The sequence below is a fragment of the Arthrobacter sp. 05T47 genome (genome assembly GCF_056395825.1).
The window spans coordinates 1-52,235 of the sequence record NZ_JBFTKG010000031.1 but is presented as its reverse complement, the minus strand read 5'-3'; the positions used below and the strand labels follow the sequence as shown (position 1 = coordinate 52,235).

43 protein-coding genes and 1 pseudogene are annotated in these 52,235 nt (G+C 62.9%); 10 read left to right on the top strand and 34 right to left on the bottom strand.

Translation table 11 applies throughout. The features are described from left to right. Window positions 1-181 precede the first annotated feature (181 nt). A complete protein-coding gene (locus tag AC1DEY_RS18015; RefSeq protein WP_476869157.1) occupies window positions 182-595 on the top strand; it encodes an ester cyclase in 414 nt (137 codons plus the stop codon). 99 nt (window positions 596-694) lie between these two features. Here AC1DEY_RS18015 and AC1DEY_RS18010 read toward each other — a convergent pair whose 3' ends face one another. The 10 genes from AC1DEY_RS18010 to AC1DEY_RS17965 form a co-directional block, all read right to left on the bottom strand. Further along, the gene (locus AC1DEY_RS18010; RefSeq protein WP_441410030.1) at window positions 695-1,480 is read right to left on the bottom strand and encodes a DeoR/GlpR family DNA-binding transcription regulator; all 786 of its coding nucleotides are present in this window, start codon (window positions 1,478-1,480) and stop codon (window positions 695-697) included. A gap of 124 nt (window positions 1,481-1,604) precedes the next feature. Continuing rightward, on the bottom strand, window positions 1,605-2,282 hold the full coding sequence (locus AC1DEY_RS18005) for an SDR family NAD(P)-dependent oxidoreductase (RefSeq protein WP_476869156.1): 678 nt from the start codon (window positions 2,280-2,282) through the stop codon (window positions 1,605-1,607). Beyond that, the gene (locus tag AC1DEY_RS18000) at window positions 2,279-3,577 is read right to left on the bottom strand and encodes a sialidase family protein (RefSeq protein WP_476869155.1); all 1,299 of its coding nucleotides are present in this window, start codon (window positions 3,575-3,577) and stop codon (window positions 2,279-2,281) included. The genes AC1DEY_RS18005 and AC1DEY_RS18000 overlap by 4 nt, the downstream gene beginning before the upstream one ends. A gap of 3 nt (window positions 3,578-3,580) precedes the next feature. Next, window positions 3,581-4,357, bottom strand: a complete 777-nt coding sequence (locus AC1DEY_RS17995) for an HpcH/HpaI aldolase family protein (protein WP_476869154.1) — start codon at window positions 4,355-4,357, stop codon at window positions 3,581-3,583. Between the two features lie 56 nt (window positions 4,358-4,413). Next, window positions 4,414-5,403 (bottom strand): aldo/keto reductase, encoded by a 990-nt coding sequence (locus AC1DEY_RS17990; RefSeq protein ID WP_476869153.1) that lies wholly within the window; start codon window positions 5,401-5,403, stop codon window positions 4,414-4,416. 59 nt (window positions 5,404-5,462) lie between these two features. Beyond that, window positions 5,463-6,293 carry an ATP-binding cassette domain-containing protein gene (locus AC1DEY_RS17985; RefSeq protein ID WP_476869152.1) on the bottom strand — a complete coding sequence of 277 codons (831 nt, stop codon included), beginning with the start codon at window positions 6,291-6,293 and terminating at the stop codon, window positions 5,463-5,465. Continuing rightward, window positions 6,286-7,143: an ABC transporter ATP-binding protein gene (locus AC1DEY_RS17980; protein ID WP_476869151.1), complete on the bottom strand. Its 858-nt coding sequence runs from the start codon at window positions 7,141-7,143 to the stop codon at window positions 6,286-6,288. The genes AC1DEY_RS17985 and AC1DEY_RS17980 overlap by 8 nt, the downstream gene beginning before the upstream one ends. Before the next feature lie 19 nt (window positions 7,144-7,162). Then, window positions 7,163-8,113 carry an ABC transporter permease gene (locus AC1DEY_RS17975; protein WP_476869150.1) on the bottom strand — a complete coding sequence of 317 codons (951 nt, stop codon included), beginning with the start codon at window positions 8,111-8,113 and terminating at the stop codon, window positions 7,163-7,165. Beyond that, complete coding sequence (locus tag AC1DEY_RS17970; protein ID WP_441410038.1) at window positions 8,110-9,045, bottom strand: ABC transporter permease; 936 nt, start codon at window positions 9,043-9,045, stop codon at window positions 8,110-8,112. The genes AC1DEY_RS17975 and AC1DEY_RS17970 overlap by 4 nt, the downstream gene beginning before the upstream one ends. A gap of 2 nt (window positions 9,046-9,047) precedes the next feature. Next, window positions 9,048-10,622 (bottom strand): ABC transporter substrate-binding protein, encoded by a 1,575-nt coding sequence (locus AC1DEY_RS17965; protein WP_476869149.1) that lies wholly within the window; start codon window positions 10,620-10,622, stop codon window positions 9,048-9,050. Between the two features lie 217 nt (window positions 10,623-10,839). Between AC1DEY_RS17965 and pdxA the strand changes: the two genes are divergently transcribed. Continuing rightward, window positions 10,840-13,251: a 4-hydroxythreonine-4-phosphate dehydrogenase PdxA gene (pdxA, locus tag AC1DEY_RS17960; protein ID WP_476869148.1), complete on the top strand. Its 2,412-nt coding sequence runs from the start codon at window positions 10,840-10,842 to the stop codon at window positions 13,249-13,251. A 275-nt stretch (window positions 13,252-13,526) separates the two neighbouring features. Here pdxA and AC1DEY_RS17955 read toward each other — a convergent pair whose 3' ends face one another. Next, entirely contained in the window at window positions 13,527-14,162 is a 636-nt protein-coding gene (locus tag AC1DEY_RS17955; protein WP_476869147.1) for a heavy metal-binding domain-containing protein, read from the bottom strand. A 623-nt stretch (window positions 14,163-14,785) separates the two neighbouring features. Beyond that, a complete protein-coding gene (locus tag AC1DEY_RS17950; RefSeq protein ID WP_476869146.1) occupies window positions 14,786-15,679 on the bottom strand; it encodes an Ltp family lipoprotein in 894 nt (297 codons plus the stop codon). Window positions 15,680-16,556: 877 nt separating this feature from the next. On the opposite strand from AC1DEY_RS17950, the gene AC1DEY_RS17945 reads away from it, so the two are divergent. Next, on the top strand, window positions 16,557-16,934 hold the full coding sequence (locus AC1DEY_RS17945) for a hypothetical protein (protein WP_476869145.1): 378 nt from the start codon (window positions 16,557-16,559) through the stop codon (window positions 16,932-16,934). A 173-nt stretch (window positions 16,935-17,107) separates the two neighbouring features. On the opposite strand, the gene AC1DEY_RS17940 is transcribed toward AC1DEY_RS17945, so the two are convergent. The 13 genes from AC1DEY_RS17940 to AC1DEY_RS17880 form a co-directional block, all read right to left on the bottom strand. Continuing rightward, window positions 17,108-17,827 (bottom strand): hypothetical protein, encoded by a 720-nt coding sequence (locus AC1DEY_RS17940; protein ID WP_476869144.1) that lies wholly within the window; start codon window positions 17,825-17,827, stop codon window positions 17,108-17,110. A 210-nt stretch (window positions 17,828-18,037) separates the two neighbouring features. Continuing rightward, window positions 18,038-18,925, bottom strand: coding sequence for an HAD family hydrolase (locus tag AC1DEY_RS17935; RefSeq protein WP_476869143.1), 888 nt, complete (start codon window positions 18,923-18,925; stop codon window positions 18,038-18,040). Next, on the bottom strand, window positions 18,922-21,546 hold the full coding sequence (locus tag AC1DEY_RS17930; RefSeq protein ID WP_476869142.1) for a phosphoribosyltransferase domain-containing protein: 2,625 nt from the start codon (window positions 21,544-21,546) through the stop codon (window positions 18,922-18,924). The genes AC1DEY_RS17935 and AC1DEY_RS17930 overlap by 4 nt, the downstream gene beginning before the upstream one ends. Next, on the bottom strand, window positions 21,543-22,724 hold the full coding sequence (locus AC1DEY_RS17925; protein ID WP_476869141.1) for an HpcH/HpaI aldolase/citrate lyase family protein: 1,182 nt from the start codon (window positions 22,722-22,724) through the stop codon (window positions 21,543-21,545). Before AC1DEY_RS17925 ends, AC1DEY_RS17930 begins: the two co-directional genes overlap by 4 nt. Window positions 22,725-22,758: 34 nt before the next feature. Further along, window positions 22,759-23,232, bottom strand: a complete 474-nt coding sequence (locus AC1DEY_RS17920) for a hypothetical protein (protein WP_476869140.1) — start codon at window positions 23,230-23,232, stop codon at window positions 22,759-22,761. 284 nt (window positions 23,233-23,516) lie between these two features. Then, complete coding sequence (locus AC1DEY_RS17915; RefSeq protein ID WP_476869160.1) at window positions 23,517-24,059, bottom strand: TerD family protein; 543 nt, start codon at window positions 24,057-24,059, stop codon at window positions 23,517-23,519. Window positions 24,060-24,067: 8 nt separating this feature from the next. Further along, window positions 24,068-24,589: a hypothetical protein gene (locus AC1DEY_RS17910; RefSeq protein WP_476869139.1), complete on the bottom strand. Its 522-nt coding sequence runs from the start codon at window positions 24,587-24,589 to the stop codon at window positions 24,068-24,070. A 34-nt stretch (window positions 24,590-24,623) separates the two neighbouring features. Then, window positions 24,624-25,820 (bottom strand): toxic anion resistance protein, encoded by a 1,197-nt coding sequence (locus tag AC1DEY_RS17905; protein WP_476869138.1) that lies wholly within the window; start codon window positions 25,818-25,820, stop codon window positions 24,624-24,626. 31 nt (window positions 25,821-25,851) lie between these two features. Further along, window positions 25,852-26,433, bottom strand: a complete 582-nt coding sequence (locus tag AC1DEY_RS17900; RefSeq protein WP_476869137.1) for a TerD family protein — start codon at window positions 26,431-26,433, stop codon at window positions 25,852-25,854. Between the two features lie 68 nt (window positions 26,434-26,501). Then, a complete protein-coding gene (locus tag AC1DEY_RS17895; protein ID WP_476869136.1) occupies window positions 26,502-27,083 on the bottom strand; it encodes a TerD family protein in 582 nt (193 codons plus the stop codon). Between the two features lie 62 nt (window positions 27,084-27,145). Then, window positions 27,146-27,736 (bottom strand): TerD family protein, encoded by a 591-nt coding sequence (locus tag AC1DEY_RS17890; RefSeq protein WP_476869135.1) that lies wholly within the window; start codon window positions 27,734-27,736, stop codon window positions 27,146-27,148. 57 nt (window positions 27,737-27,793) lie between these two features. After that, a complete protein-coding gene (locus tag AC1DEY_RS17885; RefSeq protein WP_476869134.1) occupies window positions 27,794-28,963 on the bottom strand; it encodes a DUF475 domain-containing protein in 1,170 nt (389 codons plus the stop codon). Window positions 28,964-29,191: 228 nt separating this feature from the next. After that, window positions 29,192-30,541 carry a GmrSD restriction endonuclease domain-containing protein gene (locus AC1DEY_RS17880; protein ID WP_476869133.1) on the bottom strand — a complete coding sequence of 450 codons (1,350 nt, stop codon included), beginning with the start codon at window positions 30,539-30,541 and terminating at the stop codon, window positions 29,192-29,194. A 564-nt stretch (window positions 30,542-31,105) separates the two neighbouring features. On the opposite strand from AC1DEY_RS17880, the gene AC1DEY_RS17875 reads away from it, so the two are divergent. Then, the gene (locus AC1DEY_RS17875; RefSeq protein WP_476869132.1) at window positions 31,106-31,903 is read left to right on the top strand and encodes a VWA domain-containing protein; all 798 of its coding nucleotides are present in this window, start codon (window positions 31,106-31,108) and stop codon (window positions 31,901-31,903) included. A gap of 264 nt (window positions 31,904-32,167) precedes the next feature. On the opposite strand, the gene AC1DEY_RS17870 is transcribed toward AC1DEY_RS17875, so the two are convergent. From AC1DEY_RS17870 to AC1DEY_RS17845, 6 genes are all read right to left on the bottom strand, one after another. Next, on the bottom strand, window positions 32,168-32,755 hold the full coding sequence (locus AC1DEY_RS17870; protein ID WP_476869131.1) for a PASTA domain-containing protein: 588 nt from the start codon (window positions 32,753-32,755) through the stop codon (window positions 32,168-32,170). A 222-nt stretch (window positions 32,756-32,977) separates the two neighbouring features. After that, window positions 32,978-34,672: an alpha-amylase family glycosyl hydrolase gene (locus AC1DEY_RS17865; protein ID WP_476869130.1), complete on the bottom strand. Its 1,695-nt coding sequence runs from the start codon at window positions 34,670-34,672 to the stop codon at window positions 32,978-32,980. Next, a complete protein-coding gene (locus AC1DEY_RS17860) occupies window positions 34,669-35,604 on the bottom strand; it encodes a carbohydrate ABC transporter permease (RefSeq protein WP_476869129.1) in 936 nt (311 codons plus the stop codon). Before AC1DEY_RS17860 ends, AC1DEY_RS17865 begins: the two co-directional genes overlap by 4 nt. Further along, entirely contained in the window at window positions 35,601-36,647 is a 1,047-nt protein-coding gene (locus AC1DEY_RS17855; RefSeq protein WP_476869128.1) for a carbohydrate ABC transporter permease, read from the bottom strand. The genes AC1DEY_RS17860 and AC1DEY_RS17855 overlap by 4 nt, the downstream gene beginning before the upstream one ends. A gap of 79 nt (window positions 36,648-36,726) precedes the next feature. Next, entirely contained in the window at window positions 36,727-38,049 is a 1,323-nt protein-coding gene (locus AC1DEY_RS17850) for an ABC transporter substrate-binding protein (protein WP_476869127.1), read from the bottom strand. A gap of 138 nt (window positions 38,050-38,187) precedes the next feature. Beyond that, window positions 38,188-39,222 (bottom strand): LacI family DNA-binding transcriptional regulator, encoded by a 1,035-nt coding sequence (locus AC1DEY_RS17845; protein ID WP_476869126.1) that lies wholly within the window; start codon window positions 39,220-39,222, stop codon window positions 38,188-38,190. 347 nt (window positions 39,223-39,569) lie between these two features. Between AC1DEY_RS17845 and AC1DEY_RS17840 the strand changes: the two genes are divergently transcribed. Continuing rightward, on the top strand, window positions 39,570-40,118 hold the full coding sequence (locus AC1DEY_RS17840) for a hypothetical protein (protein WP_476869125.1): 549 nt from the start codon (window positions 39,570-39,572) through the stop codon (window positions 40,116-40,118). 72 nt (window positions 40,119-40,190) lie between these two features. On the opposite strand, the gene AC1DEY_RS17835 is transcribed toward AC1DEY_RS17840, so the two are convergent. Next, the gene (locus AC1DEY_RS17835; protein ID WP_476869159.1) at window positions 40,191-40,364 is read right to left on the bottom strand and encodes a transposase; all 174 of its coding nucleotides are present in this window, start codon (window positions 40,362-40,364) and stop codon (window positions 40,191-40,193) included. Window positions 40,365-41,527: 1,163 nt separating this feature from the next. Between AC1DEY_RS17835 and AC1DEY_RS17830 the strand changes: the two genes are divergently transcribed. From AC1DEY_RS17830 to AC1DEY_RS17815, 4 genes are read left to right on the top strand one after another with little or no spacing between them, the layout of a single operon-like run. After that, window positions 41,528-42,994, top strand: coding sequence for an ATP-binding protein (locus AC1DEY_RS17830; protein ID WP_476869124.1), 1,467 nt, complete (start codon window positions 41,528-41,530; stop codon window positions 42,992-42,994). Next, a complete protein-coding gene (locus tag AC1DEY_RS17825) occupies window positions 42,984-45,875 on the top strand; it encodes a Z1 domain-containing protein (protein ID WP_476869123.1) in 2,892 nt (963 codons plus the stop codon). Before AC1DEY_RS17830 ends, AC1DEY_RS17825 begins: the two co-directional genes overlap by 11 nt. Further along, window positions 45,860-46,870 (top strand): PD-(D/E)XK motif protein, encoded by a 1,011-nt coding sequence (locus AC1DEY_RS17820; protein ID WP_476869122.1) that lies wholly within the window; start codon window positions 45,860-45,862, stop codon window positions 46,868-46,870. Before AC1DEY_RS17825 ends, AC1DEY_RS17820 begins: the two co-directional genes overlap by 16 nt. Before the next feature lie 3 nt (window positions 46,871-46,873). Beyond that, window positions 46,874-48,952 (top strand): AIPR family protein, encoded by a 2,079-nt coding sequence (locus tag AC1DEY_RS17815; protein WP_476869121.1) that lies wholly within the window; start codon window positions 46,874-46,876, stop codon window positions 48,950-48,952. A gap of 101 nt (window positions 48,953-49,053) precedes the next feature. On the opposite strand, the gene AC1DEY_RS17810 is transcribed toward AC1DEY_RS17815, so the two are convergent. Further along, window positions 49,054-50,409 carry a DNA cytosine methyltransferase gene (locus tag AC1DEY_RS17810; protein ID WP_476869158.1) on the bottom strand — a complete coding sequence of 452 codons (1,356 nt, stop codon included), beginning with the start codon at window positions 50,407-50,409 and terminating at the stop codon, window positions 49,054-49,056. A gap of 418 nt (window positions 50,410-50,827) precedes the next feature. Here AC1DEY_RS17810 and AC1DEY_RS17805 point away from each other — a divergent pair, with 418 nt between their 5' ends. Further along, the gene (locus AC1DEY_RS17805) at window positions 50,828-51,595 is read left to right on the top strand and encodes a hypothetical protein (protein ID WP_476869120.1); all 768 of its coding nucleotides are present in this window, start codon (window positions 50,828-50,830) and stop codon (window positions 51,593-51,595) included. Window positions 51,596-51,617: 22 nt separating this feature from the next. Here the strand turns inward: AC1DEY_RS17805 and AC1DEY_RS17800 are convergent. Continuing rightward, window positions 51,618-52,235 (bottom strand): annotated as a pseudogene (locus tag AC1DEY_RS17800) (FAD-dependent oxidoreductase); the annotation flags it as partial.

Below are 52,235 nucleotides of genomic sequence, written 5' to 3'. Positions count from 1 at the left end.
GGTGATGAGCCCTGGTGGTGAGCCGACGTCGCGGTTGACAGGACCAACGATACTCACGCCGCAGGGAAGGCCGGCATCCGTTGACAGCGGCACGTTCACAGCACGAAACACGTGCCGTTGATGTGCCATGGCCGGAGTGGGAAACTTGGGCTGCGGTCTCATCCACTTTAAGGAGTCGGAAATGGCTGACGGAACTGGATTGATCAAGCGGTTCTACACAGAGGTGATTGGGGACGGAAATCTCGCCCTCATCGAAGAACTGGTCAGTGATGACTTTGTCGATCACGATCCCATGCCCGGACAATCGCCCGCCAAAGACGGGGTCGCGTTCTTCGTCAACGCGATGCGGACGGCATTCCCGGATCTCAAAGCCAAGACCAGCGAACCGGCGTTGGTCGATGGAAATCTGGAGGCGCTATACGTGGTCCTAACGGGAACGCACCAGGGAGAACTGATGGGCGTCGCGCCCACCGGCCGGAGCGTCGAATTCAGCAGCATCGACATCATTCGGGTCGAGGAAGGAAAAGTCGTGGAGCACTGGGGAGCCACGGACACCATGACCCTCATGCAGCAGATCGGCGCCGGAACGGAGTAACGCGCGCAACAAAATGGCTGTCCACGTTCCCCATAGGGAAACGCGGACAGCCGTTCGACGACGACGTTCCGCAACGGCGGCGCCGTCGACGTCGTTAGGTCAGGCGGCCTGCGCCGGCGACACCTCAACGAGCTGAACCGTGACGCCGGATTGCCGGAAGAGCTCGACCTGTTCCGGGTCCGCCTGGTTGTCCGTGACCAGGATCCAGGGGGCGGGGAGCTTCACCCAGGCATGGAACGGGCGTTTGCCGAGCTTGGTGGAATCGGCCAGGACATAGACGGTGTTGCCGCGGCGTGCCATCAGTTCTTTGAGGCGCGTCTGGGCCTGGTCGGCCTCGCACAGGCCGGCATCCACGGTGACGGCGTCCGCGCCGAGGAATACCCGGTCGAAGCTCATCCGCTCCAGGGCGGCCTCGGCGATGGGGCCCACGAAGGTCTGGCTGAGTCCGCGGAGCCGTCCGCCCAGGCAGTCCACCTGGATGCCCGGTGAGTCGGCGAGTTCCTGGAGCGTGTTGATGCCCGGCGTGGTCACGGACAGGTTCTCGCGGTCCCGGAGGGCGTGCGCCATCGCCCCGACCGTTGAGCCGCCGTCGAGCAGGACGTTCTCACCCTCCTTGACTTCGGCGGCCGCCCAGGCGGCGATGGCCTGTTTCTGCTCGAAGGCCTCGCCGGTGCGCTGCCGCAGGGACGGCTCGGGGTGCGCGCCGAGTGCCACGGCGCCGCCGTAGGTCCGGGCGAGTTTGCCCTGTTCGTTCAGCTGTGCCAGGTCCCGCCGGATCGTGGAGGCGGTCACGGCAAAGTGCCGCGACAGGTCTTCCACGGACGCCAGGCCCGTGGTCACGGCGAGGTGGTAGATCTCTTCGCGCCTGGCTTGGGCGGTAGTCATCGTTGGCTCTCCTTCACCGGCTGCTGGCGCATCCGTAGCTGTACCGAGCGGTACATTGCTGTCCCCATGCTATTCGGACCCGGCGCGCATCCGTTCACTGCGCGTACGTTCACCGCGCATCTTTTCATAGCGACGCGCCGCCGCAGATCACATAGTTTTGTCCCGTGATGGACTTCCCGTGGCTCCCCAGCAGGAAACCGGCGAGCGCGGCCACGTCCTCGGGGTCCACGAGCTGACCCAGCGCGGGCAGCTTCGGCGGGGTTGCGGCCCGGCCTGGGTCGGCGAGCATAGGGGTGTCCGTGGGTCCGGGGGACAGCACGTTCACGGTGATGCCGCGCGGTGCCAGTTCCTGCGCCCAGGTCCGGCCCATGCCCAGCAGCGCAGCCTTGGTGGCCGCGTACTGGCTCTTGCCGGGGGACCCGGTGGAGGTCCGGCTGCCCACCAGGAGCACCCGGCCACCGTCCGGCATGCTCGGAACCAGGGCGTTGGCCAGGCTGCTGGCGGCCGCGACATGGACGGTGAACATTCCGGCCAGCGCCTCGGGATCCAGCTCGCCCAGCACGGCGGTGCGCTGGAAGCCGGCGGCGTGGACCAGGGCGTTCACCGGAGGCAGGTCCTCGACGCACGCGGCCAGGGACGCCGGATCTGAGAGGTCCGCCTGCCGCCACTGGAAGCCGGGTCCGAGATCGGGCTCGCTCCGGCTGAGCCCGGTCACCTGCCAGCCCTCCGCCAGCAGGCGGACCGCGATGGCTTTTCCAATGCCCGAGCTGCAACCGGTGAGGACGGCGTGCGGCTTGCTCACTGGAAGTCGCCGCCCGGGGTACTGGTCCCTTCGTACGCCCACTGCGGATCCACGCGGACGTACTTGATGGCCTGCCGGAAGTACGTGTAGGCGATGTTCAGGGCGCCGTCTGGGCCTTGGTGGATGGACGGGTAGGAGTATTCGCGGTTCAGGCCGTCGCGGGAGTTGTTGGACAGGCAGTAGCCGTCTCCCACGTCCAGGTTGCGGCGGATGGGCCAGCTGCGGCCGGAGTCCTCGGAGATCGCCAGCGTCATCGGGGACCGCGGCGTGCCCCAGAAAGCCTTCCGTTCGCCGGGCGCCGAGCCGGCAGCAGTACCGGATTCGGCGGTGACCACCGGTTCGGTGATCTGCCCCTGTTCCTCGGCCAGACCGTCGTCGTCGATCTCGTCGTAGAGCGAGAGCCGCCGCTCGGTGGAGGCCTCGGCCCGGCTGTGGTTGTAGACCAGGGCCAGCCGGCCGTCGGCCAGGGCAACGAACTGGATGGAGGAGTTGTTGTTCGGCAGTTCGGTGGGAACGGGTTCGCTCCAGGTGCTGCCGCCGTCGGTGGACCGGGATTCGTAAATCGAGTCGGCCCAGCGGCTGCGGAACAGGGCCAGCAGGGACCCGTCGGCCACCGGCTGGATGTTCATGTGGACGCAGCCCAGGCTGCCCGGCAGGACATGCTCAGTCCAGGTGGCGCCGGCGTCGTCGGAGATCATGACGGCGCTGTCGTCGCTGTTGCCCACCCACTTCTCGCCGGGGGTGGTGATGCAGCGGAAGATCGGGATGATCCAGCGGCCGGACGGCAGCACCACCGGCAGCTGACGGACAAACACGCCGCCCGTCTCGTTGGCGGCGAACAGGGTCTCCACCGGGCCCCAGGTCCGGCCGCTGTCTCCGGAGATGCGGCGGCGGACCTCGGCGGTGTCCTGATTGCCGGCCTTCTGCGCCGTGTACAGGAGCCAGAGCCGGTTGTCCGGGGCGGCGAACAGGATGGGGTTCTGTTCGGAGCGGGCGGAGTCGTCGGAGAGCTGCTCGGCCGGCGACCACTGGCGGCTGCCGGGTTCCAGGGTGGAGAACCAGATGGAGATGTCCGGCACGCCTTCCTGGGTGCCGCCGAACCACACGCAGCCGAGCCGGCCGTTTGGGAGCGTCAGGAGGTTCGCGGCGTGGCTCTGCACGGTGGGCGCCGGCAGGTACGCGTACTGGCTGCCGCCGGCTTCCTTGACCTCGCCGTCGGGCGTGATGGTGGTGTAGCCGGCAGGGGAAGCGTCGGTTGAAGGCACGTCTGTTGCGGTCGCGTCTGTTGAAAACACTGCTCAGTCCTTTTTGGTTGCGGCAGCCAGGTGGGCTTTGGCCGCCAGCTCCAGGTGGGTCAGGTCGGAGGCGATGGTCGTGAAGGTGTAGCCCTGGCGCAGCCGGAGTGCGGCCACGTCGCCGGCCGGCGTGTGGATGCCCGCGGCCACACCGGCAGAGGCGGCTGCCTCGGCGACGGTCTCCAGCGCGGCGTTGAATTCAGCTTCGACGGCGGGGTCGCCCGGGTAGGCGGCCCCCACGGCGATGGCGAGGTCGGAGGGGCCCACGTAGATGCCGTCCAGTCCCGGCGTCGCGCAGATTTCCTTGACGTTGGCCAGCCCTTCCGGGGTCTCGATCATGGCGAAGACCAGGGTTGCGGCGTTGGCTTCGGCGGGAACCGGGCCGATCCGCAGGGCCGAGCGCATGGGGCCGTAGGACCGGCCGCCCAGCGGCGGGTACTTGGCCGCCGCGACGGCCGCGGCCGCGTCTGCCGCGGAGTTGATGAGCGGGACGATCACGCCGACGGCGCCGGCGTCGAGCGCCTTGCCGATCGCGGTGAATTCGTTGCCCTCCACCCGCACCATGCCGACGGCGGTGTGCCCGGCGTCGATCGCCATGAGCCCGTTCAGCACGCCCGAGTAGCCCAGCAGCCCGTGCTGCGCGTCCAGTGCCACATAGTCATAGCCGAGCCGGCTGATGCGCTCTGTGGCGACGGGTGCGTCCAGGACGGCCCAGTAGCCGACGGCCTGCTCGCGGGCACGGATCTTGCGGGCGAATTCGGTAGCGAGTTCGGAAGTCATGTTCTCTCTTCTGCCTTAGAGTCGGTGGAATTCAGTCTGGGGAATGGTTGCGTAGGTCAGCGGTTGTAGGCGGGCATGGGGCCGCGGAGGCCGGAGCCGACGGCGTCGCACGCCTCCGAAACGTCTGCGGGCAGCGGGCCCTTGGCCACGGCGGCGATGTTGGCCTGCAGCTGCTCCACCTTGGAGCCGCCGAGCAGCATGGACCCGACGCCGTTGCGGTAGGCGAGCCAGCGCAGGGACAGCTCGGCCAGGCTGATGCCCGCGCCTTCGGCGATGCCGGCCAGGGAGTTGACGGCCTCGAACAGCTGCTTGTCCCAGTAGCGCTGGGTGTACATGGCGGCGAGTTTGGAGTCGCCGAACCGGCCTTCGGAGGGCCGGGCGTCGAAGCTGTGCTTGCCGGTCAGCAGGCCGCCGCCGAGCGGGTTGTAGACCATGGTGTGGACCTCATGCGTGGCGGCGAATTCGAGGTATTCCTCCTCCACCCGGCGGGCCACCAGGTTGTAGAGCTGCTGCGCGACCACGGGACGCGGTGCGCCCACCTCGCGGGCCACGTGGATGACGTCGGCGATCTGCCAGGCCGCGAAGTTGGACACGCCCAGCGCGCCGATCTTCCCTTCAGCGGCGAGCTCGGCCACGGTGCCCAGGGTTTCCTGCAGCGGGGTGGCCCGGTCGGGCTGGTGCAAATAGAACAGGTCGATGCTGTCCACGCCGAGCCGGCGCAGGCTGCCCTCCACGCTGTTGCGCAGACCCTCCTTGGACAGCGGGGCGTGCTGGCCGTGGTCCGAATGCGGCATGCCCGCCTTGGAGGCGAGGACGACGTCGGCCCGGCGGTCCTTCAGGAGGCGGGACAGCATCTCCTCGGTGGCTCCGCCGACGTAGGCGTTGGCGGTGTCGATGGTGGTGATGCCGGCCGCGAGCGCCTCGTCCACCATCCGTCCCGCGGTGGCCTCATCGGCGGTGTCGCCGAACGTCATGGTGCCCAGGACGAGCCTGGAGATGGGTAGCTTCAGGCCGTCCACTGGCGTGCCTTCGGGCTGGATGCTCATTGGTTGATTCCTCATGATCGAGTTGGCGGGTGGCTGTTTAGGGGGAGATGGTCAGGGCCTCAGGCGCTGGTCTTCAGCGCCAGCGACGAGACGATGTGCCGCGGCTTCAGGCCGGTCATGGTGGACGGGTCGAGGGCGGCGCGGCGGAGCTTGCGGGTGTAGTCCTCGGCCGGCGCTGTCAGCACCTGCGCCGTCGTGCCGTGCTCCACGAGCTTGCCGCGCTGCATGACCATCACGGTATCGCTGATCTCCTGCACCACGCCGAGGTTGTGCGAAATGAAGACGTAGGTGATGCCGGTTTCGTCCTGGATGGACTTCAGCAGTCGGAGCACCTGGGCTTGCACGGAGACGTCGAGCGCGCTCGTGGCCTCGTCGCAGACCAGCAGTTCCGGCTTGGACGCCAGCGCCCGGGCAATCCCGATCCGCTGCCGTTGTCCGCCGGAAAACTCTGACGGGTGCTTGTCCAGGGATGCGACGGGCAGACCCACCTGGTCGATCAGGCTGGCAGCCGCCTTGTGCCGCTCGGCCCGCGACCGGACACCCTGGAGCTTCATCGGCTCGGCCACGATTTCCTGTGCCGTGAGGTGCGGGTCGAGGGAACCGTAGGGATCCTGGAAGACCATCTGGAACTTCGAGCGCAGGGGCCGGAGCTTGGCCTCGCTGAGCGCCGCCAGGTCGGTGCCGTCCAGGTCGATCCGGCCACTGGTCGGCGTGACCAGGCGCATGAGCGCCTTGGCGATGGTGGATTTCCCGCAGCCGGATTCCCCGACGACGGCGATCGTCTTGCCCTTCTCCACCGAGAAGGAGACGTCGTCCACGGCCCGGAAGGTTCCGCCGGAGACGGCGTAGTCCACCACGAGGTTTTCGACGGACAGGAACGGCTTATTCATGGCGGGCTCCGGTGGTGGTCAGGGTGCTGGCGACCGGCGTTTCGTCCCAGGCGCCCAGGACGGGGATGGCGGCGAGCAGCTTGCGGGTGTAGTCGGTGGCGGGGTTGTCCACGATCTGCTGGACCTCGCCGGACTCGACGAACGAGCCGTCCTTCATGACGTGGATGCGGTCCGAGATCAGCCGGGCCACGCCGAGGTCGTGGGTGATCATCAGGATGCCGATGCCGCGCTGTTCCTGCAGTTCGAGCAGCAGGTCCAGGATGCCCGCCTGCACGGTGACGTCCAGGGCGGACGTGGGCTCATCGGCCACCAGCAGCTGCGGCTCGCTGGCCAGCGCAATGGCGATCAGGACGCGCTGGAGCATCCCGCCGGAGAGCTGGTGCGGGTACTTCTTCAGCTGCGCATCCGGGGTGGGGATGTGGACCTGCTCCAACAGCCGGATGGCGCGGGCATGGACGGCGCCCTTTTCCTTGGTCGAGGCCGCGCCGGCGATTCGGATGGCCTCAAACAGCTGGTTGCCGATCGAGTGCACGGGGCTCAGTGCCGTCATGGGGTCTTGCGGGATCAGCGCGAGGGTCCTCCCGCGGACCTTGTCGATCGCCTTGGAATCGGCGATCACGTCCACGCCGTCGATCTTGACCGATCCTGAGATCACGGCGAGGTCCTCCGGCAGGAGCCGGAGGAGGCCCATCGCCGTCGTCGATTTTCCGGAACCGGACTCACCGATGATGGTGACCGTCTCGCCCCGGTGGATGGTGAAGCTGACGCAATCCACGGCGCGGACAATGCCGACGTCGGTGATCAGTTCCACCTGGAAGTCGCGGACCTCCAGCAGCGGCTGTTCTGTCATTTCCGAATGCAAGGCCATCTCAGGCACCCTTCTTCTTGCGGCGGGGACGGTCGCGGAGGCCGTCGCCCAGCAGGTTCACGCCCACTACCATGATCGCGATCACCAGGCCGGGCACCGTTACCAGCCACCAGGCGGTGGTGAGGTAGCCCTGACCGTCGGAGATGATGCGCCCCCACGTGGCGAACGGCCGCTGCGGGCCGGCGCCGAGGAAGGCGAGCGCGCTTTCCAGCAGCACGGCCTGGGCCAGGAGGAGCAGCACCACCAGCGTGGCCTGCTTGATGACGTTGGGAATGACGTGCTGGATCAGGATCTGCACGCGGTGCAGGCCGAGGATCCGCGCGGCGGAGACGTAGGGCTTTTCGCGTTCCACGAGCACCATGGACCGGGTCAGGCGTGCCACCTCGGGCCATTGGGCGATGGCGATCACGAACGTGATAACCGGAATGGACGGGCCGAAGAGCGCCACCACCAGCAGCAGCATCATCAGCAGCGGGAGGGACATCTGCGCCTCGATCAGGCGCGAAACCACGGTGTCCAGCTTGCCGCCGAAGTACCCGGCTGCCGCGCCAAAGATGATGCCGATGGTGCCGGAGACCACCACGGCCAGGACACCGATGGTGAGCGAGACCTGGCCGCCATGCAGCACCCGGGAGAGCAGGTCGCGGCCCAGCTGGTCGGTGCCGAACAGGTGACCCTCGCTCAGCGGTGGAAGCAGCCGGTGGGCAAGGTCCTGGTGGTTGGGGTCCGCCAGCGGCAGGAACCCGGCCAGCACGATTGGAACGACCACCAGCAGCGTGCAGATGACGCCGGTGCGTATCTTGAACTTGGCGCCTGCCCGTCGGCGGGTGGCGCCGGCCTTGGCGATCAGCTCCTTGGTGACGGCGCTGGGGGAGGACTTCCTGGCCGGGGGCTCGGTGGGTACGCCTGCCGGAGGGACTGCGGAAGGAGTTGCGGTGTCGCTGATACTCATGCTGTGGCCGCCTTTCCAAGACGAATGCGGGGATCAAGCAGGGGGTAGGCGAGGTCGACGAGCAGCTGGACTCCAACCGCCAGCAAAGCCGTGATCAGGACCGTGGCCTGGATCAGCGGGTAGTCGCGGGTTTCGAGCGCCCGCACAATCAGGGAGCCGACGCCGGGCCACGCGAACACCACTTCCACCACCACCACGCCGTTGAGCATGGCCGCGAAGCGGGTGCCGAGGGCCGTGAAGACCGGGATGGCGGAGTTGCCCATGGCGTAGCGCCAGGTCAGCAGGGAATTTCGGACGCCGCGGGAGCGGGCGACGGTCAGGTAGGGTGCGGCGAAGTTCGCCGTCATTTCCCGCCGGACCATCCGCGAGATCAGGGCGATCTGCAGGATGGCGATGGTGACGGTGGGCAGGACCAGGCTGCCCCAGGTGGCGAAGCCGGAGGCCGGGAAAATCGGGATGAGGACGGCGAAGAAGGTGAGCAGCATGATGCCGGTCCAGAAGTCCGGCATGGACTGCCCGGCGATGGTCAGGACGTTGACGCCGAATTCCTTTTTGGTGTCCGGCCGGCGGGACATCCAGACGCCCAGCGGGATGGCGACCACTGTGGTGAGCAGGATCGCGGACGTGGCCAAGGTCAGCGTGTACGGCAACCGCTCCATGACCACCTGCACGGCCGGGGCCTGGAAGGAGTACGAGGTGCCGAGGTTGCCGGTGAACAGCTCCTGCAGGAAGATCCAGTACTGCTGGATCAAGGGCAGGTCCAGGCCGAACTGCTCCCGGACCTTGGCGAGCTGTTCGGTGGTGGCCAGCGGTCCGGCGTAGGCAACGGCCGGATCGCCCGGGGCCAGGCGGATCAGGATGAACACCGTGGAAACCGTGAGGAACACGGTCAGCAGGCCTTGGCCGATCCTCTTGAGGATGTACTTCGTCATGGTCAGGCCTCCAGCCGGACGTCAGCGAGCGGGTAGGAGTTGGTGGGAGCCAGCGAAAGGCCGCCCACCCGGTTGCGGTGGGCCAGCACGGACTTGGGCACGAACGCCCAGGCACAGGGCCAGGTCTCCCAGATGGCCTGCTGGGCCACTGCGAGCAGCTGCTGCCGCCGTACGGGATCAACTTCGGTGGCGGCGGCCTGGATCTTGGCGTGCACGGCGGGATTCACGTATCCCTGGTAGGTGTCGCGGGTCTTTTCCTTCTCCGCGGTGCCGGCGTACATGCCCTGCATCATGGTGATGGCCAGGCCGGTGGGGCTGCTGAAGCCATTGCCCAGCAGGTCCCAGTCGCCTTGCTTGCCCTGGCGCCAGGCCGAGATGTTGCCGCCGGCTTCGAACTGCTGGAGCTGGGCCTGGACGCCGATGTTGCCGAACATCTCCACGAGGGCCTCCATAACGGAGGTGTCGGAAGCGAATTCGCCGGTTTCCCAGATGATCTTCAGGCTGAGGTCGGTGACGCCGAGGCTCTTCAGGGTGGCCTTGGCCTTCTCGGGATCGTAAACGTAGGTGCCGGTCTTGGCGAAGCCGGTCAGGCTGGACGGGGTGACGCCCTCGGCCTGGCTGACGGAGTTCACCAGCACGTCCTTGACCAGCGCTTCGCCGTTGATGGCCCAGCTGAGGGCCTCACGGACCCGGACATCGGCCAGAGGGTGCCCGGCGGGCTTGCGGAAGTTGTAGAAGATCTGGTTCAGCCGGAGGCTGGACGCTTCACTCAGTACGACGCCGGGAAGCCCGGCCAGCTGTTCGCGCGAGTCGGGGGTGATGGAGTCAATGACATCCACCTCGCCGCTGCGCAGGGCGATGACGCGGCTGGATTCCTCGGGAAGGAACCGCACCTCGACGGTGTCCACCGCCGGTGCGGGGCCCCAATAGTTCTCGTTGCGCTTGAGGCTGTAGGTGCCGGCGCCGCGGTTGAACTTGGTCACGACGTACGGGCCGGTGCCGACGCCTTCCTGCAGTTCTTCGGGCTTGTTCTTGGCCGCGGGGCTGATCAGGATCATGCTCATGAGCGAATCGAGGATGGGAATCGGCTTCTTGGATTCCATCCGGAAAGTCCGGTCATCCACAGGTACCACGGTGGGGAACTCGGGGAAGAAGCCGGCAACGAAGGAGCCCTGGACCTGCTGGTACATCTTCAGGGCCGTGGCGACGTCCTCGATCTTCAGGGGGGTGCCGTCGGAGTACTTGATGCCTTCGCGCAGCTTGACCGTCCATACCGTGGGGGAGGTCATGACGAAGCTTTCGGCCAGGACCAGGACGGGCTTCGTCTCGGGGCCAATGGCGGTGAGCCCCTGGCGTACGGAGCGCTGGACCGTGACGGCGGCGTCGAACTGGTTGAGTTTGTTGTCCAGGCTGACCAAGGAGCGGTTGAGCGCCAGGGTCAAGGTGCTGGGTCCTGGCAGGCCGGTGGGGCCGGCACATCCGGCGACGCTGCCTGTGCCCAGGAGAAGTCCGGCCAGTCCGCCAAATTGCAGCAGGCGGCGCCGGGAAATCTCGGGTCCTTGAGGAAGAACGGTCATCGTTGACCTCTCGGTAGAACGGGGGGACGGCTGGCGACCGGATGGCCTGCGCCGTGTTACATGGATCACCTTGCCACGTTTGCGCGATTCGCGCAATAGTTCTAGCGCGATTCGCGCAGTTGTGTCATGATGAGGACATCGACAGCTTGATGAAGAGCTCGATAACCAGCTTCATTACCCGCTTGATTACCAGTCCGATCCAAGGGAGGAGGGAGAGATGGCAACAGTGCTCGTACAGGCCGATGACTTTTCCGGCGCCGCTGAAGTGGGGGAGTGCTTTGCCCGGCAGGGGTTCGACACGCGGATCCTGCTTGAACCATCTTCCGCGACTTCCGACGTGATCGCCGTTGACACCCACTCGAGGTCCTGTGCCCCCGAAGCTGCCGCGGCCGCCGTGGCCCGGGTCTTTGCGGGGCCGGCCGCCGTGGACGCTGCTGTGCTGTTCAAGAAGCTCGACTCGCTGTGGCGCGGCAACGTGGGCGCCGAAGTGGCTGCTCTGGCGGAGCTCGGTTTCCACGCGCTGATCGCCGGTGCGCTGCCGCAGCTGCGGCGCACCGTGGTGGATGGACGGCCCTACGCAGACGGCGTGCCTCTGGCCGATACCGGACTCTGGAAGGCCGAGGCAGCCGCGCCGCCTTCTTTGGTCGCGGAGGTTCTGCCGCAGAGTTCCGTTCAGGGGCTGGATCTCGCCGTGGTCCGCTCCCCGAACCTCGCAGACACGCTCCGTGAGTTGTTCTCGGGTGATAAGGCCGCGACCGTGGTGGCCGACGGCGAAACCGAGGCCGACCTGGAAGCCGTGGTCGAGGCCCTGGCCCAGCTGGACTATTCCGCCGACGGTCGCAGAATCGTCCTGGTGGGCACGGGCGGCATCGCGGCCGTACTCGCGCAAACTCTTCGCCCGGCGGAACGCTCCGCGCCGGACACGAAAACCCCGGTCCCTGCGCGAAACGCGCAAGTCGCACGAGACGCCAGTACCTCAGATCTGACTGAGAGCCGTGCCGCGCGGCCGGTGCTCGCCGTCGTCGGCTCCGCGTCCGAAGCAGCACGCAGGCAACTACGGGAGCTTCGGGCCGGGGGCTTTACGCTCGTCGGACTGAGCCCGGAGGAACTTCGCCAGCCCGGGACGGCACCCAAGCTCGGTGTTGTCCGCGAGGCTCTGGCCGCCCGCGAGCCTGTAGTCCTGACCGTCATCGCCGAGCAAGTGGATCCCCGGGAAGCCGGCACGATCGTCGGCAACCTGTCGGACTTCGTGTCCGCCGCCGTCGTCCCGCAGTCGGGACTCGACGTCGTTCTTCCCGATCTCATCCTGACCGGTGGAGAGACCGCCCGCGAGGTGCTGGACCGCCTCGGCATCCGGGCGTTGGAGCCGCTCGGCGCCGAACAGCACGGGGCGGTGGTCAGCCTCGCCGACGACGGCAGGCTGGTGGGCACCAAGCCCGGCAGCTTTGGCAATGACCAGGCCCTGCTGCAGCTCTACCACTCAATCCAAGGCCGCCGGGCCAGCGAACCGGCCGGCACTGCACGTCACGAACCACTCGACCCTTCCGCAAAATCTGGAGAAACCATGAATTCAGTCTTGAAAGCCGCCGAGTTGAATGCCACCGATTTGAAGGCAACAGCACCGGACGCTCGCCCCGTCATCGCCGTCACCATGGGCGACGGCGCCGGCGTCGGCCCCGAAGTCACGGTGGGCGCGCTGCTGGCCGAGAACGCCTACCGCGACTGCCGGCCTATCGTCATCGGTGACGTGTACCGGTTGGAACTGGGTGCGAAGGCGCTGGGCGTCGCGGCGGACATCGTCGAGATCCAGGACGTGGCCGAGGCCGTCTTTGAACCGGGCCGCATCAACGTGATTGATCCGAAACTGCTCTCGCACGACCTGCCCTGGGGTGTGGAATCCGCCGAGGCCGGCAACGCCGCGTACCACTACATACGGATCGCCTGCGAGCTCGGGATGAAGGGGGAGGTGCAGGGGATCTGCACTGCGCCGCTGAACAAGGCCGCGCTGCACAAGGCCGGGCACATTTACCCGGGCCACACGGAGCTGCTGGCGCACTTCATGGGGATTGAGGAAGTGTCCATGATGCTCTCCACGCCCAAGGTCAAGGTCATCCATGTCACCACGCACATCGGCCTGATCGATGCGATCAACAAGATCGAGCCCGGCCTGGTGGAACGCACCGTCCGTCGCGGTTACAGCGCCATGCAGCGCGCAGGCATCGCCAATCCCAAGATCGGCGTCTGCGCCATCAACCCGCACGCGGGGGAGAACGGCCTGTTCGGCTACGGCGAGGAAGCGGAGAAGATCACCCCGGCCATTGAGAAGCTGCAGGCCGACGGCATCGACGCCCGCGGCCCGCTCCCGGCCGACACCGCGTTCTTCCTGGCCGGACGCGGCGACTTCGACCTGATCGTCGCGATGTACCACGACCAGGGCCACGGCCCGGTGAAGGTCCTGGGCATCGAGGCCGGCGTCAACATCACCGTGGGCCTGCCGGTAATCCGCACCTCCGTGGACCACGGCACGGCCTTCGACATCGCGGGCAAGGGCATCGTGGACGTGCGCAGCATGATCGAGGCCCTGCGCCAGGCCGCGGAGATGTCCCCGAGCCCGGTGCTGCAGGGGTAGGGCCGCCGTAACAGCAACGCCGGGGTCACGTAGCGCCCATCCAGAGGGGACTTTCGGGCGCTAGGTGATCCCGCGTTGTACTGCTACGACGGGACTTTGCGTCAGTCTTGCGGGGCAGTTTCACGCGCCTTGCTCACGTTTCCTCCCGGGGCTGCACTTCAACGCTTGGTGAACGCATCCTGAGATCGCTCGGTGTCGCTCAACCGGGCGTAAGTTGTCTCGCATGGCATAGGATAGGGCGACCTTACGGAAGATCCTGCGCGCGAAACAGCGCCCTACGCCAAACCAGCGTGTTCGTTCCTTTCGATCACAACAGCGTTGCCATTCGCCGTCACTGCAAATAAGAACGGCAGATACAGTGTTCCCCCCGAACTACTCGCAGTCTCGGGGTCCAAGGTCAGGTAGTCGAAGTCCACTCCGATCACAGCGTTGCATCCGAGTGCATATGCTGCCTCTTTCAACTCCGCTAGAGCGTTTCGCCTGATGTGCGACAGTCCCGAAAGCAAGTCTGCGCCGACATCCTTGTTCACGCCCCCAAACCAGCCGTGGTTTGGGCGGTCCATCGATACCGCATCGTCACCAGAAATATAGCCTGAGTACTTGGTGATGCTGTAGCCCTCAAAGTTGAAACCGGACGTGATGAGTATGCTCGCAAGGGCGCGTTGCTTTGCTAGCTCATCTTGCTTCGCGTTGGCTTGCTCTAGCGCGAGACGTTCCTGCTCCTGAGCTACCCGTGCCTTCTCCTGGATAAGATACTGCCTGTAACGGCCGACCATTTCGTCTGTGTTGACGCCGTCGTCGACGCTCAGGCCAGTAATTCCAGACTTGTACTGAAATTCGGATTGTTTTAACCACTGATCGAAAGCGATCGGATCAAGTTGGTATTTCTTGGCAATGTCTCTGGTTTTCACGTAAATACCTATCGTAGATACTGCATGGCGTGCTCGTTGGTGGGGTCGATATCAAAGGTTAAGCTTGCATAGGGATGGCTATTCGTCGGATCTGTTTCACGTTGCGAAACGCGGATCCCGTCGTCGTTGAGCATCCGGGTCAGTTGGCCTCCTGCGGGCATTCCCGGCACGTATTTGTTGTGGGGGAGCCCGCAGGCGGCCACTACATTAACTGCTACCAAACGGCCACAGTCACTCGGACAGTCACTGCTCCGGCGCCGACAGTGACGGTTATCCAAACAGTGGCACCTGTCGCTGCGCCCGCCCCGGCCTCGGCCGCAGTCCCGCCACCGTGGTATTGTGCGCGGCTGCGGCAGGGGAAATGCTCAGACTCTTGGGTGCGAAATTGAAGCGGTCGAATTCAAACACATCGACGGGAATTCGGGCACGGGTAATTCCGTATTCCTTCCGTCGAATTGGACGGTGATCCGCCCGGGGAGGGCAAGGCAGGGCGTTGCACTGACTAAGACAATCGTCGTGCATGTAGCTAAGCCTGGGAATAACGGACTTCCAGCTGGTCGAACGTCAAGTGAGGCGAGCCGGCGGGAGAGTGATCACTTCCGCCGGCTGTAGCATCGCGACCGCTAGAGACCCGTCTGGCTCACGCCGTACTCGGCCTGCGCCGGGGTGAAGCCCTCGAAGGCGAGTTGCTCTTTCAGCCCGGCACGCGAGAAGGACTGGTATGCGAGGTAATCCTTGGCCTTTTTAGCTGCCTGCTCGTTCCAGTCGACTGTCACCCGGTCGACGGCCCACGTCGCATCTGGTGTCGAATACTTTTCGAATTCCAGTTGCTTGATCAAGCCAGTGCGCGAGAAGGCCTGGTAATCGAGGTAATCACCGGCTTTCCGCAGAGCGTTTTGCTGACTGATCGTCCCAGCTTCGGCAGCAGCCTTGGCAGCAGCGTCAGCGTCAGCCTTAGCTTTGGCAGCGGCGTCGGCGTCGGCCTTGGCTTTAGCGTCGGCCTCGGCCTTCGCCGCCTTAGCAGCAGCGTCAGCGTCAGCCTTGGCCTTAGCGTCGGCCTCGGCCTTGGCGACGGCGGGATCCTGCGTTGGGGTCGCTGCCGGGGTAGCAGTAGCGACAGAAGTAGCGTCATTTGCGACGGAAACGGGTGAGGCGGACGAAGTGGCAGCTCCGGCGCGGCTGGCATTGATGATGATGCTCAGGAGAACGAAGGCGGCGGTGACGATCAGGGCAATTTTCTTGTGCTTGTCGTAGCCCTCGAGCGGAAGACCCTGCTTATCGCGGGTTTTGTTCGCCAGTACGAGGATGAGATCGACCAAGGCCCAGATGCCCAGGCCGCCGAAGGTGACCAGTTTGAGAATACCGGTTCCGACTTTGCCCAGATAGAAACGGTCCACGCCGAAAACGCCGAGGAGGAGGGAGAACAGCCATGTCACGAGGAAAGACTTATTGCTCTGTTTTGTCTGTCCATATCCGTAGGCGGGGGGATAGGGGGCGAGGTTCGGGGGCTGGCTCATGAGAGTCCTTTCATAGGACACCTGACCGACGTGCGATGCGAAGCGTGCGGAGTGGGTGCGGTGATTTACGCACATAGGGGGAGCCCGGCGTGGAGCGCTGGCCGCAAAGCGGTACATCGCGCCAGCCAACAGTTACAAGCATGTTCGCTTCCCCCAGTAGCGTCACGGGCGTATACCCGCATACCGGATGTTACATTGCATCCGCGCAATCGAATGCAGACACATCGGAAAGTGCCATCTCGGGGGATTTTCGGAAAGTGCCAGCGTTCAAGTGGTTAGCCTGCGGGTGTCCCGAGGCGGAGGCATCGGGTGTGGACTGAGGGCCGCAGTCCGATAGCAATAATTGGCTGCGACCGCCGAGCTCGCTGAGGCGGACACGCCGACCATCCCTGCCGACCGCCGTTTCCTGACGATGTAGGACGCAATATGCGACATCCGCGAATGATCCGCAATGAGACATCGGCTCTGGGTGCTTGCTGGATGTAATCTGTGAACGATCAGATCACGACACCTCGACTGCGCGGCGTCACATCAGCTTGATCCTTGTTGCCGCGGCTAGTCTGGCAGCGATCCGAACACTACCCATGGGGGAACCTTGACTGAGAACTTTCCGCCGATCCCGCCCGCATCGCAGGCGCCCCAATCGACACCGCAGTACCCGGCCCAGCAGCCCGAGGGCTACGGCCAGCCGCAGTTTCAGGCGCCTATTCAACAGGCTCCGCCGCAGTATGCCGCGCCAGGCGGATACCCGGGCCAGCCGCAGTCCTATGGGCAACACCAAGCTGTGTACCCGCCGCACGGTTATGCGGCCCCGGGACCGTACGCTCAGCCACTACCAGGCCCATACAACCAGCAGCCGGGCCCATGGGGTCCGGCCGTGCCAAAGGGTCCCAAGTCTTCCGGCTACCGTGTCGCGGCCGGCATCGTAGGGATCGCTCTTGGTACCTGGCTTTTCGTCCCGTCCATAGCCGGCTTCAGCGCAGGCGGCGGCACGGCATTCATGGCATTCCTCATCTTGGTAGCCGCACTGGGCAACATCACTGCCGGCATCGTCCTCCTGTCCAACCAGCGCAGCCGGAGCCACGGGTCACCGATAACGTCCCTGACCTTCGCGGGCCTTGCCTTGCTGTTGGGACTCATCGGTCTGGCCGTGCCGTATTTCGGGGCGGCCCTGTTCATAACGTCGCTTCTTCTGGCCACCCCCGTCCTCATCGTCATGGGCCTTGGGCTGTCGCGGGAGAAGCGCGGCGCCTAATCGGTTGCGCACAGGAAGGTTCCGCACCAACGAACCATGCGGAACCTTCCTGTTGTCTCCGGGTTTCCTCGTTTACGGCCATCAGTAGAACCGCCTACGGGATGGTCTGTTCCGCGTGCACGGTCGAGGCGAACCTTCCCCATTGGATGCAGCCGTCGTGGGCCGAAAGCGGGTCAGCTGTGGAGTGCGTCCATGGCTTTGGCCGCGGTCTGGATGCTCGTCCAGCCGCGCCGGCCGGCGGCGGCGGTCCCCGCATCAAGTCCGGCTCCGTTGTTCTGCAGGATGGCGACCAGGGTGGCGTCGACGACGTCCTCGCGAATCTCGGCCAGCCACGCGGCCCGGATGTTTGGCATCACCGGCACTCGCGCGTGGACAGTGATGTAGTGCCCACCTGTCATCGCGACCGCAATGCAGCCGATGCCGACGAGCACGAGTTTGAGCAGGTCTTCCCGGCTGGTGGCCACGATGTAGGTCGGCAGGGCGATGAGTCCAGCCATGAGTATGGCACGCAGTGCAAAGACCTCCCGGGCGGTGCCGGAGGACCGGCGCTGGCGCATGGTCGCTGCCAGGCGCTTGTTCCGCACGGCCTCGGCCTTCAGCCGCCATTGCCGTTGCGAGCCCAGGTGCAACTTCACGAGCGCGCGGGCGGCCGCCAGTTCTTCGGGGTGGGTCTTTCGCATCGCCGCGACGAGCGGATTGTCCCTGTCGGCCCACGAGCTGGTCAGCCGTCGGTCGATGGCCGCTGCCATCTCGTCGAGTCCGAGGCGTGCAGCTCCCTCCGGGGCCTCCTCCACGCGCACTGCCGCGGCCGGCGCTGCCTCGTGAGGTGTGTATCCCTCCGAGCGGGATCCGTAACGTGGCATCCCGTCGTCGAGCCGGTATTCGTTGCTCATGTTTCTCCCCCAAATGATGGTCTGGCCGCGGGCCGTTCGGTAGGTGCGCGGGGCCGGGACGACAAGACTCGGCCGACCCGAAACCATTGTGCAGGGTGGAAGCCCGCATGACGGTTACGGACCCGTATATTGCGGCAGTCAAGCGAAGCCGGGTTCGGCCGGGGTGTCTACGGCTCATGGCGCTCGTAGCGCTCCCCGACGACAAACGGATTAGAACGCGGTCGGGACAGTCGGCCTCTGCTCGGCGACAGAATAGGGGAGCGGAGCCATGGTTTCCGCCAGGACGTCGCTGACGAAACGCAGGATCTCCTCGCCGGCCAGGACTCCGGAGGCCGAAGTCACCGTTAGGTTTGGCAGCGTGAACGAGTCGCTGTCGAGTTCGCCGTGCGATGGACGGATGGCGATGTCCGCCAGCTCGAGGATGCCCGCATCCAGCCGGGAGTCGCCCGCGGCTACAAGAAGACCTGATCCGGTCCGCCGCCGCACCTCGTCCACAGCGGCTTCCTTGGTGATCGGGGCCGGGACGCAGTAGAGCTTCCGCCCTTGCAAAGACGTCGTCCAGCCGCGGGCCTGGCACCAGGCGCCGAGCTCGTCCAGATACGCTTCGGGCAGCCCGTCCCGGTCAACGATCGAGTACACAAAGTATTCTTCGGCGGTCCGTATCCTCAAGACGGCGGGGACTGCGGCCGCGCCTCTGAGGTGGTCCAACACGTCATCCAGGGGCGCGCAGTCTGACCCCAACGACCGCTGGATGTGCCGCGACCAGTCACCATCCGACTCGCCGTCGTGCAGCAGCACGGCACCGTTCGTCGTCACGGCGTATCCGCGGCCGGAGCCGGGCACCCGCACCCGGGAGAACTGCGCCCGGGTGCGGGTGGTGACGGGTACGAAGACACTCCTCTCCACGATCCTCTCCAGCAACTCCTCCGCTGTCCTGGTCATGAAGGACAGGGGAGCTGCGTCGTACACCTCCGCGACCACCATCCGGGGTGCCAGGTGGTCGCTTCCCGTGAGCGCCATGGAGTTTGCCGAATAGATCAGCGTGCGGTCCAGATCGCTGGCTACCATAACCGGCGCGCCGCTTGAGTGAAGGCTCATACGTCCACCACGGCTTTGCCGTCGGCGCCGGTTGCTCCCGGCGTGTGCAGCGGATGGATCAGCCCGACGCAGCTGTAGGCCAGGCCAGGGACTTCCAGTACCTCGACACCGCGGTGTTCGGCCAGATGCAGCACGTGGGCGAGTTCGGGCACGGCCTCGGGGCGCACCAGCACCTTCCAAGGCACGCGACGCAGGAGGACCCTGGTGGTTTCACCGACACCTGGTTTGACCAGGTTCACGTTGTTGATGCCGAAGCTGCGGCTGAGCTGCTCGACGGCGGACCACCCGGACCAGTCTGCTTCGGGGAGCCCTGAGCCATCGGAAGGGGCGTGCGCTGCACCCCGCAGTACGTCCTCCCGGACGCCAGCGAACTGCGCCGTCACGGCTGCCAGGAAGTCGCCGGAGACGTCGCTGCCGGACAGCTCCGAGTAGAACTTGGCCCCGTGAAAATCGCCGGGGCCGATCAGTGCCTTGTTGAATACGGTGCGGGAGACGAGACCGGAGACGGTCGAGTTCAGGCAGGCGGAGGGGACCAGATAGTCATCCCTCGTGCCGAAGATCCGGACGCAGTGCCCCGGGTCCGCGAGGACTGCAAGGTCGGGCCGGAACGCCGGCCCATCGGTCTGTCGGAAGAGCTCGACGGCGGCGGCGAGTTCGCGGGCGATGGCTCCCTTGCCGGTCCAGCCGTCCACGAACATGATGTCGTCCGGGCGGTGCCGGGACGCGAGATAGCCGAGGGCCGTCTGGTCGATGCCGAGCCCGCGCACGATGCTGATGGCATAGTGCGGCAGCTTGAGTCCGTGGACTTCCCAGGCCCAACGCTTCATCAGGATGCCCACGGGAGTTCCTGCGCGGGCGAGCGAAACCAACACAGGTGCGTTGCCGCGCAGCTTCAAGACCTGCTCGGTGAGCGTTCCGACGGCGTGCGCGATCCGGACGGCCGAGCTCTCCAGCGCGGCCTGGAACAAGGCGCCGTACTCGGGCGAGGGTTCGAACTCCTGCGGCAGCGATTCGGCGTAACTGGCCTTGCCGGACTGGATAGCGGCCTCACGCTCTTCCCTCGGCGCTTCCAATTGCGCGGAACTCAGGTCCTTTAGTAGCCATTCGACGTCCTCCGGCAGATAGGAGCCGAAGGCGGGGCCGAGCAGCGGCGTCGGAAACGGTGTCTGGACCGGCAACATGACCAGCCTGACATCGTCGGCGCTACCAGCAACGGCCTCGGCGATCTTGCCGGGGCCCAGGAGCCCCGACTCTGCGGTGCCGGGTTCCGCCATGATGAGCACCGTATCGAAGCGTCCTTCGGGGTGCATGAAGTTGTAGGCAAACCGGGCCCCGGGGCCGTCCGGAGCGTCGTCGTCGCTGCCAAAGGCAATGGCGGAACGGATGGCGTAGTCCGGTTCGTCCAGCGCGGCGATCGGTGAGCGGGTACTGGTGGAATAGCGGATGTCGGCGTCAGGGCACAGGTCCTGCAGCCGTGCGGCGACCGCCAGGGGCAGCGCCATGAATTCCTCCGTGGCGAGGACCAGCACCCGGGCCCTCATCCCGCCGCGGCTGCCAAGTGCCGCCGCCAGGGCGCCCGCGATGCGCGCTGCCTGGTCCGGATCGGGACGGCCGGCAACGCCAAAGCGGGGGCTGCGGATTGGTGGCACGATTCCGTGCAGGTCCAGCAGCCGGATCCGGCCCGGCGCGGGGACGGCTGCGCACGCGAGTGGGATGCTGCTGATCAGTTCCGCCGCGTCTGAAGCGAGCGTTTCTGGCAGCCGGATGCTTCCCTGCGCCAGTGCCACAGCACTAATCCTGGCGCTGAGTTCGCGTGCCAGTTCATCGAGGCGGTCCAGGTCTGCGGTGGAGCGCAGGTCCACTAGGGAGGCGACGACGTAGTGCCGGTGCGGTGCGGTGCGGTGCAGTTCGCGGATGGTGTTGATGATCGTGGCGCCGGTGCTCAGCTCGTCATCGACCAGGACCACGGTCTCGGCCAAGTCCAGGGCGGCGCGGCTAGTTGGCAGCAACTGGTGGGAAGTTGCGTGTGAATGCATTTCCTCGAACGCGCCGTAGGGTTCCACTTCGTTGCTGCTCAGCCGGGTCGAGTGGATGTAATAGGTTCCCAGTTGCCCGGCCACCAGCTGGCCCAGCCCGGTGGCTGTTTCGGCGTAACCAATGGTCACGACGCCGGGAAATTCTGTTTGCCATCGGACGAGCAGTTCGCCCAGGCGGGCCACGTCGGCGAGCCTGCTGCGTCTCCCGTCCTCGTTCGGTGCCGTGCCGCCGTCCGCAACCGTGTCGCCCTCCAGCAGGCGCGCCAGCCTGCCCGCGGCCTCGTCAATGACGTCGTTCAGTGATTCGGCGTCCGGGCCGGCAACCGCGGGGAGTTCGAGTTCCCTTCGGACCAAGAGCCCCAGAAGCTGCCCCGCCGCCGTCGCGATCCCCGGTTCGGTGGGCACGTGCTTGGCGAGCACGCGGGAGACGAGCAGGTGGGCCCTTTTGGGATTGCGCCGCAGTGCCAGCCCGACCAGTGCTTTTACCGGCAGCACGCTGCGACTGGGGTCTGAGGCAACGTCGACGCCGAGGGCATCGCGCACATAACCGCCGCTCCAGGGAGCATCAGTAGAGATTTGCTTCACCTCATGCTCGCTTCCAATAGTTCGACAAAACTGACGCCCGGCCTCGCGACCCCGAAGGCCCGGGCACGCAATAGGGTCCGCTCCGCCCATGCACGGTGTGGCTTCAGCTCGTTCATCTTGTTTCCATAGGACGAGGCCTTCACGCCTCCGCCTGCGCTCCCGGCTATGTCCAGGGCATCGAGGTATTCCTCGTCGCTCACGACGCACATGGCGTGCACCACCGGCACATGGCTGGGATGGATGACGGTCTTGCCCAGCAGGCCGTTCGCGAGATCCAGTTCGATCTCGCGAATCAGGCCATCCAGATTATCCATCAGGATGCGCTGCCGGAGTTGGCCCTCATTGACGGCTTCAAAGGGCGTGGACCGCAGTTGGGGCCGTAGGACCCGTTCCGTGTTGACGAAGTGTTCCCAGACGGGGCCGGAGATGACCCAGCCGTCATGCGGGCGGCCGAAGATATTCACGACATCGCCAATGATGTTCGCGACCACCTTGACGTTGTAGATAGTCAGATCGCGGGAACGCCGCAGGCCAAAGGCACTGGACATGTCCGTGGCACCGATCCGGACGCACAGCACCAAGTCACGGAACTCTTCGACCAGGGCCAGATTGTCTGTCAGCACCCGGACACGTGACTCTAGATGAGTTGTCGAAAGATCCTCGATGATCGGCATTGCCCTCAAGGCCTGTTTCGTTGAGCCCCCGGTGCGTCCGGATTCTTCGTTCAACAGCTCCAGTGCCGCTAGGAAGGCACGCCCGCGCCCAGTCTCGTTCTCGAATTTGGGCAGGACGAAGCCGTAGACGACTCCGAGAGCCGCGCCTGCCCTGCGTCCGACGTCGAGCAGCTGTTCGGGCGTACGGCACCGGATGAAGATCAGCGGGAGCTGGCCCGGATCGTCTAAGGACAGTTCGGCCAGTGCACCGAGCAGGTTCTCCTCTGCGGCGGGCACTTCCTCGTCTGGAACGGCATCTTCGAGGCAGACGACGATGCTGAGGCATCCCGCCTCGGCTTGTTTCCGGATTCCGTGTGCCAGCGAGCTTCTCGTGGCCGGCGAGTACAGGGTGGCACCCAGCGCGACGGCCAGCAGGCCGGGATCTGAGGTGCGGTGAAGGAGCTCGGGGCGCAGGTGGAAAAGCCGTTCCTTGACGGATTCGGCCAAGGCTTTGAAGTGCTGCATCGTCCCCTAGATGTTGCAGTAGTACGCTGCTGGATCAGCGGAGGAGGACCCGTTGGTCCAGTGGAATGGTCATAGTGAACCCGAAGATAGCCCAGATGGCTGCGTCTGAGGCCTCTGCCGGGACGAACTCGGTGCGAAGCTCCAGGATCGCGCCGACCCGCACGACGTACAAAACGCTCCGCAGCCCGCCTTCGTTCCGGGCGGCCACCGCGGCGGCCGCGCCGTCGAAGACTCCGACGGTCAGCGGAGTCTCTCCCGCGACGAGTAGGGCGCGGCGCAGGAGTCGGACATGGCGCAGGGACACGATGCCGGCCCCGTCCTGGACACCAGCCAAGGGCCGGTTTCCCGTGGTGATGACGGTGGTGCCGGCCTTGTGCCCGTCCACGTGGTGGGCGCCCGTGGTGAGCTGCTGGTCCTCCCATGCCGTCGAGCGAATCCCGGTCACCAGGAGCGAACCAATCGCGGATTGCCTGGCGTTCAGGCGCACCACCGGGTTGGCTTCCCCCAACTCGCGGAGGCTGCCAAAAACCGGGGCAGGGAAAAGCCGCTCCGATGTGGCCGGAGCGGGCCGTGGCTCCGGCTTTGAAACCGTTGAGGCCTTCGTGGATGGTGTGCGTGCCGGGCGCGCGCCGAGCGTGAGTCCGCCAGAACCCGTCTGGCTTGCGCCGGGGTGTAAGGACGATGCTGTACTTTGCGAGGTAGGTCCAAGAGGATCCGGCTGCCCCACAGGCTTCCGGCGCCGGCTGAGGTATCCGATGTCGGTCCGCAGCGAGGTTCGGTCCAACGTCATGTTCAGAGCCTCAACTTGAAGTCGGCGGCAACGGCTGCGAGCCCGGTCTCATAGCCTTGACCGAGGGCACGGAATTTCCAGCCCCCCGCGTGCCGGTAAAGCTCCCCGAGAATCATGGCGTTGATCTTGTCGAGGTCCCCCCGCGGAACACTGAAACGCAGGAGCTCCCGGTTTTGTTCGGTGGCGACCCGCAGGTAGGCGTTCTTCACGGCTCCGAAGGTACCGGGGCCGCGCACCTCCGGATCTACATAGAGCAGCACGGTGATTTTGTGGACCGCCTCGGGCACCCGATTGAGGTCGACGTCGATTTGTTCCTGGTCTTCCGCTCCGGCGAAGGAAATGCTGCCGTCAGGGCTGGCGATCTGGTTGAAAAAGACCAGATGTTCATCCGAAATGGCGCGGCCATCGGTCCCGCACATGATCACCATGGGGACCAGTTCGGCTTGCGGGCCCCTGCTAGGGACTGTGTCCCAGCCGATTCCCAGCAGCACTTTCTCCAGCCCGGGGTTCTCAGCGGTAAGGGCGGCGTTACTGCCCGCGACCATCGAAGCCACTAGCGTCCTTCCAAATGAAGACCATCAATATCAAACTTGTCCCTCAGGAACTGGCCGTGGACGGCCAGTTCCGTAATGGCCCCCGTACGGACCTGGTTGTCCAGGTTCTTGACGGTGGAGTAGAGCGTGTCGAACTGTTCCAGCAGCGCCGTCGTCTCGGCGGAATCTTCTCGCCGCGGCCCAGGGGCCAGCATCAGATATGACCGCAAAGGGGACGGCAGATAGTCGGTGATGACGGCATTCAGTAGTACGCGCTGCTCGGTCGACGCCCCCGAACGGCCAATGTAGCCGATAAGGGCGCGAAGGATGTCGGCCAACTGCAATACCTGTGACACCACGAGGGTGGGCAGTTCCGCGCCATTGGCCAGTACCGTTCGCCGCAGCCCCTCGAGCGCGTCTCCGGTGACTGCCAGTTCGTCTGCAGTCGTATCGACTGCGGCTGGAGATTCGGCACCGGAGACGGCGGCGGAGTGGGCTACCACTCCGCCGCCAAACAGCGAGCCTAAGAATTTTGCGACCATAGCCTGTAAGCCTATTGCTCAGGGCTGATGACCACTAATTCCCTTCCTGCTGCCGCACCCTTTCCAGGTAGGGGCGGGCCCGTTCCAGCCCGGTTTCGAGGGCGTGCACGGTGCCTTCCATGCTCTTGTTGGCCTGTGAGCGGAAGGTGTCGATGGCGTCCATGGTCTGGAAGACATTGTCGAACGCCTTCTGCAGCGTTTCCACGCTGACACCGGAGCTCGCCGCCTGCTGGTGGATCCGCGCGGTCTGATCCTTGAGCATCTCGCTCGTCTTAAGGATCATGTTGTTCGTCGTCGTATTAATGGCGTCGATCTGGTCGAGCACCATTTTCTGGTTGGCCAGTGCCTGGGCCACAATCACAGCGGTCCGCAGCGCCGAGATCGTGGTCGTGCGCGCCCGTTCGACGCCCTTGATCAGTTCGGTGTTGTTCTTGCGGATCATGTCGATGGCCAGGTAGCCCTGAACGGATACTGCCAGCTGGGTCAGGATGTCCTGGTGACGCTGCCGGATCGGATACAGCACGTCAGAGTCCAGTTTGCCGGCCTCCTCGATCTGGCCGGACATCTTCATCTCATCGATCCTGCTGGCTGTTGCCGTGTCCAAGGCCTTGGCAAATACTGCGTATTCGCTCAGCCCCTGCATGGTCTCCCACAGCTGGGTCTTTTCCTGCGCAAGGGAGGCGTTGTCCTTCAGCAGCGCGTCCTGGCCAGCCATCAGTGACTTGATGATCTTGTCGAGCTGGGTCTGCGCACTCTCGTATCTCTGGAAATACTTGGCGAGCTTGTTGCCGCCAGGGATGATCCCGAGGATCTTCCGGCCCACGCCCAAATCTGCGTTGTTCGGTGTCAGGTCTTCCACGGTGGAACGAAGCTCACCGAGCGTTGAGGCAACCTGCACCTGGGCGCTGCTGCCGGACTTCTTCGCGCCGGCCAGCGAGGTGGACGACCGCTCCAGCAGCCGGCTCGAGGTGTTGGCGGATGCCACGAGCTGCTGGCCACCAAGCCGGTTGATGCCATCAATCTTGCTGGAATATTCGGGGCTGAACGGGCTCATGGCAGCGACTTCGCTGACGAAAGCACGAGCCTGGGCATTTATTTCCTGCTGGCGTTCGGCCGGGACCGGGACCATTCCCGGAGCGTCGTCTTCTTTGACGATGCCCGGAGCCTCCGGAGCGTTCAGGACGAGAGGAGTCGATGAAGACGTCTCCGGCGGTGTGAGTTGCATGCTCATTGTTGCGTCTCTCTTTCTGTGGACTCGGGGGTTAGCCGAGCTGGACGCCGAAGTCTGCGGCGATACCGGCGAGGCCTGTGGCGTATCCCTGGCCGACGGCTTTGAACTTCCATTCGCCGTTGTGGCGGTAGAGCTCTGAGAAGATCATGCAGGTCTCCGGCGCCGCATCTTCGCTCAGGTCGTAGCGGACCACTTCCGCGTCACTTTCCTGGTTGACCACGCGGCAGTAGGCCGAGCGGACCTGGCCGAAGTTCTGTCGGCGCGTGTCAGCCTGGTCAATGGAGACCACGAAGACAATCCGCTCAACATCTGCGCCCACTGCTGAAAGCTCGACGGCGACCACTTCGTCGTCGCCGTCGCCCTCGCCGGATCGGTTGTCGCCCTTATGAATCACTGAGCCGTCGGCTGCCGCCGGCTGGTTGTAGAAGATGAAGTCCGCGGAGCTGCGGACTTTGCCGTCGGCGCCGAGGAGGAGGGCCGAGGCATCCAGGTCGAACGCGTCACCTGTGGTTGTACGGGGATCCCAGCCAAGCCCGACGAGAACCTTGTTCAGCCCCGGATCGGTCTTGGTGAGCGAGAGGTTACTGCCTTTGGTAAGAGTCAGGCCTGCCATGGTTGTTCTCCTTGTTCAATCTGGTGAAAGTGCGGTGCGGTGGCCCGGCGTTGCCGGGCCACCGACTTCTAGTCCAGCGCGATGCCGAAGTCTGTGGCCACGCCGCGGAGGCCTGAGGCGTATCCCTGCCCCACGGCGCGGAACTTCCACTCGCCGCCGTTTCGATAGATCTCGGCAAAAATCATGCAGGTTTCCGCTGCAGCGTCTTCAGTGAGGTCGTAACGGACAACTTCGTTGTCGGTTTCCTGATTTACGACACGGCAGAATGCGTCGCGTATTTGGCCGAAGTTCTGGCGGCGCGCTTCTGCCTGGTCAATGGAGACGACGATGACGATCTTCGCGATGTCTGCTGCGACGGCATCGAGGTCGATCAGGATTTGCTCGTCGTCGCCTTCACCCTCGCCGGTGCGGTTGTCGCCCTGGTGCACGATGGACCCGTCTGGCGAGGACAACTGGTTGTAGAAGATGAAATCATCGTTGGACCGGACCTTGCCGTCAGCGCGGACCAGGAGCGCTGAGGCATCGAGGTCGAACTGTTCGCCGGCGGTGGTCCGCGGATCCCAGCCGAGCCCGATCATGGCTTTGCGGAGGCCCGGGTCGGCTTTGGTGAGGGACAGGTTGCTGCCCTTGCTCAGAGTCAGGCTAGACAAGAGATACTCCTTCAGTTTGGCGTGTACATGCGATAGCGCTCAACAGCGCTCGTCCGATCGGACTAGAGGACAGCAGCCGCCGCGGCGCGGACCTCGCCGGGGGTGCGTCCATTAGCCGGCGCGCCGATGGCCTGGAAGTTCCAGACGTTTCCGCTCCGCGAAAGTTTCGATATGACCATTGCCGTGTACGGTCCGGATTCGGTGAGGTCGTAGCGGGCAACTTCGGGACTCCCTGCCGCCGAATCGTCGATAACGCGGCAGAATGCGTTCTGGACCATGTCGAAGGTCTGCTGGCTGTAGCTGGTGATGACAAAAACGATGTGCGCGACGGCCGGTGACACATTCGGCAGATTCACCATGAGGGTCTCGTCGTCGCCGTCCCCGTCGCCTGTCAGGTTGTCGCCCGTGTGGCTGATGGAACCGTCTTTGCTGGTGAGCTGGTTGAAGAATACGGTGTCGAGATGCTGGCCCTGTGCATCGAACAGGAGGGCCGACGCGTCCAGGTCGATCTCTACCGTTTTGGTCCCGCCGAAGAATCCCTTTTTCGCAGGGAGCGCGGAATCCCAGCCCAGGCCCAGCCGGACATTCGTCAGCGAATCGCCGTTCTTCTTCGTCAGCGACAGCGACTGGCCTTTTTGCAAACTCAAACCCATTGAACTACTCGCTTTCCTAGTGGTGGCTGATGGTGCTTTTGTCTTTACCGGTGGGGACTAGCTGTTCGCAGGCTCAAGTGATTGAGCCTGCTCGGCGGCGCGTGCCCGTTTGTTGCGTCGAACCGAGCCGAGAAATGCCGCGCCGATAAACACGACTCCGATGAGGCCGGTAACGATCTCGTTGACGGGAGCCACGATAGTGACCAACAGGATGACGGCCAGGGCCCCGATGGCCCAGTGTGCGCCGTGGTCCAGGTATTCGAATTCGTCCAACGTCCCCTGCCGAACCAGGAATACGGTCAGCGAGCGGACGAACATAGCCCCGATGAAGCCCAGTCCGAGGGCAATGATGATCGGGTCGGAGGTGATCGCGAAGGCTCCGATGACGCCGTCGAAGGAGAAGGACGCATCGATGACTTCCAAGTACAGGAAGAGCATGAGGGCGGCCTTGCCGGCCAATTGAGCCGCGCCGGAGGGACCTGAGTGAACCACGAGGTCCGCATCAGCGGCATCGACATCGCCGTCCTCATCGACGTCGAACAGGTTTCCAAGACCGTTCACGAGGAAGTAGGTGATCATGCCCAACAGGCCCGCGAGCAGGACGATGCCCTGCTTCTCACCGGCTACAGCCCCGGCGATGGCCAGTGCCGCCATCCCGATGATCAAAGAGGCGCCTTCCAATTTGCCCAGCCGTGCGAGCGGGATCTCGAGGAACTTGATCCACTTGATGTCACGGTGGGCCAGGATGAAGTCCAAGAACAGCAACAGAAGGAACATTCCACCAAAGGCCGCGATCTGCGGGTGGGCTTCGTGCAGCAGGTATCCGTAGCTGCCCGGGGTGTGCGGGTCGCCCTTTTCCATGGCCAGACTAACGGCTTCCACGGGATTAAGGCCCGCGGTAATTCCCACGATGAGCAAGGGGAAAAGGATACGCATACCGAACACGGCGATAATGACGCCCACGCTCAGGAACATTTTCTGCCAGAACGGGTTCATTCGCTCGAGTATTCGGGCGTTTACTACGGCGTTGTCGAAACTCAGGCTGATTTCAAGAATGCCCAAAATAAGGCAGAGGATCAGTGCCTGAGGTCCGCCATAGAGAAAAGCGACCACCAATGCGATGAGGGTGACCGCGAACGACCAACCGAAAGTCTTAAGGAACAAGCTGGACAACTCCTGGAGCGAAAGGTCCTTGGTCGTCAACGACGGAAGGACGGCGAAAATCATCCCGGAAGTTATCCCCCAAGACTTCGTGCCCACATCATATCCGCACGCTGCGCCGCTTTGTCATGCGACGCCCCCGTATTTTTTTGATTGTGATGGTACTCGTCCCCATGCCGCCTCCGCGGTCGGCGAAGGCGAGGGGAAAAGCCTCTCAGTTGACCGCCAACTATCCCCTTCAGAGGCAGGCGCGAGGGCAGCGTTCTCGTGCACTGGCCGGACCGATAGCCGGCTCTACTCGCACGCGATGCCGTCGCCGTCGCGGTCGAGCTTGCGGCTGTAACCGGGCTGGCCTGCATAGATCGGGGCGGCCCCCGCTTGTCTCGCCGCAGTGCAGTTGGCGTAATACGCTGCCCCGGGTGCCGGTGCCGGAGGTACATAGGGTGCAGGCGCGGGTGCCGGTGGAACATAAGGTGCCGGGGCAGGTGCGACGTAAACGGGCGCCGGCGGGACGTATGCGGGTGCCGGAGCCGGTGCGGGTGCCGGAGCCGGTGCGGGTGCCGCCGGTGCCGGAACAACCACAGCCGCTTTTGCCGCGGGTTCCGGCGCCTTTGAAGCCTCGGCGGCCGCTGCCACTGCCACTTCCTTTTCACTGGTCGGAACCAACTGGCCGGCGCAGTCCGCTAGTACCCTGACCATCGCATCGTGCTCGGCCTGTGTTACCCACAGCTCGTAAGTCGCCTTAACGGAAATCTGTCGTGCAACGTAATTGCAGCGGAAACTCTTGTTCGGTGGCAGCCACGCAGCAGCGTCGCTATCCCCTTTCTGGACGTCGGTCGGTCCGTCCGTGGCCTGAAGGTTCAGGGGATCGTTGGCAAACGCCATGCGCTGAGCTCCCGTCAGCTGCTGGGCGCCCGTGAGCCAGGCATCGCCCAGGGCGACAACATGGTCTATCTGCACGGCGCTGCTGGTTTCGGGTCCTCGTTGGAAGTGGATAGTCGTAGCCGTGTAGGGGTCGGCAAGGATTCCGCTCTCGACCTTGCACGTCGAGTCGTTCGTGAAAACTACGCCGGTCAGGTCTCGCTTGAGTATGTCGTTCCGGGTGTCGCACCCGTTCCTGTCGACATCTGCCCACGCCTCACCGTACATAGCTCGGGCGCTGTACCCGGGGGTCGGCGCGCTGCCCTTGATGGGCAGAGCTGCGAGGAGATCGAGTGCCTTCGTTGCGTAGGCTGGTTGCTTCTTCGGGGCTGAGTAGCTGACGCCTTTGGCGAGTTCTGTGACCCTGTCGGGGTCCAGTGGTTCCCCGGTGTCAGTTGGCGACGGCGTCGGGGAAGGGACGGCCGAGGCGGCCGGTGACGAAGCGGCGGAAGCGCGGGATGCTTCTTCTGCTGCTCTCTTTGCATTCTCTGAAGCCGCCTCGGCAGCAATGCTTTCTGCCGACCGGGGCGGGAGGGTTATCGCGCCGACGACGAAGAGCACCAGGGAGGCCGCCAGGACGACGCCGCCAACTTTTCGGCTGCCAGGCAGTCGTGCCCACGAACGGCGGCCGGTAATCACGACGTAGAGGCCGGTCAGGGCAGCGAATATGGCAAGGAATATCAGTGCCCCGCCGAGCCCGCCGCTGCCAGCGCCCAAAGCCATGGCCCCCAACGCGAGGGCTCCGACCACGAATGTTGAAACTTTCGGCTTCCGTGGAGGCCTGGGCGCAGCGTACGGATCCTGCTTGCCTAGGAGCGATTGGTACCTATTCAATTTGTCATCCCCATGTTTTCGGCCCCAAAGCTTCGCTACTGGTGCCCGACCTTTGACGCTGTGTGCGTCATGGGGATTATATGGCCTTGCAGCCACGTCGATTAATTTCCGTCACACTGTTTCGTCGATGTGGGTGCGCCCTCACGGAGGCGATCAGTTTTGCGCCCAGCTGCGTGCGCCGGCCCGCGCCTCGATTCTGGCTCATGTGCAGTAACTCTCGATGCTGACATGGTTCACAAATGCATGGTCTTAAAGTCGAACTTGGCACTAAGTGGATATTCTTGCGCTATCTTGGCGAAGAGCAACTCAAGAGCGCTCGCGAATTAGTGAAGATGGAATGCCGTAATTAGGCAAGCCAGTTCAAGGGATGGCTGCCACGATGCGGAGAAAAGCGCCAAATTCCGCCCACATGTAGCCAAATTGTAGGCAATACTCATCGAAAAGGACTCAAACATGGCACTTTCCCTCGACAAGATCAGCGAAAAGGCCCCGGGCCTTCTCTCACTGGCCAAAACCGCATCGCAGGCCGTCGATGTCTCCGGGCTGAACGGCCAGAAGGCCAAGGTCGCCGTCGCCCTGGACTACTCGGGCTCCATGAGCCGGGTTTACAGGTCAGGGGCGATGCAGCGCCTTGTCGAAAAGGCACTGGCTCTGGCAACCCAGTTCGATGATGACGGAGCCATCGACTTCTTCATCTTCGACTCCAAGGCGGCGTACTTGGGTGAGATCAGCATCGATGACTTCGCCGGCTCAGTGGACCGCTTGACCAAGGGTCGGAGCATGGGCAGCACAAACTACGCCGACGCCTTCTTGACCATCCGGGACCACTTCGGTTTCGCCCCGGTCGCCCCGCCTACCCAGATTGCCCCGCCCAAAAGGGGGTTCTTCGGACTGGGCAAGGCACAGCCAGCCCCGGCCGTCCCAGCCAGTCTGGCACCGTCCAAACCCGCAGACATTCCTGTGTACGTACTGTTCCTGACCGACGGTGCCCCGGACAACCAGTCGAAGGCCGTCCGCGCTTTGACCGATGTGTCGACGGCGCCGATCTTCTGGAAATTCCTCTCCATCGGCAGCCAATCGATGGTTTTCCTTGAGAAGCTGGATACGCTCTCGGAGCGGTTCGTGGACAATGCCAATTACGAGCCGATCGGCGATGTAGACGCGATCAGCGACGCCGTCCTGTTCAAGAAGATGCTGACGGAGTTCCCTGACTGGCTCAAGGAAGTCCGTAACAAGGACCTCATCCAGTAATGCTTCGGGAGCGGGCACGATAGTTTTCAAGTTGTCAGCGCAGACGAAGAGGGTCGTCGACGTTCCCGCGGGACCAACCTATGACCGGTCGACTCAGTTGCCTAGCACCCAGGCCGCAAGTGTTCGGCTGCAGCCAGCCGTACTCTGTCAGCGGTGCGGCGCTGAGCAGTACCGTTTCGGCTAGCAGCAGCACGGGCTCAGTGCCCATCGCGACAGCGAAAGGCCTCCTCGAGCGCGGCCCGGCCATTGTCACGGTGGCGACGATTAGTTTCGGATGCCGCCGTGGCCGTGGCAGGCACCCCGGCGCGTCGTTCCGGGCCAAGCGTAGCCGTCCTTGCAAATGATCCCGTTGTAAACGGGCGGTGCCACTGCGGGTGGAGCCTCCACGACCGGCGGCGCCACCGGCGGTGCCTTTGCTGCCGGTGGTGCCACGGGCTGTGCCTTCACGACCGGCGGGGCCACGGGAGCTACAACTTTTGCGGGGACCTGGGCGGGTGGGGGAGTGGGTGTCGGCGTCGGCGTTTCATCCGTGAGGTGCTTGACCCCCAGCTCCACTGTGGAACCCTCGGCGACCTTGGCGTGGGCGAGGGGATCCTCGCTGGCCACCTGCCAGTTTTTCTTGATGATGATCGTTTTGCCGTCAGTCACATCCGTGGCGTGGGCTTTCAGCCCGAGGTCTTTGAGCTGGTCAGTGGCCTTGTCGAGGGTAAGCCCGACGACGTCGGGGACCTCGATGGTGTTCTCGGCGACGGCCGTTGCCTTGGCGGTTTCCGTTTGGGCGGATGCCTGTTTGCTGCCGCAGCCTGTCAGCATGAGACCGGCGAGCATTACTAGAGCGAGTGTTTTCTTCAAGATTCCCCCTGCTTGCAGCGAGGCCGCAACTGTCGGGAAGGGCGTGGTTGCCAGATGCTTCCGATGGGCTCGCTGGGAATAAGCTACCAGTTTCCTGGGAAGACTATGACAATTTGAAGGCGTGTGTGCCTCTCTGCCGGAGACCCTTCCTTCGGTCATCTCGACCGCCTTCCAAACGCCGCGCAGCCGGGCGAGACCCTTTTCGGTCAGCTCGGCGAATCCTTAGCCGCGAAGCACCCAGACGGCGTTGTTCGGCTGTAGCCAGCCGTCCTCTGGCAGCGGCGTGGCGCTGAGCAGCACGGTCCCGGCGGGCAGTTGCACTGGCTCGGCGCCCATTGCGACCGCGACGAGGAAGTGCTCGTTGCGGTCGCAGATGAGGAGGTTGCCGGGCTCGACCCGCCAGGTGCCGCCGTCGTCCGCGGTGAACACCTCGTTCTTCCACAGCTGCCGGCGCAACTCCAGCGCCGCCTTGGTCAGGTTCAGGGCGGAGTCCGGGTCATGCTCCTGGCGCTCGATCGCGTGCGCGCCCCAGTCCGAGGGGGCCGGGAGCCACGGGTCCGCCGCGGTCTCAGAAAGGGTGAAGCCGTGGTTCAGTGCCGCGTCTTCGGTCCAGGGTAGCGGGACGCGGGCGCCGTCGCGGCAGACGCCGCCGCGGGCCCACATCGGATCCACCCGGGCCTCCACCGGAACGTCAACCTCGGGCAGCCCGAGCTCCTGACCCTGGTAGAGGTAGGCGGCGCCGGGCAGTCCGAGCAACGCCACGAGGGCCGCCCGCGCGCGAAGAGCACCGAGCTCGCCGCCGCCGAACCGGGTGACGGAGCGGACGATGTCGTGGTTCTCCAGCGCCCAGGTGGGGGCGGCGCCGTGGAGCTGCCGGGCAGCCTCGAGCTCGTTCCCGACGGCGGCCCACGCCTCCGCATTCCAGCCGAGTTTCACGAACGCGAATGCAAAGGCCTGCTGCATCTCGTCGGCCCGGGTGTAGCGGGCGGCGCGGGCAGGCTCCAGGTTGACCTCGCCCACCAGCAGCCGTTGCGGCTCATACTTCTCGGCCAGGGTGCGCCAGCGGCGGTAGACCTCGTGGACATCCTCCTGGTCCGAGACCTGCGGGTTGGAACGCAACCCGTCCACCACCCCGCCCGTTGAGGGCGAATCCGGCAGCCCGTCGGCCTTGAACAGCGCATGCGCAACGTCGATCCGCAGCCCGTCCACGCCCTTGTCGAACCAGAACCGCAGCACGCCGTCGAAGTAATCGCCGACGGCGGGGTTGCGCCAGTTCCAGTCCGGCTGCCCGGCCGAGAACAGGTGCAGGTACCAGTCCGTGTCCGTCACCGATTCTGGGTTGGCGCGGCTCCAGGCCCGGCCGCCGAACACGCTCTGCCAGTTGTTCGGCGGAACATCGCTGTTTGAAGCGTCGTTGGCTGAAGTATCGGCGGCGTCAGACGCGGACCCGTCGCCGCCACCGTAGGACATGCCCAACGGACCCGGCACAAAGTGGAACATGTCCCGCTCCGGCGAGCCTGGGCCGGCGGCGAGGGCCGCCTGGAATAGCGGGTGCTCGGAGGAGCAGTGGTTGGGGACGACGTCGAGCAGGATCCGCAGGCCCAGCTCATGCGCCTTGGAAAGCAGCACATCGAACTGTTCCATGGTGCCGAACAGCGGGTCCACGCCGCAGTAGTCGGTCACGTCGTAGCCCTGGTCCACCTGCGGGGAGGGCTGGAACGGGGTCATCCAGATGCCGTCGACGCCGAGCGCGGCGATGTACGGCAGCCGGGCGATCAGGCCGGCGAGGTCGCCCACGCCGTCGCCGTCGCCGTCGGCGAAGGAGCGCGGGTAGACCTCGTAGATGACGGCGGACTGCCACCAGTCGGCGGACGGCGCAAGAGCGGTCCCCTCCACAGAGCTCAGAACAGGGCTCATTTGCTCGCGCCCGCGGTGAGGCCTTCGACGATCCGTCGCTGGAAGATCAGCACCATAATGACCAACGGTACGGTGACGATGACGCCGGCGGCCATCTGCTCGCCGAAGGGCGCCTGGAATTCGGTGGCGCCGGTGAACTTGGAGATCGCGACCGTGGCGGTCTGGATCTTGGGGTCGTTGATCATGGACAGCGCGATGATGAATTCGTTCCAGCTGTGGATGAAGGTCAGGATCGCGGTGGTGAAGACGCCCGGCGCGGCGAGCGGCAGCAGGACCCGGCGGAACGCCTGCCACTTGGTGCAGCCGTCGATCATGGCTGCTTCCTCGAGGTCGAACGGCAGGGCCTTCATGAACGTGGTGAGGTTCCAGACCGCCAGCGGGATCGCGAAGGACAGGCTGGGGACGATCATCGCCTGGTACGTGTTGATCCAGCCGAGGTCTGTGAAGAGGCGCAGCAGCGGCACCACCACGGAGATGCCGGGGAACATCGACGTCGCGATGATGACGCCCAGGATCACCGACTTGAAGCGGAAGTTCAGCCGGGAGATGGCGTAGGCCGCGAAGACGCCGAGCAGCAGAGCGAACACCGTGGTGGTGCCGGCCACGATCAGGGAGTTCAGCAGCGCCTGGCCGAACATAGTGGAGCCGTCGAACACCTTGGCGTAGTTCTCCAGCGAGAACGGCGCCGGGAGCAGGGTGTTGTCGAAAATGTCGGCGGTGCGGCGGAAGCTGGAGACCAGCATCCAGTAGAACGGCGCCAGGCAGTAGGCGAAGATCAGCGCCAGGCCCAGGTACACCGAATAGGAGCGCCAGGTGCGCTTGGGTTTTTCGGGACGGCCGACGACGGCGGCGGTCGCCTTGGGCGTGCCTGTGCCGGTGGCGCCCGTGGCGCCGGAGTCAGCCGCGGCGTTGCGGAGGTCGGAGATGGTCATCGGGTGGCCTCGGTCTTCCGGGTGCGGGTTGCGTTCGTGCGGGACTTCTTCGAGATCAGCTTCAGTTCCTTCGTGCCGGTGACATCGGCGCCGAGCACCTTCACGAACACGATCGCGACGACGGCGACGTACAGGAACAGCATGATCGCGAACGCCGAGGCCGAGCCGTAGCGGAGCTGGTTGGATTCGTCCCAGGCGAGCATGGACAGGGTTTCCACGGATTCCTTGCCGGGGCCGATCAGCACGAAGGGGAGGTCGAACATGCGCAGCGCGTCGAGCATCCGGAACAGCACGGCGACCAGGAGGGTGGGCTTGACCAGCGGGAGCGTGATGGAGCCGAGCTGGCGCCACCAGCCGGCGCCGTCGATCTTGGCGGCCTCGTAGACTTCGCCGGGGATGACCTGCATGCCGGCGAGGACCAGGAGACCGATGAACGGGGCGGTCTTCCAGACTTCGGCGATGATGATGGCCGCACGGGAGGCGTTGCCCTCGGCAGTCCAGAGGATTTCGCTGCCGAGCAGGGTGTTGGCGATGCCGTCGGACTGGAAGATCCAGCGCCACAGCAGGCCGGAGACGGCGGTGGGGACGGCCCACGGGACCAGGATGCTGGCGCGCAGGAAAGACCGGCCGCGGAAGGCGCGGTTCATGGCGAGGGCCAGGCAGAGACCCAGGACGGTCTCGAGAAACACCGTGGTGACGGTGAAGAACGTGGTGTTGCCGAGGGCGTTGAGGAAGCGCCGGCCGGTTTCGCCCACGAAGAGGTCGGCATAGTTGGCCAGGCCCACGAAGGATTCGACGTCGACGTCGGCGACGAAGCCGTCCGCGTCCAGGCCGGATTCGGCGCGGAAGAGGGACTGGTGCACCGCGGCGAGCAGCGGGTACACGATCACCAGGGCCAGGACCAGGATGGTGGGGGAGAGCAGCAGCGCGGCCATGCGGCCTTCGCCGGCGGTGCGGGTGCCGCGGTGGCCGCGTTTGCGCGGGCTGGCTGGTTGGGGCGTGCCGGTTCGCGCGCCGGCGGGCGGGGCGGTCGTCGTCGTCATTCGGGGAACCTCACTAGGGTTGCAGCTGCCGGGCCGGCCGGGGTGAACCGGCCGGCCCGGCTGGTGCTATGGGGCGGAGTTACTTGGCGGAGAGCTCGGTGAGCTTGGCCTGCATGTCGTTCAGGGCCGTGTCCGTGTCCTTCTTGCCGGTGATGGCCGCGTACGCCTCTTCCTGGATGGCCTTGGTGGTGGCGCCGTACTTGACCACCTTGGGGCGGGGCTGGGCGTTGTTCAGCGAGGTGAGCAGGGTAGGGAAGAACGGGCGCTTGGCGACGACGGCGGGGTCCGCGTAGAGGGACGCGTACGCCGGGGCGCGGGAGGACAGTGCGAGGCGCTTCTGCGCCTGCTCCTCGCTGGTGAAGAACTTGATGAACTCCAGGGCGGTGGCCTTGTTCGCGGTGAAGGGGGAGACGGCGAGGTTGCGGCCGCCGAGGGTGGAGACGCCGGGGCCGTCGGTGCCCGGGATGGAGGTGATGCCGAACTTGCCGGCCACCTTGCTGGAGCCATCCGTGGCGCTCAGGGAGGCGTGCAGGAAGGGCCAGTTGCGCAGGAAGACGAGCTTGCCGTCCTGGAACGCGCGGCGGCCCTGCTCTTCAAGGTAGGTGATGGCGTCGGACGGGAAGAGCCCGTCCTTGAAGCCGTCCACCAGCAGGTTCAGGCCCTTCTTGGCCTCGGCGGTGTTGACGGTGGGCTTGCCCTCGGCGTCCACCACTGTGCCGCCGGCGGAGGCCACGGCCTCGGAGAAGTTGACCGTGAGGGCCTCGTTCTTGTCGAACTGGCCGGCATAGCAGGACATGCCCGCGGCTTCCGGGAGGGCCAGGATGGCCTTGCAGGCGGTCTTCATTTCGTCCCAGGTCTTGGGCGGAGCGGCGATGCCGGCGGCCTTGAGCAGGTCCGAGCGGAAATAGAACAGCGCGCCGTCGGTGTAATACGGGGCGCCCACCAGGGTGTCCCGGTACGTCGCGGCGTTAACGGTGGCGGGGATCATCTTGTCCGTGGGGATCGCGTCCTGGGGCAGCGGCAGGATCCACTTGTTGGCGGCGAACTCGGAGGTCCAGACGACGTCCAGGTTCAGGACGCTGAAGGTGTCCGACTTGATCTGGGCGTTCTGGATGAGCTGCTGGCGCTGCTGGTCCGCGGAGTCCGGCAGTTCGATAAACGTGACCTTCTCCTCCGGGTGGGCGGCGTTCCATTCCTCGATGCTCTTGTTCGCGGCGCCGGAGGCATCGCGGTTGGAGACGTAGTTGATGGGGCCCTTGCCCTCGAAGGACGCGGCGGCGGCCTTCGGGGCGCCCTTCGCGTCCGTGGCGGTCCCGCCGCAGCCGGTGAGGGCGACGGCGGCGACGGTCAGGGATGCGGTGGTGACGAGAAGGGTCTGCCAGGTGCGGCGGCGCTGCCTCATGTGTTGCTCCTTGTTTATTGGGGTGGTGCGAGCGGGTGGTGCGGGTGGTTTGGTGCATGCGGAACTGCGGCGGTGGTTGCTTGATGGCACAGGAGAGTGCCGGCAGCCGCCGTTGGTGGGTGGTGTGTGGGGTCTTGGCTAGCTGGGTGGGGCCTGGTCGCCGACTTGTTCGCCGGGCGGGGTCTGGTTCGCCGGTGCTTGGCTTGGCGGCGCGGTGGAGCCGCGCTCGATCAGCCGGTGCGGCATGATCTTCGGCCCCAGGTCGCGGGAGCGGAGCAGCTTTTTCACGGCCATCCGTCCCATGTCCTCGAGCGGTTGGGCCATGGTGCTCAGCGGCGGGTTCACGTGCAGGGCGGTGGAGGTGTTGTCGAAGCCGAGGACGGAGACGTCTTCCGGCACCCGGAGTCCGCGCCGCTGCAGTTCGTTGACGACGGCGGCGCCCATCTCGTCGCTCACCGCGAAGATCGCGGTGAGACCGGGCTCCTGCTGGAGCAGTTCGTCGACTCCGGCGGCGCCGCTTTCGTAGAAGAAGCTGCCGGTGGCCGTGACCGGGGTGCAGTTGGCTTCCGTCATGGCGCGGAGGTAGCCGCGTTTGCGGGGCTGGGCGACGTATATCGACGCCGGATCGCCGGTCAGGAGGCCGATGCGCCGGTGGCCGAGCCGCAGCAGGTGACGGGTCGCGTCGTAGGCTGCCTGCTCGTCGTCGATGGCCACGCTGGGGGAGCCCGACTTGTCGCTGATAGCGACGGAAATGATCGGGACGTTGGGCCCCAGAAGCTGCCTGGCCTCCGGCGTGATCACCGCGGAGATGAGGATGACGCCGGCGGCCCGGTAGGTGCGCAGGGTCCGGAGGTAGCCGGCGATGTAGGCGGATTTGGCGCCGGTGCGGCCGAGCATCACGGCGTAGCCGCGCTCCTGGGCCTCCTCCTCCACGCCCTGCATGACCTGGGACGCCAGGGCGTCCGAAACCATCGGGGCGAGGAGGCCGATCACAGAAGTCTGCCGGGTCTTCAGTCCCCGGGCGAGGTAGTCCGTTTCGTAACTCAGGCTCTTGACCGCGTTCTCGACGCGTTCACGGGTCTCGTCCGAGTAGCCCACCAGCCCGTTGACAACCCGGGAGACGGTGGCCGGAGAGACGCCGGCGTGCTTGGCGACATCGCGGATGGTGACCACTGTTCCTCCTCCCCGAGGGTGCCTGCTGGGTCTCGCCGCCCGTCATGGCGGCGAGCTACGAAAACGGTTTACGTAAACGGTTTCGTTCGGTGCAGAATCAACAGTAAGGGGTGGTCGCGAGATCGCGTTGCGTTTCGTAAACGACTCGGGTGGAGCTGGCGGGCTACGCGTCTGCGCGAGCGTTTCACGATTGGGCAAGATGTGGTTCACCGCCCTGGGCGTGGGTTGTTATTCCCCTGTTTAGTCACTTCGCCGTCCGACATTGCGTTTGCAGTAGTTGGTCTGGAACAAGACATGCCCGGGACATTGAATGCTGACGGGGGTGTGCCATCACGTAGAATCAGCAAGTGAACAGCCCGTATCCATCTTGGATGTATTATCCGAACAACAATGCTTATCCCGAGTGGGTTCGCGACCTAGCGGACGCCGTGACGCCTCTCGCAGATCGCCTTGATACGGATTCGGTCAATTCTTCGAGGATGCAAAGCGACGCCGTGTTAGCTCTGCTTCGTTCTTCGTTGGAACTGCTGGGTTATGCGGTTGAGACAGGCAAGAAAAACGCTCAGAAAATTCGCAGACCGGTCCTTTTCGGCGAAAATGGATTGGCCCGCGTGAGCTACGAAATTGACGCCTTTCACGATGGACTTGGAATCGCCGTAGAGGTGGAAGCAGGAAGGGGAGCTTCCAACAATGCAGACTATAGAGACATACTACGCACATCGCTTCTGCTGGATGCGAACTACCTCGTATTGTTTATGCCGAAGAAATATAGGCACGGAACATCGAAAGTAACAACGATATCGGCATACGCAAATACTAAGAATCAACTGGATGCAATTTACGCATCTCAACGCCTGCGGTTGCCGTTTCTGGGCGTTCTTCTCGTTGGTTACTAGCGCGTAGAAAACGGGGCCGTTCTGGATCACCTGGCGGTTCATGTCATCAGCTTCGATGAGGGGTTTGTGGGCCTAAGTGTTCCCCGTTTTGGTGATCGGACCCTGTTGCCGGGACTGACCGGAGGATTCCTCGCCGGGGACCAGCCCGAGGTAGGAACCCACGGAAGAACCGGTGAAGCGGATCCAGTCCCCGATTTCCACGGCCGGCCCGACAGCGGTCGTCATTTGGATGCCCTGCAGGCACATCAATGCCATAATCACCGCGGCGTAGCGGCACGCCGCGGCCGTGGCCCTCACAACAAATCGTCTAGGTTCCCTCGGAGAGGGTTCGCCGCTGGCTGGGGCCGGAGGCAAAAGCTGTTATCGCCACACCGCACTTTGGAGAACAAGCGCTAGTTTAGGCTGAGGTATTCAGTAGGCCGCTGAGCCTGGTCGTAGCGCCTTAACCTTTCGGACTTGTCGAGAAATTTCGGTCACACCAAGTTCAAGATCGTTTCTAAGGTCCTCGAGATGGAACTGGTAGTGGTCCGGATTTCGAGAAGAATGATGCAGGTGCCGATTGCAGGCTGAGTGCATTGCTGACAGCAATCGGTGAGCACGAGAATTCGGCGGCAAGCGTTCTCGCGTTGACCGTATTTGATCGCGTATGTCTACGACGCTTTGGCTCGTCCTATCATAATCTTCAAATCCGCGCGCGCCTGGCATCTCCCGCGGAGCAATATTCCTGAGCGCGCGCCGATGGTTCAGATCGCTAACGAGATTTGTCAGCAACTGCCTCTCAGCCATACGCTGCTGGATCAAGAAAGTGCCGTAAGCAATGGCAACAGTTAGCACCGCCCCTACGACTGCGACCAAAACGTCAGGCCAAAAAGTCTCCCACATAGTCCGATAATCTACCCGTCCGCTCTGGGCATGCCGACATCTCCAGACGGTGTCTGCAAGTTGAGGTCTAGAAAAATACAGGACCTTTCGTCCTACCAGTCCCATCCTAGTGACAGCCAAACCGTCCGCGGGAGGGGGCAGTGGCGAGGGCGGGCACCAGTCGGAGGCCGACGTCCGGAAACGGGACGGGCACGACGAACAGGTGCCCGTCGAATTTGGCGGTGCCTAGGTGATGCATAGCCACAGCACGAAAGCCAAGGATGTTGTAGTTGGCGCTTACGTAGTGGAAAGCCCACCGGGTTACCGGCCAGAGGCGAACGTATCAGTGCCCGGCCGCGTTCTTTCAGGTCCGCCGGAGTCTGCGCGTCGGATGCTTGTAAGGCCGTGTCCCTGGACGACATGCCGTGGAAAGTTGCGTTTATTGTCGCTGGCGTCTGCGAGGCTGTACTGGTTGGCATAGCGGCCCGGAGGGCCCGCACGATCCGAGCAGTGTTGTTTGGATCGCGCTCTGCATCATGAGGATATGAATGAGCTCGGAAATAACGATGGTGCCGGACCCGCATTTGATGGAGTCCTTGCGCGCCGTTGGATACACCCTGACCACGGCTGTCGCCGACGTCATTGATAATTCCATCACGGCCGGCTCCACGAACGTGGAGATACGAGTCGGAAGTGAGCCAGAAGACTACTTGGCCGTTATCGACAATGGCACCGGCATGACAGCCGAGCAGGCCCAGCATGCCATGCGCCTAGCTGGTACAAGTTCTACTTCCGCCCGATCATCGACGGATCTCGGCCGTTTCGGTCTTGGCCTGAAAACAGCTTCATTGTCACAATGCCGGAGACTGACGGTTGTGTCCCGACGAAATGGCGTCCTCTGCGGCTACGAGTGGGATCTCGACCATCTACAGAGAACGCAGTCGTGGAGTTTGATCGAGCTCGACGACAAAGAGTGTGTTGGTCTCCCTGGGTTTGAACTGCTTAACGAGCACGGTTCCGGAACCCTGGTGTTGTGGCGAAACCTTGACATTTTGCAAAGCACACATGGCGACTTTGACACCGGGCTGAACCGTGCTCTCGTTGAGCTGCGAGACCATCTTGGATTGGTGTTCCACAGATTTCTTGCAGGCGAGCATGGAAAGCCATTGCAGATGGCACTCAACTCACGTCCTGTCGAGGGCGCGGATCCACTGATGCCCACTCATAAAGCAACCCAAGTGGGCCCCGCCGAACAAATAACGGTTGACGGCGGATCAGTAGTTCTCCAAGCATTTACACTCCCCAATCTGAACAAGCTCACACAAAAACAGCGCCAGCTCGCCCAAGTGAGCGGGTCTTTGCGTGACAGCCAAGGCTTTTACATCTATCGCGAGAAGCGTCTTGTGATCTGGGGAACATGGTTCCGAATTATGCCCAAGCAAGAACTTGGCAAGTTGGCCCGTGTCCGCGTCGACATTCCAAATACTTTGGATCACCTCTGGTCCCTCGATATTAAGAAGGCACAGGCAGCACCACCCACCATCATCCGCGAACGGCTTAAGAGCGTGTCAGAAAAAATGATCGCCCCAAGCCGCCGAGTCGCCGAGTATCGCGGGCGTATTACATCGACCGGGACTGTCATTCCGGCTTGGAACGTTGTGGATCAGGATGGCGCGTTCCGTTACGAAATTAATCGGAAGCATCCGCTGGTTTCCGCGATGGCTGACGCTGCTGGACCGGGTGGACTCAAGTCATTCCAAACGCTTTTGGGCCTCCTCGAACGCAGTTTCCCTGTTGATCACGCGTACAACCTTCTTGGTCAAGATTTCACCTACGCCCCGTCCTCTTTAGCCCATGCGGATTTGGTCGTTGAAGCCACAAAGATATGGAAATGCGTCTCACTTTTGGGTTCTACACCAGATGAATTTGTGGCAAGTTTCGCGGTCTCTGACCTGTTTAGCTCAGCCGCAGACCCCGAGAGCCTCCTTCGAAAGGTTGCACGAAATGAACTCTGATCTTAAGGATTTGTCCGAGTCTTTGGACCGCTTGGAGCAGGCCATCCATGCTTGGAACGTTGACCCCCTAACTCAGGAACCACGTCCGGGAATTACGGAGGAGGCCATCCGTAAAGCCGTTGTAAGCTTCGGGACCATGCAGGTTCCTGGTGCCACGGATGTTCAGCTTGAGGGCGTCGCCCTTCGACTTATTAAGTCTCTGCTGGCCACAATCGAAATCGGCACCTTAGTGACCAAGGAAGACCACGTTCCGTGGCTGGATGAAGCACGATCATCGATTGTATGGACGCGATGGCGGGCATATCGGAAGCTGCTTGCGAAGAAGAAACGGTCTTCCGACGTTCTCAACAAGCTAGACAAATTCACGGACGAAGTCCTCGACCTTGCAGGTAATCCACTTCAGGATGGTAGCTGGTCCCGGAGAGGCCTCCTGATCGGTGACGTCCAATCCGGCAAGACCCAAAACTACTTGGCGCTCATAAATAAAGCAGCCGACGCTGGCTATCGGCTCGTCATCATATTGGCCGGCAACACTGAGTACCTCCGTCGCCAGACCCAAGAGAGGGTGGACGAGGGAATCCTTGGTCGGGACACGCAGGTCTTGGCGTTCAATGGATCCACTTCTACAGGGCAAAGGTCCACCATCGGTGTGGGTTTGATTGACAAGAAGGTCCTGAGCACACAAAGCATGACGACCATGGCGATGGATTTCCTGCAAGCCACGAAACGCGGAACCGCCATAACGGTTTCCAAGAACTCCAATGAACCATTCGTTTTCGTAGTGAAGAAAAACAAATTTGTATTGGAAGCATTGGCTGGCTGGGCACGCAACCTGGACGCCGACAAACCTAAGGTGGATGTCCCGCTCCTCCTTCTCGACGACGAATCGGATTACGCTTCAGTCAACACCAATAATGAAGGTGATGATCCAACCGCGATCAACAAGGCGATACGGTCGTTGCTAAACCGCTTTGAGCGTTCGTCTTATCTCGCCATCACGGCTACGCCGTTTGCAAACATTTTCATCGACAATGAAGCTGAGATGACGATTACCTCAGATGAAGGGGAGGAAGAGGAGAACGTTTTAGATCTTTTTCCAGAGGACTACATTTACGGGCTCGAAGCACCGTCGACGTATGTTGGAATAAAGCGGATCTTCGGAACGATTGACGAGCCCGACGATTCGATACTCCGCCCACTCGACGACGCGCACCATTGGCTTCCTACCAATCATAAGACCGGGCATGTAGTTACATCCCTGCCAAGAAGTCTGAGAGCCGCCATACGCTCCTATCTAGTGGCCAACGCGGTCTTGGATCTCAATGGCAATGCTTCGCTTAAGCGATCAATGCTTGTCAATGTTTCACGATTCAAGAATGTCCAAGCCATCGTCGGCGATCTGGTTGCCACGGAGCTGGCTACGCTCAAGGACGCGCTTGAGGTTCACGGGGCTACTTACTTGCAAGGCGTGCCCAACTCATCAATCGATACCGTGCATGAGACTTTTCAGGACGAATACCAAGACTGTGGCTATACGTGGCACCAAATCGCGGAAGTCCTTCACTCTGCAGTCAGCCTCATCCGTGTCAAGGTGTACAACTCAGACCCGGACCGGCTCGGGGTCGATATCGAGTTTGAACCGGACGTCCCAGCTCGACAGATCGCGGTTGGCGGCGACCTCCTGAGCCGCGGCTTGACCTTGGACAACCTTGTGGTGAGCTACTTCCACCGATCCGTTCGCGCAGCGGACACGATGATGCAAATGGCTCGTTGGTTCGGCTACAGGGATGGATACGAGGAATTATGCCGTCTATGGATCTCCTCAGAAACGGCAGACAACTACAGGTTCGTAGGGGACGCTGTCGAAGAACTGCGTGGAGAGTTGAAGCTCATGAAGACTTCTGGGCGCACACCACGAGAATTCGGCCTGGCAGTTAGGGAAAGCCCTGAGGCCCTCCTGATCACAGCCCGGAACAAGTCGCGAAGTGCGATCTCAGCAGACAAGACCGTCGACCTCCGGGGGCAGCGGCTCGAAACCACGAAGCTCACCGATAGCATCGACCAGCAAAAGAAAAATCTCGAAGCCCTTCGGACTTTTTCGGACATTTTGGCCGCGGACTATGTGCCGTTGGACAGGGACATATATAAGTGGCCCCGCTATAACGGGGTGGACCGCGACCATGTCGCGCAATTGCTATCGGGTTTCCGACCTAGCGCAGCGGATGCCTACTTTAACGATGGTGTGTTAGTCAATATGGTGCAGAACGCCACTCATCCCAACTTCTCAACATGGGACGTTGTATTCGTGGAAGGTGAACGCTCCCGTGGCGCCATTCCGAATCTGAGCTTGGGCGCAGTTGACCTTGTGATGCCACAGCGAACCATTACCCATCGGCCCTTCGTTTCTGGGTCCAACGGCCGGCGCCAAGGTACTCGCAAAATTGCCGGTTCGGGGGAATGGCTGATTTCGGACAAGTCGTCGAGGCTGGCAGGTAGAACCGACCTTCAATCCATGATTCCCGCTGAGACCCTTCAGACCATAGTCGATGGCCGTCCAAACAAATCGACCGCCTTTGCCGAGGACCACTTCTATGAACATCTAGCGCGTCCCATTCTCTTTGTCTACGCGCTGGCCCCTCAAATTACTCAAGTCGAGCGTTCCCGGACAAAAGATCCTGAGACCAAGAAATGGACTACGAGTGTTCAGAAGAGCGACCCCGCAACAATTGATGGGCTCGAAGCAATCGTGGCCCTCAAGATCGCATTGCCCAAGCCAGCGGATCAAGGCAAAAAGGATGAATCAGGAAAGGGTAAATACCTTCTGAACAAGGTTGCCCAGCGCTACGGCTTCCTCAACATCGAATCATGGTCGACAGCGTGACGGACGGCCGCCCAGTACACGGAAGCCTGGTGTGGAGCGCCACGGAGTGGGACACCAGGCGGTCGTCAAGCCATGTTGGGGCTTGGGAAGTCGATCCAAGCCTCCCGCTGCGGCTCTTCTATGGGCTTGAAACCACAGGATGGCTTACTTTTGGATACGTTGCGACAGCCAAGCCCGGAAGCCCTCCCCTCTCTTCGGCCGTCCAAGTCCACCGACGACAACGAGATCTCGACGGAAAATGGACGCTCTCGCTAACTCTTACGGCGGCAGAATCTGAGGCTGTTTTCAGGCAGTTGGCAGAACACATTTATGCCCGCGTGAGTGCGACCTCATCAGAGGCTGAAGGCGTCCATGCATTCATGGAATCGGTGTCCGAATGGAAGAAACTCTTCGCGACCCCGAACAGGATGTCCTTGGCGGAACTCCGCGGGTTTTTTGCCGAGCTGCACGTCGGCTTTGTGACATGCTCGACGATCGTGTCAGCCGCTGCCGCTGTGAGCGCATGGGAAGGTCCGTTCATGGCCGACCAAGACTTCCTATTCCCAGGATTCTCTGTAGAGGTCAAGAGCGTCCATCCAACATCGCGAGCTTTCGACATCGCCTCCGAGTACCAGCTCGATGGCGAGGACATCTACATTGCAATTGCAACCGTCCTCGATGAAAGGTCATCGTTTGCCGGGTCGATGACGTTGCCCGAGCTGGTGGCCGCTATCCGTCACCATTTCCATGGGCAGCCAGCCTTGGCCCAGTCGTTTGAGGACGCGCTAGCGCAACATGAAATCGATCTAAGTGATGCCTTCTACGAAGACACGCATCTGTCCTGCACAAGTGTTCGATTTTACGAGGTTTCCGGTGAATTCCCACGGATTACAGCCAGGATGGTTCCGCAAGGGGTCACCGGAGTCAGCTACAAAATACAACTAAGCGAAATTAGCGGATACGAACGCAACATCAACGATCTGGTACTGACACCAGCTGCCGAGGAGGAGGAATGACATATGGATCTCAACGACTATTACGTGGACTTTCAACAGGACGTCGCAACGGACGCGAGTGTGTCAGGTGATTACACACTAGACGCGTTCATTCGTCGCTGTGGTGAAATCTTGAGCGAAGCAGACCAGTTCGAGGAAATCCAAGTCCTTCAGTTCGAGGGAATCGGCCAAAGGAAGCGCAAGCTCCGGGTCCAGGGGTACGACTTATCTGCCTCTGACGACACGGCCAGTCTCGTCGTGGGCCTCCACCATGGAACACCTGAAATTTCGACCGTCACGACTACAGACGCCAAGAATGCATTGAAGGCCCTCCAGTATTTCCTAGACGAGGCCACATCCGGACAGTTTGAGGTCGATCGCGAGGCCAGCTCGCCGGCGGTTCAAGCGGCAATTGACATCCGGCTCCGACGAGCATCCATCACTAGGTTCCGGCTTCATTTGGTAACCGACGGCAAACTCAGCGACAGGCTGCGTGATTTGCCGAGCGAGGAGCTGAACGGTGTACCCGTCGATTTCTCATTCTGGGACATCGAACGATTCCATCAACTGCACGAGTCAAAGCAACAACGTGAAGCCTTACAGATCAATGTCACTGAATGGGCGCCGACCGGCATCCCGGCACTGGAGATAGCAGGCACGGAGGACTTCGCGACGTATCTAGCGGCCGTTCCTGGATCTTTGCTAGCGGATCTCTATTCAAGGCACGGCAACCGACTGCTTGAAAGCAACGTCCGGTCCTATCTGTCCAATCGAGGAAAGGTAAACAAGGGCATCCGCGACACTGTTAATGCGTCTCCGCACTTGTTTATGGCTTACAACAACGGGATTACGGCGACAGCTACGAAGGTGGAGATGTCCGCCGACCGTTCCTCCATTCTGAGCGTTGTGGACCTTCAAATTGTCAACGGCGGACAGACCACGGCAAGCCTGTTTTATGTTGGTCGGGAGCAGAAAGCCAAGGCCGTCTTAGCCAACGTAGTCGTACCCATGAAACTTGTGATGGTAGACGAAGACCGGGCACAGTCACTAGTTCCCAACATTTCCCGATTTGCAAATAGCCAGAATGCTGTCAGCGCCGCTGATTTCTTCTCCAATAGCCCTTTCCATCAAAGAATTGAAGACCTTTCACGGCGCGTACGGATACCGGCCGTGGCCGGAAATCGCATTCAAAGCAAGTGGTACTACGAGCGCATTCGCGGCCAATTCTCAAATGAGAAAACGCGTCGTGTACCATCAGAGGCTCTCCGGTTTGAGCAGGAGAATCCTAAATCGCAGATGTTTACGAAGACCGACCTTGCTAAGTACATGACATCTTGGGATCAAAAACCCCACATCGTCAGCGCCGGGGCGCAGAAAAACTTTCTAAACTTCGCGGTGGCCATTTCAAAGCGATGGGAAAGTTCTCCTGATGACTTCAATGATGAGTTTTTCCGCGACAGCGTGTCGAAAAACATTCTGTTTAACTCTGTCCGCCGGGAAGTTTCAAAGACCGCCTGGTACAAGGATGAGTCCGGATATCTTGCCAACATCGTGGCATATACGATTGCGAAGCTGGCGAATATAGTTGAAACTAGGGCAGGGAATAGCGTTCTTGATTTCTCAAAAATATGGAACCAGCAGGCCGTGTCCCCAAACCTCTTGGAGTACTGCGTAGAGTTAGCCTTCGATGTTCGGCGTGTCTTGGTATCCGAACATCGTTTGGTTCAAAACGTCACGGAGTGGGCAAAGCGCGAAGACTGTTGGACGCAAGTCCGTGCGATTCCGTCGCGGTTGCCTGACGACGCTTCGACCTGGCTTGCCGACCCGACAGCCGTAATTCGACGACAAAATATGGCTAAGTCGAATCAAAAAATCGATTCGGGCATCCAAGCTCAGACGCGCATCGTAGAGACGCCCCGAGAGCAATGGCTTGAACTGGAGGCCTTCCTTTCGAGGGTGCGCGTGGCAACCCCAAAAGAAACTTCGATCCTCGGCGTCTGCACCGGACGTCGGTCTGGCATTCCGACGGAGGCCCAATCGAAAGCGCTTCTGCAGCTCGTGGCCCGAGCAAACACCGCCGGATTTGATGGGTTTACCATTTGAGGCACAACCCCGACGTGAGTCTCAAGCTCGGGTCATGACCGACGGCTGGCCGCCTGTGGATTGAGGTTGGCCAGCCGTTTGCTATCGCTCCGAGCGCGGGTCTAACCATCAGCCTTTGGACTACTGAATAGCGAACCCAACATCAAGGCGACTTGGTCGGCGATCTTCCTCGCCAGAAGTGGGGGCACGGCATTGCCTACTTGGTGGAACTGCTGAGTTCTCGATCCCTCAAAGAAGTAGTTATCCGGGAAGGTCTGTAAACGAGCCGCCTCACGAACGGTAAGACTCCGTCCCTGAACCGGATCCGGATGAATGTAGTAATGTCCATCCTTCGATATGTGCGACACCACAGTCGTTGATGGCTGGTCCCACACTTGAACCCTGAACCGGTCAGTAAAAGGCGTATTCTCTTGGCTGATGTTGTTGTGATCCGGGTGTAACGACTCGTGCAGATCCGAGTACTTCGGGCTTCGCCCAAGCTCCAATGCTTTGGCCGCCATGACGCGGTAGCGGACTAGGTCCGAAATCATGTGGGACCGGGGCACATGTTGCACAGGGGTCGCCACGTTGTCATCTTCGAGCCAGCTACGAAGTTCCTTCGCTGACTGGTTGTCGGAGTCCGTCAGATTCAGCCTAGGATCGATAATTTGCGTGGCAGCAGCAATTGCCACAGCCAATTCGTTCTCCCAGTTCAACATTCGCTTGGGTAAGCGGCCAGAAGGGCTGGAGACTCGTGACGGAAGGCTACCAATTGCATCACGGACCGAAACTGGCTTGCTCGATGGCTCCAATGTCCTACGGGGAATTCGATGTGCGAGATCGCTTCTGACACCCAAGAGAATGACACGGTGGCGTTTCTGCGGCAGTCCGTGTTCTTCCGCTCGAATGATGAAATCCTGAGGTTGAAGGTCTTCAGGATCGACGTCAACGACCAAGGATCGGATCTCGTAACGAACACCGCCTGGAAGATTCCGAAGGTCATCCAATATTTTATGGAACATACCTTGGCCCGCGTTCCTAGAAGACAGCAAACCTTTGACGTTCTCCATCACGAATATCGACGGCTGAAACTCATCGAGAATGTGGAGGTATTCCCTGTACAGGAAATGCTTGTGGTCACTTTCAAACGTTTCATCACTGGTCCGCCTAGACCGTCCGACCAACGAGTACGCTTGGCAAGGGGGGCCCCCAATTAGGACCCAATGCCCTCGACTCTCAATTGGACCAAGTTTTTCCAAGATGGTGGAATCGACACTCTTTCGTGCGCCTTCTCCGAGCTCGACTTGGAATACGTGCTCCGATGCAGATTCATGGGCACTACGGAACGCGCCATGCAACGTTTCCGTCCAAGTGGCTTGGCCAGTTACGTACTTGTAGTACGGAGCCAAGTCGCCGTTCTCTCTAAGTGCCCTGAAGGTCGAACGAAGCTTCAGAGTCCTGCACGCAAGTGCATCCATCTCGAAGGACGCCACGCTATCGAAGACGCGCCCACCGTTGACATCGAGGACACTGCAAAAACCCTCATTGAGGCCGCCAGGACCAGCGAACAAATCAACAATCGGTATCAAGGCATCCTCTATCAACTAACAAACGGAGCTTCCAAGATACCAGGCATCCCCGACAACAGCGACGTAGCTCGCAAGGGAGGAGTGAGGGGAAGCCACCAGCCCTCCACCGCGGAATTCGAGCGCCACCGACGAAGCCACCGGCCAGGCCGTCGTCGCGTTCGTCATCCTGCGCGGCGACATCGTGGACTCCGGCCGGGATCGTCCGCGACGTGGGCCAAGTGCGGGACACTGGAAGTCCCGAGCCACGAAAGCGGGCCACCTTGATTAGTCTCCAGCACGATGCCGACGGCTTCACCCGGCCGAGCCCGTGGGACTGAGCGCGGCCGGCGGCGCTGGCCATCTCGATCCGCTGCTGTATCCGTGGGACTCGCCCGTGGCCTCGGGTGTCATGCAGGGCAATGAATTTCGGCCCCTTGAGCTTTCAGTCGGGCTAGATGAAGCCCTCGCGCAAGCCCGCGCGGCACCCCTGGACGCCCGTTCCCTGGTGGTCTCCATCGGCTCGAATTCAAGCGCCGACGTGATGCGGCGGAAATTTGCCAACTACCACCAGCCCGTCAACGCGGTCCTGCCGCTGGTCCGGGGGCAGCTCCACAACATCGGCGTTGGCCACTCCGCGCACGTGAGCAAGGCCGGCTACATCGCCGCCGCCCCGTATCCGCTGCTGGGGGAGTGCACAGCGGTCTGGCTTGCGTGGCTTGACGATCTCCAACTTTTGGCCCTCGACGAGACGGAGCCCAACTACCGGCGGATCCGGCTCGACGGCGTAGCCTGCCCGCTCGTGGCGGAGCACGGGGACCGTCCGGAGGAGTTTTCGCTGTTCGCCTCGCGCTGGGGCGTGCTGACCGACAGCGACGGCGGGAAACTTCCCTTCCTCGACCAGCCTGCCCTCTTCGAGCGCCTCGCCGGCAGCGGCACCGGGGGCTTCCTGGAGGAGGGGAAGTCCGTGTTCGGCGGGCCGCCGGAGCTTGTAGCCGAGCGACTCGCGACAACCGCGGTCCAGGCCCGGGCCAGGGAATGGTTCAGCTCGGCCGGCCTCGCCGCGCCTGTGTACTTCGACGGGCCTTATAGGGCGTAGCCACCCCTCTGGAACGCCGCCGTCACCGGACGGCGGTGTTCTGTGCATTGTTCTCCGCGATGTGCTGCGCAATGTATTCGGCATCGCGGCCCACGCCCGCCACGATGGACGAGCCGTGCCCGGTCAGCCACGGCAGCCCGACGGCGTACAAGCCCGGGTGTTCGGTGACGCCGCGGTGGTGCCGGGGGTAGTTCCATTCGTCCAGGACCGGGATGTCCAGGATGCTGAAGTCCAGCCGGTAGCCCGTGGCCCAGAGAACCGACGTGACGTTGGCGGCCTCGAGGTTCAGCCGCGCCGGTTCCGAAGGAAGCCAGTCGTCCGTGCGCTGCGGCTCCGGCTCCGGCGCGGTCATGCCGGTGGCGGCAATATAGCTGTCGAACATCGGCTTCATCCGCTGGTAGAACGCAGCCTCCACTAGGCCCAGGCGTTCCGGAAGGTCATCACTGAAGACGAGGTCGCCGTCGTCGGCTGCTTCCAAATGGCCGTGCAGCCGGACGCCGCGGCGGCCGAGGTCCCGCAGGTGGATGTTGTGGCCGCCGTCGGCGCCGGACACCAGCGGGTTGCAGGCGAACCTCGCCGCGGGGGAGGGCAGCTGCCCAACGGTGAGGCCGTTCAGTCCGAAGTCGGGGCCGAATTGTGC

Excerpts from the sequence above, each read along its gene's own strand:
- AC1DEY_RS18015 (WP_476869157.1), top strand. The coding sequence starts at position 182 with ATGGCTGACGGAACTGGATTGATCAAGCGGTTCTACACAGAGGTGATT.
- AC1DEY_RS18010 (WP_441410030.1), bottom strand. The coding sequence starts at position 1,480 with ATGACTACCGCCCAAGCCAGGCGCGAAGAGATCTACCACCTCGCCGTG.
- AC1DEY_RS17995 (WP_476869154.1), bottom strand. The coding sequence starts at position 4,357 with ATGACTTCCGAACTCGCTACCGAATTCGCCCGCAAGATCCGTGCCCGC.
- AC1DEY_RS17990 (WP_476869153.1), bottom strand. The coding sequence starts at position 5,403 with ATGAGCATCCAGCCCGAAGGCACGCCAGTGGACGGCCTGAAGCTACCC.
- AC1DEY_RS17985 (WP_476869152.1), bottom strand. The coding sequence starts at position 6,293 with ATGAATAAGCCGTTCCTGTCCGTCGAAAACCTCGTGGTGGACTACGCC.
- AC1DEY_RS17980 (WP_476869151.1), bottom strand. The coding sequence starts at position 7,143 with ATGACAGAACAGCCGCTGCTGGAGGTCCGCGACTTCCAGGTGGAACTG.
- AC1DEY_RS17975 (WP_476869150.1), bottom strand. The coding sequence starts at position 8,113 with ATGAGTATCAGCGACACCGCAACTCCTTCCGCAGTCCCTCCGGCAGGC.
- AC1DEY_RS17970 (WP_441410038.1), bottom strand. The coding sequence starts at position 9,045 with ATGACGAAGTACATCCTCAAGAGGATCGGCCAAGGCCTGCTGACCGTG.
- AC1DEY_RS17965 (WP_476869149.1), bottom strand. The coding sequence starts at position 10,622 with ATGACCGTTCTTCCTCAAGGACCCGAGATTTCCCGGCGCCGCCTGCTG.
- pdxA (WP_476869148.1), top strand. The coding sequence starts at position 10,840 with ATGGCAACAGTGCTCGTACAGGCCGATGACTTTTCCGGCGCCGCTGAA.
- AC1DEY_RS17950 (WP_476869146.1), bottom strand. The coding sequence starts at position 15,679 with ATGAGCCAGCCCCCGAACCTCGCCCCCTATCCCCCCGCCTACGGATAT.
- AC1DEY_RS17940 (WP_476869144.1), bottom strand. The coding sequence starts at position 17,827 with ATGAGCAACGAATACCGGCTCGACGACGGGATGCCACGTTACGGATCC.
- AC1DEY_RS17935 (WP_476869143.1), bottom strand. The coding sequence starts at position 18,925 with ATGAGCCTTCACTCAAGCGGCGCGCCGGTTATGGTAGCCAGCGATCTG.
- AC1DEY_RS17925 (WP_476869141.1), bottom strand. The coding sequence starts at position 22,724 with ATGCAGCACTTCAAAGCCTTGGCCGAATCCGTCAAGGAACGGCTTTTC.
- AC1DEY_RS17915 (WP_476869160.1), bottom strand. The coding sequence starts at position 24,059 with ATGGTCGCGGGCAGTAACGCCGCCCTTACCGCTGAGAACCCCGGGCTG.
- AC1DEY_RS17910 (WP_476869139.1), bottom strand. The coding sequence starts at position 24,589 with ATGGTCGCAAAATTCTTAGGCTCGCTGTTTGGCGGCGGAGTGGTAGCC.
- AC1DEY_RS17905 (WP_476869138.1), bottom strand. The coding sequence starts at position 25,820 with ATGAGCATGCAACTCACACCGCCGGAGACGTCTTCATCGACTCCTCTC.
- AC1DEY_RS17900 (WP_476869137.1), bottom strand. The coding sequence starts at position 26,433 with ATGGCAGGCCTGACTCTTACCAAAGGCAGTAACCTCTCGCTCACCAAG.
- AC1DEY_RS17890 (WP_476869135.1), bottom strand. The coding sequence starts at position 27,736 with ATGGGTTTGAGTTTGCAAAAAGGCCAGTCGCTGTCGCTGACGAAGAAG.
- AC1DEY_RS17885 (WP_476869134.1), bottom strand. The coding sequence starts at position 28,963 with ATGATTTTCGCCGTCCTTCCGTCGTTGACGACCAAGGACCTTTCGCTC.
- AC1DEY_RS17880 (WP_476869133.1), bottom strand. The coding sequence starts at position 30,541 with ATGGCTTTGGGCGCTGGCAGCGGCGGGCTCGGCGGGGCACTGATATTC.
- AC1DEY_RS17875 (WP_476869132.1), top strand. The coding sequence starts at position 31,106 with ATGGCACTTTCCCTCGACAAGATCAGCGAAAAGGCCCCGGGCCTTCTC.
- AC1DEY_RS17865 (WP_476869130.1), bottom strand. The coding sequence starts at position 34,672 with ATGAGCCCTGTTCTGAGCTCTGTGGAGGGGACCGCTCTTGCGCCGTCC.
- AC1DEY_RS17860 (WP_476869129.1), bottom strand. The coding sequence starts at position 35,604 with ATGACCATCTCCGACCTCCGCAACGCCGCGGCTGACTCCGGCGCCACG.
- AC1DEY_RS17855 (WP_476869128.1), bottom strand. The coding sequence starts at position 36,647 with ATGACGACGACGACCGCCCCGCCCGCCGGCGCGCGAACCGGCACGCCC.
- AC1DEY_RS17850 (WP_476869127.1), bottom strand. The coding sequence starts at position 38,049 with ATGAGGCAGCGCCGCCGCACCTGGCAGACCCTTCTCGTCACCACCGCA.
- AC1DEY_RS17835 (WP_476869159.1), bottom strand. The coding sequence starts at position 40,364 with ATGTGCCTGCAGGGCATCCAAATGACGACCGCTGTCGGGCCGGCCGTG.
- AC1DEY_RS17830 (WP_476869124.1), top strand. The coding sequence starts at position 41,528 with ATGAGCTCGGAAATAACGATGGTGCCGGACCCGCATTTGATGGAGTCC.
- AC1DEY_RS17825 (WP_476869123.1), top strand. The coding sequence starts at position 42,984 with ATGAACTCTGATCTTAAGGATTTGTCCGAGTCTTTGGACCGCTTGGAG.
- AC1DEY_RS17820 (WP_476869122.1), top strand. The coding sequence starts at position 45,860 with ATGGTCGACAGCGTGACGGACGGCCGCCCAGTACACGGAAGCCTGGTG.
- AC1DEY_RS17815 (WP_476869121.1), top strand. The coding sequence starts at position 46,874 with ATGGATCTCAACGACTATTACGTGGACTTTCAACAGGACGTCGCAACG.
- AC1DEY_RS17810 (WP_476869158.1), bottom strand. The coding sequence starts at position 50,409 with ATGGATGCACTTGCGTGCAGGACTCTGAAGCTTCGTTCGACCTTCAGG.